This window comes from Endozoicomonas atrinae (genome assembly GCF_001647025.1).
Classification (GTDB): Bacteria; Pseudomonadota; Gammaproteobacteria; order Pseudomonadales; family Endozoicomonadaceae; genus Endozoicomonas; species Endozoicomonas atrinae.
On the sequence record NZ_LUKQ02000005.1, the window covers coordinates 1 to 57,671 of the forward strand.

The following is a 57,671-nucleotide window of genomic DNA, read 5'->3' on the forward strand; positions in this document are numbered from 1 at the left end:
AAGCTACAGACCCGTAAGTGGCAGGACAACAGCGGTCAGGATCGCTACACCACCGAAGTGGTGGTCAATGGCATCAATACCCAGTTCCAGATGCTGGACGGTCAGAACCCGCAGCCTGCCCAGTACCCGCAGGCACCACAGCAACCTCAGCAGCGTCCGGCCAACCACCCGGCACAACACGCACCGCAGAACAACCAGTACCAGCAAGCCCGTAACGGTCAGCAGTCTCCTCCCCAGCAGGGTTATGACGAATATGACCCGAACATCCCATTTTGAAGAACGTAGCTTTTCTAAAAGGAGACAAAGATGCCAAAGCTATCCATCAATGATCTGCATATCGCACGGTCTGTTGATAACACCGCCCGAAACGAGCCTGAAGACAAGGACAAACTACTCCGCCTTAAACTGGATCGCGTCAAGGCACAAAACCAGACCAACGATCTGCTCCACTCATTACCTGGCAAGAAAATTTGTAAAGGGTGCCTGACTGGTGCGGCACTGGATGCCCTGCTGACCCTGACGATTCCCGACGATGCATCCCAGAGAGAAAGCCAGCGGCAGGAACGGCTGATTATGGCCTATGTAATTCAGACCGCTCTGGAGAACCACGACGAGGGCAAGGAAGGGGATTTCGCCGTCTTTCCCGGCTCACAGCACACCACCCACTGATCAGGGACGAAGCATGATTACTGAAAACACTCCACTGGATCGCCATCCACGGAAGAAGCGTCTGAAGCTGACCCAGCGCCGGGCAAAGTTCAAGACCCAGAAAGTCGCCCGTCGCCTGAACCGGAGGTAAAGCGGCCAGTCTCCAGTAACAAAACCAACATTAAAAAAGGCAAATGTTATGGAACAACAAAATACTGCTCTTGGTTTTCTTAATATCAATTCAGACGTTGAAACAATGTCCAGCCGTGATATTGCCAGGATCACTGGTAAACGCCATGACCATGTTGTTCGAGACATAAAAGTCATGTGCGAACAGATGGAATGGGGCCTCCCCAAATTTGAGGACACCTATATTAACCAGCAAAATGGCCAGGAATACTGCCAATACAACCTGCCTTTCTATGAGTGCATGACCTTGATCACTGGCTATGACGTTAAACGTCGAGCTGCGATCATCCAGCGGTGGCACGATCTGGAGTCCGGCAAATCACAGCCCATGATCAAGCAGGAGGATCACCCCTCCCCGCACCAACTGCTGGAGCTCCACATGGACGCCAGCCTCAAAGCCATCACCTTTGCCAGAGAGTTCGGCCTTGACGGTAACCAGGCCATGCTGGCGGCAGATCGCATGGTCAAGAAACGCCTCGACTTTTCCCCACTGGAAGAAATGGGTCACCCCGCCCTGATCGCCCCGGTCAAAGCCCCGCTTTACACGGTTACCGAGCTGGGCAAACTGTCCGATCCGGTCTTCTCCGCCGTCAATATGAACCTGCACCTTCACGACCACGGATTGCAGGTCAGGGTGGGTGATCAGTGGACGCCTACCGACAAGGGCAAGCCGTTCTGTGAAATGCTCGACGTGGGCAAGCATCACGGTGACGGCCCCCCCGTCAAGCAACTGAAGTGGTATGCCTCCGTACTGCCGACGCTCACCAAACCATGGCGGCGTTACGTCACGCCAAAACCGGCAGAAAAGACACCAGCGCCAGAACCAAAGCCCACACCGCCAGCCGTAGCAGAGGATCAACCTGACACCGTGAAACCCGCCATCACCCGACAAAAAGGGAGCAAGCGCAGCTATGACCGGATGCGGGGCCGCTACGGCCTGCCGGATCACTTTTCAATCTATGAACTGGCCGACGAGCTGGAGCTGCAAAAAGGCTACATAGAGGATGTGTTGCAGAAGAACCGCATCATCAAATGGAAGCCCATGAAGCGCAGCGGCAAATTTATTCTGACAGACACCGGCTGGCACTATGGCCAGATGTGGGACCCATCCGCAAAGCAGTTCCGAGACAAGGGCAAGCAGCTAATGAGCACACCATGCCAGCCGGTCTTTGGTTACGACATTTTGAAGTTTTTTATGAAGGGGTAGATATATGGAAAGGAATGCGCCACGCTTCATTACTGTGAAAGAGATAGAAGCTGAGTACGGAATTTGCAGAAAGACTATCTGGAAACTCCGTCAGCACCCAGAGTTTCCAAAACCGGTTGATCTACCAATGCGCCGTGTGCTGTTTCGCCGTTCTGATGTAGAGCAATACATGGACTCAATCTAAAATGTATACCCCTATCAGATCGAGTAGCTTCCGTTGTGCTACTCGCCGCTGATCCAGTAACTCCCGCTTATAATGCTGCTGCACCTTCCCCAGTGAATGCCCTTGCATCTTCTCAACGACATCGTGATCAATATCCAGTACATCCCGCATAACGCTCACAGTTGTACGCCGTAAATCATGCGGATGAAAGCGGTCTATGGGGATGTCTGACATTTCGAACATCCTGTCCAAGGTATTGTTTATCGTTGCGGTTGAAATTGGAGTAGTGAACGGCATTCTGGTAGCTGACACCAAATAGTCAGACCGTTTACTTAACGCCATCATTTCTTTCACCATGGCAACAACTTCCGGTTCCATAGGAACCTCCGCAGGCTGGCCTTTGATTTCCCTTTCATTGATCCGTTTTTTGTGTTTTTTCTGCTTTGTTGTCCATATCCCTTTTTCAAGGTCAAAGGCTGATTTCTTTGCTCTGATCAATTCATTCTTCCGGCAACCGAAAACCAAAAGCAAAGCACAGCAGAGGTAAACCTTTCTACTGGCATACCTTCCAAGGTAATCAAAAGCGATCTCTATTTCTTCTACCGACAAGGAACGCGTCTTAATATTCTCTGCACCGCCTGCATCCTTTTTTGGTGACAGTCGATAGGTTGGATCAAACTCTATCAGCCTTAGACTGTATGCCAGCGAGAAAACTTGTTGGATGAGGGAAAGCACTTTATTACAAAGTGATGGCTTATTCTTGCATTCATTCAGGCACTGCTTGATGTCCATCGTAGTAACCTGATCAATCCCCATTTTCAAAAGTGTGGTGATCCGTTTCTTATTTCTAACATAAGTGTCGTATGTTTTCTGGCTGATCACTTCTTTTTCCAGTTCGTCCTTTTTCTCCTGCAATAACAGCTTGTATATATCCTCAAAGGTTTTCCTACGGATTATGTTTTCCGGTTTCGCCTCTTTTAATTCCAGAGCTTTAAGCTTGGCTTTAGTCAGGGTAATTTCCCCATGACCACCCAATGTCTTTTCTCTCCTTTTCTGATTCTGGTCTGTATACCTTGCTGAATAGGTGATTCGCCCTGAACTGGATGTCCTTAAATGAAGGTTTTCTCCGACTTGAATTTTTGAACCCGGAATAGCAGCGTCAACAAATCGCTGTATATCCTCTTTGGTTACGTTCATAATTGATCCGTCTTTTTTGTACTTATTCTTGATTGGTGGCAAGAATTATAGGGTTTGCCACCAATGCTTGCCACCAAAGCTCTTACACCACATAGAAATTTGATAGCCTGCATACACATCAGGAAACATCAAAAAAACAAATAATTCAGACGGTTATAGACGCAGTACACAGGTACGGACATTCTGAAACAAAAGCAGTATTTTTTTGTTACAGAAAAGCTAAGCACAACCTGATAAAGTGCGGCGCCAGCCGCACTTTTTTTATGTGTTTCAGGAGCACTATGACCAAGCTTGTTATTCTGGATCGAGATGGCGTTATCAATGAAGATTCAGACCAGTACATACGGTCTGAAGAAGAGTGGCTTCCCATTCCGGGAAGTATTGAAGCCATTGCCCGACTGTCCTCTAAGGGCTATAGCGTCGTCGTAGCGACAAACCAGTCCGGATTAGCTCGTGGCTACTTCACGCTCAAAGAGCTCGATGCCATGCATGACAAGCTAACCAGACTGGTCAAAGCCCAGGGTGGTCATGTTGATGGAATCTACTACTGCCCACACGGGCCGGATGATCACTGTCAGTGCAGAAAGCCAAAAACAGGCCTTATAGACCAGATTTTTACTGATTACGGCGCTAACCCAGCAGAAACCTGGGTAATCGGTGATTCTCTTCGTGATTTACAGGCGGGTGTAACCAGTGGTTGTAAGGTTGCACTGGTGTTGACTGGCAAAGGCCTTAAAACCCAAGCTAAACTCATCGAGCATCCAGAAGAACTTTCTGGTACCAGGGAAGTACCTGTTCATAACAATCTCAACAGCTTTGTAGAAGAATTACTTTCAGAGGGATTTTAATGTCATCAGCTGTCGGTTCTGCAACCACCCAGGCAGTAGCCAATACCTTTTCTTTTATAAGAACCATTGTCTTTTACTTTTCGCTGGCGGTCTGGACTGTGTTCTGGGCAATGCTGATGATCCTGTTTATCTACCCTTTCCGGTTTAAACTCCGTCACCGAATATTTGTCAAAACATGGGCCATTGTATCGGTATATCTTTGTCGTTTAATTTGTGGCGTTCGATGGGAGGTAAAAGGAAGAGAGAATATACCTGATACTCCTTGTGTGGTTATCAGTAACCATCAAAGCACCTGGGAAACCTTTTTCCTGCAAACATTACTGACGCCTCAAACTCAGGTGATCAAACAGGAGCTACTGAAAATCCCCTTCTTTGGCTGGGCTTTTAAAAAAATAAAACCGATTGCCATTAATCGTAAGGATGCTCGACAAGCTCTGCAGCAAGTAAGAGATCAGGGTAAAGCGGCACTTGAGCATAACGTCTGGGTTCTTATTTTTCCTGAAGGAACTCGAACCCATCCCGGTGAGCCAGGAAAGTTTTCACGTGGAGGGGCAGGTCTGGCGAAAGCAGCAGAAGTGGATATTCTTCCGATTGCCCACAACGCCGGTGTTTTCTGGCCGAATGATTCATGGTTAAAACGACCAGGTACCATACAGGTTGAAATTGGTCCTGTGGTTAAAACTGAGCCGCTGTCAGTGGCAGAAGTTAATGATGCTACACGGAACTGGATTGCAGGTTCATTGAATAAAATGAACTGAAAGCTTCATGGAATAAAAAAGGCCGGTGCAACCGGCCTTTTTTATTCCATATACTTTTCAATAAGCTGAATCATAATATGAATTGCCTTGATATGAATTTCCTGAATCCGGTCAGCATAACCAAAGTGAGGAACACGAATTTCAACATCCGCCATACCTGCCATCTTGCCACCATCTTTGCCTGAAAGCAGAATAACCTTCATCCCTTTTGCTCTGGCAGCTTCTACAGCCTTGATGATGTTTCCGGAATTACCACTGGTGCTGATCCCAAGCAGTACATCCCCTTCTCTACCTACCGCTTCAACGTAACGAGAGAAGACATACTCATAGCCAAAATCGTTGGATACACAGGAGATATGACTGGGGTCTGAAATGGCAATAGCGGCATAGCCAGGACGGTTTTCTCGGAAACGTCCAGTCAACTCTTCAGCAAAGTGCATAGCGTCACAATGAGAACCGCCATTACCACAGGAAAGCACCTTGCCACCGGCTTTAAAGCTCTCAGACAATAGTTGAGCAGCAAGGTCTATAGATTCAAGATTGGCTTCATCATCCAGGAACCGGCTCAAAACAACAGCCGCTTCTTCCAGCTCCTGTCGAATAATTGCTTTAAATTCTGAAGACATTAGCAGAGCACCTGAGAATCAAAAAAGTGCCGGTTAAAACCGGCACTGGAATATATTAAATATCGAGGTTGGCGACATTCAGCGCATTGCTCTCGATAAACTCTCTGCGAGGCTCAACATGATCGCCCATCAGAGTATTGAAGATCTGATCAGCTGCAATGGCATCTTCAATGGTTACCTTAAGCATTCTGCGTACATCCGGATCCATGGTTGTCTCCCACAGCTGTTCCGGATTCATCTCACCCAAACCCTTATAACGCTGGATGTAGTGACGCTTGGTTGATTCACTCATCAGCCATTCAAGGGCTTCTTCAAAGGAAGATACCTCCTTCTTACGCTCACCTTTCTGAACAAAAGCCCCGTCTTCGATAAGACCCTGCAGTTTATTACCGAGAGAAACAATCTTTCCATAGTTAGCAGAAGAGAAGAAGTCAGCATTCCAGCGGTAGTGACTATCAACACCGTGGGCAATAATCGTTACTTTTGGCAGCCAGACATTAAGCTCCCTGTCTTCCTCTACAGAGAAGGTCATGGTGCTGCCTGCAGCTTTCAGGTTATCAATTCTTTCACTCAGCTGGGCAACCCAGGACTCCATCACGCTCTTATCAGCCAGACTCTCCGCAGTGACTTCAGGCATGTAAATCATTTCACGAAGTACTGAGACTGGATAAATACGAGACAGTTTATCAGCCACTTTATGGACGTCCCTGAACTCTTTTACCAACTCCTCAAGAGGATGATCACTGATCCCAGGTGCATTTTCGTTAACATGCAGACTGGCATTTTCAAGTGCTGACTGAGTCAGATAACCATCCAATGCACCATCATCTTTCAGATACTGCTCCTGCTTACCACGCTTAACCTTATACAGTGGTGGCTGAGCGATATAGATATAGCCATTTTCAATCAGCTCCGGCATCTGGCGGAAGAAGAAGGTCAGCAGAAGCGTACGAATGTGAGATCCATCCACGTCCGCATCAGTCATGATGATGATGTTATGGTAACGGAGCTTTTCAATATTGAACTCTGTACGACCGATACCACAACCCAGGGCAGTAATCAGGGTTCCTACTTCCTGGGATGAAAGCATCTTGTCAAAGCGGGCTTTCTCAACGTTCAGGATCTTACCCTTCAATGGCAGAATTGCCTGAGTCTTTCGGTTACGGCCCTGCTTGGCTGATCCACCCGCAGAGTCACCCTCCACTATGTACAGTTCAGAAAGCGCAGGGTCTTTCTCCTGACAGTCAGCCAGTTTTCCCGGCAATCCTGCAATATCAAGAGCACCTTTACGGCGGGTCATTTCACGTGCCTTACGAGCCGCTTCACGCGCTCTGGCAGCATCGAGCATCTTACCGACTACCGCCTTGGCTTCCTGAGGGTTTTCAATCAGGTAGTCCGAAAGGTATTTACCCATCTCCTGCTCTACTGCGGTTTTCACCTCGGAGGAAACCAGCTTGTCTTTAGTCTGGGAGGAAAATTTAGGATCCGGGACTTTAACGGAAATGATCGCCGTCAGACCTTCTCGAGCATCATCCCCGGAAGTAGCAACCTTAGCCGTTTTCTGGAAACCTTCCCGCTCTATATAGCCGTTCAGGCTTCGTGTCAGTGCTGCACGGAAGCCCGCCAGGTGTGTCCCACCATCGCGCTGAGGAATGTTGTTGGTAAAACAGAATACCCCTTCCTGGAAGCTGTCATTCCACTGCATGGCCACTTCTACACCAATACCGTCATCACGGGTGATTTCGAAGTGAAAGACTTTATTGATGGTGGTCTTATTCTGGTTCAGGTGCTCAACAAATGCCTTCAGACCACCATCGTATTTGAAGTCATCAACCTTACCGGTGCGCTCATCCGTCAGCTGGATATAGACACCTGAATTCAGGAAAGAAAGCTCACGCAGGCGCTTGGCCAGGATGTCATAGCTGAACTGAATATTTGAGAAGGTCTCTGGTGAAGGGATAAAGTGCAGTTCCGTACCGGTGACATCCGTTTCGCCAATAACCTTCAATGGTTCTTCCGGAACCCCCTGATGGTAAACCTGCTGATGAACCTTTCCATGCCGGCGAATGGTCAGTTTAAGCTGGCTGGAAAGTGCATTAACCACTGATACACCAACGCCGTGCAAACCACCGGATACTTTATAGGTGTTGTCATCAAACTTACCACCGGCATGAAGCACCGTCATGATAACTTCAGCGGCAGAAACGCCCTCTTCCTCATGGATATCTACAGGAATACCACGGCCATTATCTTTAACCGTAATGGACTCATCCGGGTGAATAATGACAGAAATTTTGTCGCAGTGACCCGCCAGCGCTTCGTCGATGGAGTTATCAACCACCTCAAACACCATGTGGTGCAGACCGGTACCATCATCGGTATCACCAATGTACATCCCCGGGCGCTTGCGGACAGCATCCAGGCCCTTAAGGACCTTAATATTGGATGCGTCGTAGTTTTGTTCACTCATGCTCTATCTCCAAAGACTCAGCCCGGCGAATACTTTGCTGACCAGGGTTATCATCCAGTGTAATTTGCCCATGTTTCACGTGAAACATTTTTACTTCCGTTTCAGGCAACCAGCAATCTTCAAGTGCCTCCTTCTCAACGCAGGTGATGAAGGTCTGGCAGTTCATTTTTTGAAACAGCTGGCATAACGCCAGCCTGTGTGGAATATCAAGTTCTGATGGCAGGTCATCCACAAGGAAAACACACTGCTTACCACTCAGCTCTTTATAAAGGAATCCCTGAGCCAGTTTCAGCGCACATACCACCAGTTTCATCTGACCTCGTGAGAGAATATCAACAGCACTCACCTTATCAACACGAATTCTTAGGTCTGCTCGCTGAGGGCCAGAATGGGTATAACCAGACTGCGCATCCCGAGCCAGTCCACTGCCGAGCACTTCGTTTAGAGACCGCTCTTTATCCCAACCACGATAATACTGAAGCGTCAGGTTCTCCAAGTCTGTCAATTCAGACAACACTTCATTAAAGACCGGAGTCAATCTCTGAATATAATCGCTGCGCAATACATCGATAGCATTTGCTGCTTTTTCAAACTCTACGTTCCACGAAATCAGTTCAGAACCGTTTATTCTACCATGACGGAGCAGACTGTTCCGCTGTTTCAGCGCTTTCTGCATGCGTTTCCATAACGGGAAAAAGTCATGATGTTTCACGTGAAACACCCCCCAGTCGATAAAGTTCCTCCTTAGCTTTGGAGAGCCTTCAAGCAAACGGAAGGTATCAGGATTAATCACCTGTAACGGTAACAACCGAGCAAGCTCTGATGTGGACTTGAGGTTTTCACCGGAAACCCGAATCTGTAGCGTCTCATCCCGAAGGTTTCTGGAAACACCCACCGGTATAGATCCGGATGTCACGCCTAAGCGACCAAAGACCGTGCAAACCTCTGCATCGCGATTGATCACCGGTTTGATTCTGGATGTCCGAAACGAACGGGCAACGCCGAGAATATGTATAGCTTCGAGCACACTGGTTTTACCACTGCCATTGAGCCCATAGAGCACGTTTACAGAGAGGGAAGGTTTAATCGAAACAGAGGAGAGGTTTCTAATATCGGTTATGGAGAGCTGCTGGATCATATTCTGTTTATTTCCGAGCCTGAGTAGCCCGGGGCCGGATCAGGACAGGCAAGTGGCTGATGCTGTTTTCAACATCAGCCACTGACTACTTCTGCCGACAGGCTGTTAAAGCCTCATGGGCATAACAACATACGTGGAATCGCCAGACTCAGACTCCTCAAGAAGCGCACTGCTATTAGGGTCTGAGAGCGTCATCTTGATGGACTCACCAGAAAGAACGGAAAGCACGTCCAGAAGGTAGCTGACGTTAAAGCCAATCTCCATTGAGTCACCGTGATAAGCCAGGCTAAGCTCTTCTTCTGCCTCTTCCTGCTCCGGGTTATTGGCAATAACCTTGAGCTGACCGTCAGAAAGAATCAGGCGGATACCACGATACTTTTCATTGGATAGAATAGAAGCACGCTGGAATGCCTGACGCAGCTCCTGACGTTCGCCAATAATGATCTTGTTACCACCTTTAGGGATCACGCGCTCATAGTCAGGGAACTTACCGTCTACCAGTTTTGAGGTAAACATGAAATCACCGGTTTTGGCTCTGATATGATTCGCGCCAAGAGTGATGTGAACACTCTCCTCCCCTTCAATCAGCAGACGGGCCATCTCTAGAATACCTTTACGGGGCACGATAACCTGATGTTTTTCCTGCTGATTGATATCTGCATCCACACTGCACATTGCTAGGCGGTGGCCGTCGGTAGCCACAGCGCGGAGGCAGTTCTGGCTGACCTCCAGCAACATACCATTCAGGTAGTAGCGAACATCCTGCTGGGCCATGGCAAAGCCGGTACGATCAATCAGGCGACGAAGACGTGACTGACCAATGGTAAAGGATACCGACCCGGCCTCTTCTTCAATACTGGGAAACTCATTAGCCGGCAGAGTAGAAAGGGTAAAACGGGATCTGCCAGCCTTTACCTTGACCCTCTGATCGTCCTGATGCACTTCGATCATGGTGTTTTCAGGCAGAGACTTACAGATATCCATCAGCTTTCTGGCCGGAACCGTAATCTCCCCTGCTTCGGCAACATCCTCAAGGGCAACACGGCCAACCAGTTCAACTTCCAGGTCAGTACCGGTTAAAGAGAGCTGGTCTCCATCGACTACCATCAACACATTCGACAATACCGGCAGCGTCTGTCTACGCTCAACCACACCGGCAACCAGCTGAAGTGGCTTAAGCAATGCTTCCCGATTAATGGTAAATTTCATCGCTTTCCTTTCTCTTGGCTAACTGGAAAGGCACGAAGGCCTTTCTGAAAAATAAGAATAAATAAGAGTTAACTGGTCAGTGATCGCAGCAGATTTTTGTAATCGCTTTTGATCTCATTATCCACTTCAACCAGCTCTTTCACCTTACGGCAGGCATGAAGCACCGTGGTATGATCACGTCCACCATAGGCATCACCAATCTCTGGCAAACTATGGCTGGTCAGCTCTTTAGACAGAGCCATAGCAATCTGGCGAGGCCTTGCCACAGAACGACTGCGACGCTTGGAAAGAATATCCGCCACCTTGATCTTGTAGTACTCTGCAACCGTCCTCTGGATATTATCTATACTGACTTGTTTATCCTGTAAAGCCAACAGATCTTTCAGGGACTCACGGATCAGATCAATATCAATATGACGCCCCATAAAGTGAGCACTGGCGATAACCCGCTTCAGAGCACCTTCAAGCTCACGAACATTTGAACGTATTCTCTGGGCAATAAAGAAGGCTGCTTCATGGGGAAGCTCCACTTTCTGCTGTTCTGCTTTTTTCATCAGAATGGCAACACGGGTTTCCAGTTCAGGAGGTTCAACGGCTACCGTTAACCCCCAGCCAAATCGAGACTTCAGACGCTCTTCAACGCCGCTGATCTCTTTTGGGTAACGGTCACAAGTCAGGATCATCTGCTGACCACCTTCAAGCAGTGCATTGAACGTATGGAAAAACTCTTCCTGTGAACGCTCTTTACCGGCAAAGAACTGGATATCATCAATCAATAGAGCATCAACAGAGCGATAATACTTTTTAAAATCATTAATGGCATTCAACTGCAGTGCTTTCACCATATCGGCAACAAAACGTTCAGAGTGCAGATAAACGACTCTAGCATTGCGGTTCTGCTTAACCAGGAAATTACCCACAGCATGCATCAAGTGAGTTTTACCCAGACCTACACCACCGTATAAGAACAGTGGGTTATAGGAAGCACCGGGGTTTTCTGCCACTTGTCGAGCTGCCGCCAGTGCCAGCTGGTTTGACTTACCCTCAACAAACGTTTCAAAAGTGAAACCAGTGTTCAAAGAACTGTGGTGCTTGATAGAACCTTCAACCTCTACCTGTCGAACAGGTGTTACAGGCTCTTCAGGCATATCACTTACAGACTCTTTCAGAGGGTTTACCTTTATCTGAGAGAGTTCTTCTGCCTGTCTTGAGTAATCTTCCTGAGAAGGGATACCTGAGCTCACTGGCTCTGATACCAGGTCAGGTTCAGGTGTATTATCCTGAGCTACCGGTAAAGAAGACACCAGCTCATGAGTAACCACTGAACGCTCAATAGCAGCCTGTTTAAGCGGATTCTCAATGGGCTTCTCTGAAACAGCTATCTCTCTTGGTTGAACTTCCCTCAGCTGAGGCTCTCTTGGGCGTGCCGATCGCTTGCTCAGTGAGGGTGGTCGGCGATTAGAAACCGCCAGAGCTACGGCTGGAGAGTCCCCATCAGACAGTTCATCCAGAATCTCTTCGATTCTTGGCAAAAACTTTTCTTTAACCCAGTCGGCAACAAAACGGTTGGGAGCCAATAAACACAGATCGTGTTCATCCCCCATCACTTTCAAAGGGCGAATCCAGGTGTTGAACTGCTGAGAAGACAGCTCATCCTGCAAGATATCGATACATTTTTGCCATAGCTCAAGGGGCACAGGCACTCTCCTACTCTCCAGGTACAGATCAAGATCTGATACGGATATCACTGAAGCCGGTCAGACAGCCTGCTGAAGACCTTCAGGTATGAAATAAAGGTTGGATAGACAAAAGGAAATTGTATCCTTTCTGGCAAAAGTTATCCACACCTGCAACAAAAGACAGCAGATAAACCAAAAGCAATAAAATCTTTATATTTCAAAAGGTTAGAAAAATAAAACCCCATAATGCGAAGGAAAATATTACTCACTATTCCCTGTGGGTAGGTTCGTTTATGAATGGCAATAAACCTTATGATCTTCCTGTGGGTAAATTGAATAACACTTGATCTGTGGATAACCGGGACACTTACCCACAGGAGATCAAGACCAAAGCAACAGCATAAATTCGGGATTTCGACAAGGAAGTACACACGCCTGAGATCAGGCTGCTACTGACATAAAAGGAGTTATCCACAGAAAAAACCTTTCTATATAATCATAATAAAATCAAAAAACATCACATAAGAGATAACTCTTCTATTTATATATTTATGAAGCAATGGAATTCTTATGAACTTTGAAATGAACCTTTCTTCTTATATATAAAGAACGAAGGATGTGTAGGGGAAACAACGGGTGGTAATACGGTGCTTCTTGACAAATGCAAATTGACGCTAACCCTGCAATTACTTAGAATGCCCGTCTTTTGTAAGTCCATTAAAACGAGTAACCACGATGAAAAGAACTTTCCAGCCAAGCAATCTGAAGCGCAAGCGTAACCACGGCTTCCGTGCACGCATGGCTACCAAGAACGGCCGTGCGGTAATCAACCGTCGTCGAGCTAAGGGACGCAAGCGTCTGTCAGCCTGATTAGAGCTATCAGTGTGAGCTTATCTTTTAGCCGTGAATCACGGCTACGCTCCTCGGCTGATTTCAAACAGGTATTTGATACAACGGATATCAAGGTATCCAGCAGACAGCTTCTTATACTGGCAAAAGCCAATGAGCTTGGCCGTGCAAGACTGGGGTTGGTGGTTGCCAAAAAAAATATTCGTACTGCCGTTGGCCGAAACCGGGCCAAACGTCATATCCGGGAAACCTTTCGTCTGCAACAGGATGAAGTAGGTAACCTGGATATTGTCGTTTTAGTCCGGAAAGGTTTCAGTGATCTAAATGACAGTGATCTGAACCAGCTTCTCAACAAGCAGTGGCAAAGGTTGAAACGAAGGCTGCACGAATGGGAAGCGTCGGCATAACTTTTGGCCAGGCTTGATATCCATCCAACCTGAAAGAACATGCCAGAGTAATGTAACAGGAAGCCCTACGGTATTTCCTGTTCGGCTCGACCAGGCTCAGAAAGCTTTCTTATATAAACAGCCACTTTTGAGCATTGACTGCTGAGGCTGTTGCCCGCGGAGGGCATTTTAATAAGCATACGGCTTTTATAAGGCTGAAGGCTTTCTATAGAGCTAAAGGCTCCGACAGAATGAAGGCATATACATGGGCAGATTAGCAAATATCCCCCGAGCATTATTCATCGGGATGATCAAGATATATCGCTATGCGCTGAGTCCTCTGATGCCCAGCCGCTGCCGCTTTTACCCCTCTTGCTCTGCCTACGGCCTGGAAGCCTTAAATCGTCATGGTTTTCTGACTGGTAGCAAGCTTATCTTGCTCCGACTACTGAGGTGCCACCCCTGGCATCCAGGAGGATTTGACCCGGTACCGGAAAAAGATTCTGGTTATCATCGGACACAATCAGACAATCATATTCATTCACCTGAATGTGTGGCCCGGAACTCATGGATTTCCAAAGAACACTCCTGATCGGCGCTATTGCTGTAGTCGGTGTTTTGACACTGCAGCAATGGAATGAAGACTATCCCGGTACGCCGAAATCGGCATCCGTCGCTCACTCCGTATCCAGCAGTCAAGCTGGCTCCGATATGCCTTCGTTTACTGATGGCAACTCTATCCCTTCTACCGACGATGGTGCTTCAAAACCTTCTGCCCAGCTAATCAGCGTCAAGACCAATACGGTTGACGCACTGATTGACCCAGCAGGTGGCGATATCATCAGTCTGACCCTGCCTCAATACCCGGCATGGTTGCCAGAAGAAGGTGAGCAAACCGTTCCTTTCCAGCTTCTGGTGAACAGCCCGGACTGTCAGGGAGAAACAACGTGTGTATTTACTGCACAGAGTGCACTGGCAAAAACCGATGGTCCTGACGCGGATAACCTTCGCGGGGTTTATCATGTAAAACAAGCCAATTACACGCTTGAGGATGGTGAGAACAAGTTGACTGTTGACCTCCATAAAAATACGGATGGGGTCGACATTACCAAAACCTTCACCTTTTATCGTGACAGCTACGATGTTTCGGTTAATTACAAGATTGTAAATAACAGCGACAAGGTGTGGCGCGATCAGTTTTATGCACAGCTGAAGCGGGATAACTCAGAAGATCCAAGTCAGCTCAACTCAAAAGCGCCAATGAATACTTATCTGGGGGCGGCTGTTCGCTCTAATGATGAGCCTTACACCAAGCTGCCTTTTGATGAGTTTTCCGATAAGCCATTCGCTGAGCGGGTTCAGGGTGGTTATGCAGCCATGCTCCAGCACTACTTTGTCAGCGCGTGGATTCCTGACCAGCAAAAAGTGCATCAGTATTACACCAAGCAGAATAAAGATGGCTACAACTTCGTCGGTTTCTATGACGATGCCATTGTAGCCAAGCCAGGTGAAACCATTGAGACCGGTGCGACCTTGTATGTTGGCCCAAAGAATCAGGAAAATCTGAAGTCTCTGTCTGATGGTCTGGAGCTGACGGTTGACTACGGTATGCTCTGGTTCCTGGCTCAGCCACTGTTTACCCTCTTGAAGTGGATTCACTCTCTGGTGGGCAACTGGGGATGGTCCATTATTCTTCTGACAGTACTGGTTAAGGCTGTATTCTATCCATTGAATGCCACCAGCTTCCGGTCCATGGCCAAAATGCGCAAGCTGGGTCCAAAGCTGCAGGAAATGAAAGAACAATTTGGCGATGATCGCCAGAAAATGTCTCAGGCCATGATGGAACTGTACAAGAAGGAGAAGGTTAACCCGATGGGGGGCTGCCTGCCTATTCTTGTCCAGATGCCTGTATTCATTGCCCTGTACTGGACGCTGCTTGAGTCTGTGGAGCTGCGACAAGCGCCATGGCTGGGCTGGATTCACGATCTTTCTCAGATGGATCCGTACTTTATCCTGCCGCTGATCATGGGTGCTTCGATGTTTATTCAGCAGATGCTGAACCCGACACCACCAGATCCTGTGCAGGCTAAGGTCATGAAGATGATGCCGGTGATCTTCACCTTCTTCTTCCTGTTCTTCCCAGCAGGTCTGGTTCTGTACTGGGTGACAAACAACGTTCTGTCGATTATCCAGCAGTACATCATTACCAAAAAAATTGAAAAAGAAGGCTAAGCCTTCCACGAAGCAGCTTTCCTGTTGTAAAGCTGCTTCGTTACCCTCTTCTCCTGAACCTCTCTTCAAAAAATTCCTATTCCGGTAAGTACCTGCACATACTTATTCTTATGCTGTAAAAAATAGAGCCTGAATTTTCTACAGTTGCTCATGGCTGAACCGATAAACAGTTAGTAACAGAGGCTTCCCACTTTGAGCTAACTGGATAAGATCAGCAACATGATAAAAAAACTGATAAGCACGGCCATTGTCAGCAGTGTTATCGGGAGCGCATCGGCCAATCCTGAACTGGGATATATGACGCTTGGTACTGACCAGTACCAATTATTTAATGCAACCATTGCCATTGATGCTCTGCCGTCTGAACTTGCCGATAAGAAGCTTAAAGTAAAGCTTGGGTCCATTACGGACTTTTACCGGCATAATATTGAGTATGACAAGCAGGTTTCCAGTCTGCGGTTTAAAGTGGCCAAGGATAGCAATGGAAAGCCGCTGATCAGGGTTCGCTCAGTTCGGGAAATTACCACCAACAAGCTGAAGGCTGTTATCAAGTTGACGGTGGGAAATCAGAAGATATATGGGATCTATGATTTCAAGTTAACGCCCAATAAAGAGCGGCATGTTACTTTAAATTTACTTAACACTGATCATAAACCTTCAGAAAAGCCACTTATAACCCCAAAAGCTCAAGAGCCATCAACTTCTATTGCCAAGATACCACCTTCTAGTGTCAAGGCATTACCACCTGAAGCCAGCAGCCCTGCTTCAGATGAAAAAGATATTAAAACACAAGCCAGAACAACCCCCTCTGCTGTTCAGTCATTACCATCTGAGGCCAGCATTACAGCTTCAGACGAAGAAGATCTTAATACGTCTTCATCAGGGCATTACCAGGTAAAGGCTGGTCAAAGTATCAGTCGTGTTGCCATGGAGTTGTTACCCCTGTATCCAGAGGTTTCAAGCTGGCGAACCCTGATGAACAGGCTGGCATCCCTGAACCCAGACGCATTCATCAATGGTGATATCAATAAACTGCGAGCTGATGCGCAGTTGAAATTACCTGAATCTACTCAGCAAGTTGCTCAAGTGGTAGCTGAAAAGCCATCAGCTCCTACCGTAAAGGCATCTGAAGCTGCACGGTTAGAGCCTTCGGATAAAACCGTCGTTGCACATAGCCAAAACAAGACAACGCCATCGAACGTTTCACTAAATAACGCCTTAAACTCAACAATTATCGTCAAAGACCTTCCAGAAGGGCTTGCAGGCAAAGACAACCTCAAGGTGCAGTTGGGCTCAATTACCGACTATTACCGGAAAGGCATTGATTATAATCAGCAGGTTGCTGGTCTTCGGTTTGACATAACGGCTAATAGCAACAAAGAAACTGTGATCAGGGCTCATTCAATCCGAGACATCGGAGCGAAGCAATTGACAGCTGTTGTTAAGTTTTCTGCTGGAAGAAGTAAGGCTTATGGTATTTACGAAATCCGTTCCGATAAAAACGGACGGCAGATTGCTTTTAGCCTGTTAGATATCAAGAGTGGGAAAAAGCCTCAAGTTGTAAAGAATAGCCACTCTCCAATGACATCCGGTGACATTGCCAAAAAGCAGGCTCTGGAAGCATTGCGCAGTAAGCTGAAGGAGTATGAACAGGCAAAGAGCCATGACAATAAGGCTTCTGCCGACAAACCGGTTAATAAGGATATTTCGTCTTCACAGGCTTCTGGAGATGTTGCTAAAAAGCAGGCATTGGAAGCATTGCGTAAGAAATTAAAGGGATATGAACAGGCAAAGAAAAAACAGCAGGTAGAGACAGCAAATAAGGCGGTAACTGAAAGGGGCGCAAGTAAAGGTTCTAAACCCTCTTCGATAGCCGGGCAGAAAACGTATCGGGTTTCCAAAGGAGACACTATAAGTACGATAGCCATGAAGCTGAGCAAGGCTTATCCAGGCTCGAAGAGCTGGAGGGGGGTTATGAAACTTCTGGTGAAAAATAACCCAGGCGCATTTATCGATGGTGATATTAACAAGATACGCGCAGGAACGGTGTTAAATCTCCCTGAAGCCGCTCACTATGATCATCTTTATAAGGTAGTGGCAGGTGACAATATCAGTACGATTGCCTGGAGAATGCAGTATAAATATCCCCAGCCCACTGGGTGGAAAGGGATGATGAAACAGATCGTTCATATGAACCCAAAGGCGTTCACTGATGGTAATCCAAACAAGCTTCGGGCTAATGAAATACTGATCATCCCTGATTCTGGTGCATCTGAGATTGAGGCTGAAATTCAGGAGTTACCTCAGGAGCAATCAGAAAAAACGACATCATATCCTTATAATAACAGTAAGCCGAAAAATACACGGCAGCAGTTAGCAAAGCAGGCCAAGAAGAAGCCAGCTGCTCCTCAGGAGATATCAGAAGCAAAGAAATCAAATGCTTATAGTCACAGTAAGCCGCAAAAAACGCGTCAGAAGTTAGCAACGCTAGATGCAAAAAAATCAAACAGTTACAATCACAGTAAGCCACAAAAACCACGCCAGCAGTTAGCAAAGTTAACTCGGAAGAGCTCATCTGCCCCTAAAGAGCAACCTGTTCAGCAGAAAATAGACACCATTTATAAGGTCACAGAAAGTGAAAGCCTTGCTGCTATTGCGCATAAGCTGATACCAGATTATCCACAGTTTGACAGCTGGTATGATTTACTTCAGGAGTTAGCAAAGCTAAACCCAGCACTGTTTGTGAATAATGATATTGGTGCGCTCAGAAAAGGGACTGTGTTGCAGCTGCCGGAGAAAAAGTCCCATAAGCAGAAAATTGATAGCACATCGAGACAACCCAAGCCTGCAGAGCGTAATAGAGATACACAAATCAGTGAAAGAAGCCGAGAGGATACGACGGGGAAAGTGACAGCCCCTTCATATAACAAAATCAGTAACTCTCTGCTATCCAGGATCGGTAAGACACCTGTATATAGAGTACCTGATGGCTATACCATCAGTATGGTAGCCATTAAGCTCTTACCCAAGTTTCCGGAATATGACAACTGGACATCACTGATGAAAGCCATCTATAAACTCAACCCTGATGCTTTTATCAACAAAGATATCAATAAGCTTCGTGACAATAGTCGATTGAAGCTGCCCTACAATATAAATTCATGACCCTGTACTAAAACAGGCTCCGCGCATAGACTATGCCATCGTTTTAGCAGTTACTGATGGCTTGTTATGTCTGATCTCAGCAACCTTCACCAGGATACCATTGCGGCTCAGGCCACAGCCCCCGGTCGGGGAGGAGTAGGTATTATTCGGGTGTCTGGTCCTGATGCAATTCGTGTAGCACGAGAAGTGCTAAAGTTGGAGCCTAAGCCACGGTTTGCTCACTATACCCCATTTCATGATACTGATGGTCAGGTTCTGGATGAAGGCATAGCTCTTTATTTTCCAAACCCCAACTCCTTTACCGGAGAGGATGTTCTTGAGCTCCAGGGGCATGGTGGCCCCATCATCCTGGATATGCTGCTGAAACGCATTCTTGCTCTTGGTATTCGTCAAGCAAATCCCGGTGAGTTCTCTGAGCGAGCTTTTCTCAATGATAAACTGGATCTTGCTCAGGCTGAGGCCATTGCAGATCTGATTGACAGTACTTCCGAACAGGCTGCTCGTTCTGCTCTGCGCTCTCTTCAGGGAGCTTTCTCACAGCGGGTCAATGCTCTGGTTGAGTCTTTGATTGAGCTGAGAATCTATGTTGAGGCGGCCATCGACTTTCCGGAAGAAGAAATCGACTTCCTGAATGACGGTAAAGTAACTGGTGAGCTGGAAAGCATCTCGCAACAGCTCAGTGACGTTATTCGTGAAGCTGGTCAGGGAGCCATCCTGAGAGATGGTATGACCGTAGTGATTGCTGGTCGTCCCAATGCCGGAAAATCCAGCCTGATGAATGTTCTGGCTGGCAGGGATACAGCAATTGTTACCGATATTGCCGGAACGACCCGCGATGTATTGAAAGAACATATTAATATCGATGGCATGCCGCTTCATGTGATTGATACGGCAGGTCTTCGTGAAACCGATGACCGGGTAGAGCAGATTGGTGTTGAGCGGGCCTTTAAAGCTATTGAAGAGGCTGACCGGGTATTGTTGATGGTGGACGGGTCATCTACCGGTGCTGCTCATGCTCATGATATCTGGCCGGAGTTTGCTGACCGTCTGCCTACACAGGAGAAGCTGACGATCATTCGAAATAAAATCGACCTTACCGGTGAACAGCCCGGATTTTCAGAGGTTGATGGTGTTCCGGTTATCCGTATCTGTGCCTGTAACGATCAAAAGAGCGAGCACGGGATTGATGCTCTCCGGGAGCACCTGAAAGCCTGTATGGGATTTGAAGGGGCTATGGAGAGTAGCTTTTCTGCTCGACGTCGCCATCTGGAAGCTTTACGGCAGGCTGGAGAGTATATTGAGAATGGTCGGCAGCAGCTGGAGCACCTTGGAGCTGGAGAGTTACTTGCAGAAGATCTTCGTCTTGCTCAGAAAGCCCTGGGTGAGATTACTGGAACCTTTACCAGTGATGATCTGCTTGGTCGTATCTTTTCGTCTTTCTGTATTGGCAAATAACTAAAACAGGCTTTTTGGTGCATTAGACTGCACTGAGAATAGAATGATTTAGCGCCATAGCGTTTGAGGGCCAATGCTGATATTGCAAGCCCTCAAATTGAGGTGATCGGACTCCCTAGAGGTATATTTGGCATTGAAGAAAACACTCATATCTGCTTTGAGTTCTTCACTGGGAGTCCGGGAGCTTTTGAACTTCGGAAGTTTATAGTTTTCAACTTCGGCATATAAAAAGCATGCTATGTAGGTCTCTCTGAGAACGTAAAAAGAGATAGTTCCTGACTTTGTACTATCTTCATAAGAAAGAATGACACCAGTTAACCTTTTTTTTTCCTCTATCATTTCCTTAAGTTTTGTTTTTGATTCTTCAGAATGCATAACAGAGCTATTGCCATGAATTTCTGCATGAGTACCTTCATTACATGAAGGGATATAGTTTGTCTGTAACGCTTGTCCTGTAACATTTCTAGCTAAAATACCCTGTTGACAGGGGACAGTTGGTTCCAGAGTAGAGGTTTCATTAGGATTTGTTTCCGTTGAACTCTCTTCGCAAGGGAAGAGCTGATACTCCCCAGAAGAAGATGGATGGAAATTGATATTCACAGCAACTATCCTGATAAATTCTTATTTGGATGAAAAATATTCTGTCATTCAAAACTAGAATCAAACTATGATCCTGTAAAATAGGTAACATAAAAATTTCATGAGGTTGTTTTATTTCTGATTTTCTTTTTCCTGGGCTATATCTACTGAGGAATTGTTTATATTGGTTCTTTCAGGGGGGACTTTTTAATTGGTAACAGGCATAAATCCAGAAAGGATGGGGTAAGGCATAGTATTCTGAGATATATGCCTTAACTAAAGGGAAGGTGTCAGCTATTCAGAGTCTGTCCATCTGCATCGAACAGTACCAGGTCATGAGGAAGAATAGTTAGCTGTACTGTGGAATTTTCTGCCACAGGGTTTGAATGCTCTGAAACCAGCTGATAGCTTCCCTGGCAGCAGTCCAGATGAATTTCACTGCGTATATTTTTCCCCATGAACTGCTGCCGGGTAATGGTTGCCTGTGGAAAAGTGCTGGTAGACTCCTGAGCCAGTGAATTTTCAAGTTTATCCACAGCAGAGACTTCAACCATCTGTGGCCGGATGAATAACTCCAGACTTTCCTTGTTCCCTGCTTTTTCCATGGAGAGAGGTCGTGTGGCTTCCACAATACCTAATGGGGTGCTCACGTGGAACTCATCTTCAATGGTTGCAGGCAAAACATTTCCGGCTCCCATAAAATCGGCAATAAAACGGTTGTCTGGGTGATGGTAAACATTGAAAGCCGTCCCCTGCTGCATGATTCTGCCCTGCCCCATTACCGCAATGGTATCCGCAAAAGCAAAACCTTCTTCACGACTGTGAGTAACAAACAGTCCTGCAACTTTTTGCTGCTTGAGAATATCCCGGATTTCTCTGACCAGATGCTGACGAACCTGGCTGTCGATATTTGAAAAAGGCTCATCCAGCAACAGAATTGAAGGTTCATTGGCCAGAGCCCTGGCTATTGCTACCCGCTGCTGTTGTCCTCCAGAGAGTTCATGCGGATACCGCTTATCAAGACCATAGAGGTTGACCAGCTGAAGCATATCCTGAACCCGTTGTTTGACCTGTTCAGTGGTCTTTTTCTTAAGGCCGAACGCGATGTTGTCAAAAACCGTCAGATGGGGAAACAGGGCATAGTCCTGAAAGATCATACCGATTCCCCGCTGTTCTGGAGGTGTTACTCTGGTAGCAGAGCTGACTTCCTTTCCATGTAGCTCAATGGTGCCGGATACCGGCTGAATCAAACCTGCTATCGCTTTCAATAAGGTAGACTTACCACATCCACTTCGACCCAGAAGACAGACAATTTCTCCATCCTCTATGGACAGGTTTAATCCTGATAGAACAAGGTTGCTGGCAATAGCGATGTTTGTTCCCGGTGGGCTACTTTTTTTGGCAGAGCTGTCATAAGCACAGGCAAGTTCAGTGATTTTCAGGGCACTCATTTCTGTTCCTGCCTTTCCAGAGAACGGTTTAGCATAATTAGAGGAATCAATCCTACCAGAACCAGTACCAATGCGGCAGGTGCCGCATATTCCAGCTGTTCATCAGATACGTATTGAAAGACCCAGGTTGCCAGTGTTTCAAAATTGAAAGGTCTGAGTAACAGCGTTGCAGGCAACTCTTTCATGCTCTCAATAAATACCAGCAACAGTCCCGCCAGCATACCCTTACGGATTAAGGGAAGATGAACACGTTTCACCATTTCCTGAGGGTTACATCCCAGTGTTCGACTGGCCATATCCAGCGAAGGTGAAACTCGTCCAAGACTGGACTCAACACTACCAACAGCAACAGCAGAGAAACGCACAACATAGGCAAAAACCAGGGTAATGATAGAGCCGCTGAAAATGAGCCCTACGGTTGACTGGTTCCAGTGAATCAGCAGTTCGTTGATTAAATGGTCAGAGAGTGTCAGGGGGATCAGTACACCTATGGCCAGAACATTGCCTGGCAGAGCATAGCCAGTTGAGGCAAGGCGAGCAGGGATTCGAGAAAAACTCGTACTCTTTAAACGCTGGTAAACACCAAGGAACAGCGCAATAAAACAGGCTGCAGCGGCTGCGGATCCGGAAACCATCAGGCTGTTTAATCCATATTCAAAAAGCTCACTGCTCCAAGAATCATCGAAATAGGCAATCATATATTCCACCAGCACCAGTGATGGAAGCAGAAAACCGAGGATTACAAGCATCCAGCACCAACCGATAGCCAGCCACTTTGACCAGCCTGAAAGTTCGACCAACTCCCGCTGCTCCTGGCCCGTATTTTTCTGATAGAGCTGTTGTTTACGGCGGCTGTATTTTTCAGTGCTGATCAACAGCATGACCACCAGCAGCATCATGGCCGAGATTTTTGCCGCTGCATTCAAGCTGCCATAACCAAGCCAGGTGTCGTATACCGCAGTTGTTAACGTCGGAACGGAAAAATAACTTACCGTAGCAAAATCACCGAGGGCTTCCATGCCCATCAGAGCCAGGCCGGTAATAATGGCTGGACGGGCCATGGGTAATGTTACACGGAAAAAACTTTGTAGTGGTGAGCATCCCAAAAGCCGGCTTGCCAGAGTCTGGCTTTTTGACTGCTCAAGGAAAGCGGTTCTTGCCAGCAGATAAAGATAAGGGTAAAGCACCAGAGCCAGAACAATAATAGCGCCGCCAAGGCTGCGTATTTCCGGGAAGGAGTAGTCTGCTGCGGATTCCCAACCTGTGAAGCGTTGCACAGGCCCGGCAAACTCCAGAAGGTCTGTATAGATATAGGCAATAACGTAGGATGGCATAGCCAGTGGTAATACCAGCAACCACTGTAGCTGGTCTCTTCCTGGAATTCGGGTATTGGCCATTACCCAGGCTGCGGGAATAGCCAGAATAGCCCCAAGACCTCCTACTCCGAGAATAAGAAGAACACTATTCGCTATGTATGTGGTGAGAACAGTATTCCACAGATGATCAAATAACTCTCCGGCAGGGGCAAGAGCCTCTACGATCAGAGCAATGACGGGAGAAAACAGCAAAAGGGCCAGCAACCAGCTGCCAGCCCTCCAGTAGATCGGTAAGTTGTGATTCATGCACTAAGATCTAGAGATCAAATTTGACTTCGTCCAGAAGACGTTGGGCCTTGGTACGGTTCGCTGCAATTTCTGAAATAGGCAGTGGGTCAGCTTTGAACTCACCCCATGCAGCAACGGTGTCAGACACTGGGACTTTCGGATTGACCGGGTACTCCATGTTGTCTCGGGCATAAATGGATTGAGCCTCTTCACTGGCCAGGTACTCCATCAGCTTGAGGGCATTATCCTTATTAGGCGCGTACTTTGCCATCACCATACCGCTGATATTGACATGGGAACCAAAGTTTTTCTGGTTAGGGAAGTTAATATAAACCGCATCAGCCCAGGCTTTTTGATCATCATTCTGCATCATCTTGCCAAAGTAGTAGCTGTTACCCAGAGAGACATCACAAACGCCCTCTTTGATCGCTTTTACCTGAGCACGATCATTACCCTGAGGACGGCGGGCAAGGTTTGCTTTGACTCCTTCCAGCCACTGTTTGGTTTCAGCCTCGCCTTTATGGGCAATCATGGAGGCTACCAGGCCAATGTTGTATGGATGCTTGCCACTGCGGGTACAGATCTTTCCTTTAAACTCACTGCTGGCCAGATCTTCATAGTTGATATCAGCCGGCTTTTCACCACGCTTGGAACTGTAGATATTTCGAACCCGCATGGTCAGTGAGTACCACTGGTTATTGGGATCTCTTAAGTGCGCAGGGATGTTTTCATTAATGGTTTTACTGTTGACTGGCTGTACAAGTTTGCGATCAACCAGATCAAAAAGACTGATCATGTCAGAAGTCAGTACAACATCTGCCGGGCTGAACTTTCCTTCTCTCTCGATACGCTCTTCCAGGCCTTTCTTGGCAAATACAACGTTCACTTTAACGCCAGTCTGCTCTTCAAAGTCTTTCAGCATGGGCTCAATCAGAAAAGGTTGGCGGTAAGAATAGACATTCACCTCTTCAGCAGCCTGAGCCAGCAGAGAAGAACAAGAAATCGCAATAGCAGAAGCAATAGAGAGAAGTTTTTTCATAGCGGTCTGTAAACAAGAATTATTATCGTTTGCGAATTCTACTTATTTTCACTGAATTCGCAACCGCTTTATTCCTCTGTGGATAAATTCAATTGCGATAAAACAGACGATTACTTTGAACATCCGATAACAAAAGGCTTTCAGGCAAGACACCTGAGAATCATGGAAATGTGGACATATACACAGACAAGCTATTAACAAGCCAGGGAATAACCTTTTAATAATATCTTTCTGTGGATAAAGTCTGTTTTTTCCACAGCTTAATGACATGTTAACTAAACCTTCCTACCAAAAATACAACAGGGTTGTTCAATTGGTAATTGAATGAAAATAAAGGGGTTTATTTGGTTATCCACAGATTTTATCAACACCTATATCTATTAAAAAAATAAAAGAACACTAAGAAACAGCTATTCGCTGTTATTACTGTTGTTTACATGGAAAAACCGACCATTTTTTATGAGAAACGTATAGGGTTTCTGGGTGGATCTGCTGGCTGTGAGTAAAATTACGTGGCTTGTTTCCTTTCACAGACGTTATGAAAGCGTTGTCATTGGGCTAGCCGCTTGAAACCTTCAGATCACTCTTATCCAATGCTGGGTCACAGCGCTATTTAACCTGTGTATAATTGCCGGCCTTATCTTCTCTTGATGACAGGTGACAGACTTTGGCAGTGGATTTCCCAAAACAATTTGATGTGATTGTTATCGGTGGCGGTCATGCCGGTACTGAGGCCGCCCTGGCTTCAGCACGTATGGGCGTTAAAACGCTGTTGTTGACCCATAACATCGAAACTCTGGGGATGATGTCCTGTAATCCAGCCATTGGCGGGATTGGTAAAAGTCATCTGGTAAAAGAGGTTGATGCGCTTGGCGGTGCCATGGCAAAAGCGACAGATCTTGCCGGCATTCAGTTTCGGATTCTGAATGGCAGGAAAGGGCCTGCTGTAAGAGCGACAAGGGCACAGGCGGATCGTGCTCTGTATAAAGCAGCCATTCGTTCGATTCTGGAAAACCAGGAGAACCTGTGGATATTTCAGCAGGCTGCGGACGATCTGGTGGTTGATGACAGCACCAGTCAGGTTCGTGGTGTCGTGACCAACATGGGGGTTCGTTTTCTTGCCCCGAACGTTGTTTTGACCGCGGGTACTTTCCTTGGCGGACGGATTCACATTGGTCTGGAAAATCACAGCGGAGGCCGAGCCGGTGATCCTCCATCCATTGCCCTTGCAAACAGACTGAGAGAGCTGCCTCTGGGGGGGCAACGCCTAAAAACAGGTACTCCTGCACGTATTGATGCCCGAAGTGTGGACTTTTCAGTGATGGAAGCTCAGCCAGGGGATACGCCACTGCCGGTGATGTCTTACCTTGGAACAGTAGATCAACACCCTGAGCAGGTATCCTGCTATATCACTCATACCAATGAGCGAACTCACGACATTATTCGTGGCGGACTGGATCGTTCGCCCATGTTTACCGGGGTAATTGAAGGTATTGGCCCTCGTTACTGCCCATCAATAGAAGACAAAATTACCCGTTTTGCGGATAAAAACTCGCATCAGGTATTTCTGGAGCCGGAAGGGCTATCCACACATGAACTGTACCCCAACGGTATTTCCACCAGTTTGCCGTTTGATGTACAGATTAACCTGATTCACTCTATTCGTGGCCTGGAAAACGCTCATATTACCCGTCCCGGTTACGCCATAGAGTATGATTACTTTGATCCAAGAGGACTGAAGTACTCTCTGGAAACCAAAGCCATTGGCGGTTTGTTCTTTGCCGGTCAAATCAACGGTACGACCGGGTATGAGGAGGCTGCTGCACAGGGGCTGCTGGCTGGTATGAATGCAGCTCTCAGGGCTCAGGATAAAGAGTCCTGGTGTCCACGTCGTGATGAAGCCTATATCGGTGTGCTGGTGGATGATCTGATTACCAATGGCACCAGTGAGCCTTACCGCATGTTTACCAGCCGGGCAGAGTACCGCTTGATTCTTCGAGAAGATAATGCAGATCTGCGATTAACTGAGAAAGGAAGAGAGTTTGGTCTGGTGGATGATGAGCGCTGGGCAGCATTCAGCGACAAGAAAGAGCGTATTGAGAAGGAATCTGAGCGCCTTAGAGCGGCGTTTATCCATCCGGGCAGCGATGCAGCCAGTACACTGGAAAATAAGCTCAGCAGGCCTATAAGCCGTGAATACAGCCTTTTGGAATTGCTTCGCCGTCCGGAGCTGACCTATAACGATGTAGCTGGACTGGTGGGTGAGGCTGAAACCCATGATCAGGTAGCGGAACAGGTTGAGATACAGACCAAGTATCAGGGCTATATTGACCGTCAGACAGAAGAGATAGATCGTATGCGGCGCTATGAGAATACTCGTATACCGGAAGCTCTTGATTATACATTGATTGAAGGATTATCGAACGAGCTTAAGCAGAAGCTGAGTGATGCCCGTCCCGAGACGCTTGGCCGTGCATCCCGTATCCAGGGCATGACGCCTGCTGCAGTGTCTCTGCTGCTGGTGTATATGAAAAAGCGGTCCATGGCTGCTTGATCAGCATGTTACATGTTCCTGGGATATCAGGAACATGTAACGTTAACCTCTCTGATTCAGTTTACTCATCCACACAACACTCCTCACTGAGAAACCCCATCACTTCATTGAACGTGTCAAACTGAGCAATGCAGTACAGTGTCCTTCCATCCCGCTTCTGTTGAACCAGCCCCACAGAAACGAGCGCTGAAATATGGTGAGAAAGGGTTGAACCGGGAATATCCAGCTCCTTTTGCAGGGTTCCGACAGGCAAACCATTATGGCCAGAGCGAACAAGACGTTTATAAATTCCAAGCCGTGAGGAATGACCCAACTCTTTTAGAGTCTTGGCACAAGTGTCCAGATCCATAATAGAAAACTTTTGTGATAAATAATTCGATAATAATGGAAATAATGTAGGTTTGTACAGAAACTGCTTCCGGTTTATGGATTATTCTTTGGAAGCAGTTGGTAAGTGTTTACTAGGCTAAGTAGTGGGCAATACCGTCCATAAACATCTGTACAGAGAGCATGACCAATATCATCCCCATGAGCCGTTCAATAGCGAATATACCTCGGCCACCCAGCAGTTTCATGATTTTACCCGACATCATCAGAATGGCAGCGCTCAACGCCCAGGAGATAAAGACGGCCATGGCGAGTTTCGGTTGATTTCCTGGATGCTGACTGGATACCAGCATCAGGGTTGCCAGAATTGATGGGCCTGCGATAAGAGGGATTGCTAATGGGACAATAAAGGGTTCACCATCTGGGGTACTGCCCATGATGCCGCCACCCCGGTTGGATGGGAAAATCATACGAATAGCGATAATAAACAGGATGATAGCACCGGCAATACTTACCGATTCCTGCTTCAAATGAAGTGATAGCAGCAGGTATTTACCGGCAAAAAGGAAGATCAGGAGAATAAACAGAGCTATCAAAAGCTCTCTGATGAGAACTTTGCTGCGCCTCTCTTCAGGGACCCCTTTCAGTATTGAGATAAAGACAGGCATGTTGCCCAGAGGATCCATGATCAGGAATAGCAGGATAACGGTAGAGTATATTTCCATATTTGAAAGAGCCAGCTGAATGAGTATCAGGGCGCGCTTATAACATATTCACCAGAGGCATAGATAGGCCTCTGGTACGATGTAAGGATCAATAATTTAGCCTTTGACAGATTGACTGGCATAGATATTGAGCAACTGGGCGTCGCGGCTTCTGCCATCACCATTTCCCTCAAGATCAATGGTCTCCTGAAGCTGGAGCTTGGTTTGATGCTTTAAAGCGGCTTTTTCTGCTTCTCTGATTTCCGCTTTATCTCTAGCCTCATCAGCTAATTCGGCTTGGATATATATCGGGTTATTTTCCTGGCCTATCTGATTGAGTTCGCTCATGAGAAATTCCTTATGTAAATGAATGAAAACAGTCATAAATTTGTTTGATAGCTTCAGATTAGTTATGACCAGTCAAGGCGTCATTACTACTTAGGTCATAAGGAAGAGTTAAAAATGTGATGGTTTTTATTAAATGTTTGATTTTTAATGGTCTTTAAGTAGCGGAGTAAAGGGCTTGATTTAGCCCTTGGTCTAATTTTCAAGATAATTATTTTTGAGTTTCACATAGTTCCCAGCGGTGTATTTGAAGAAACTACGTTCTTTTTCAGATATTTCCCGTGTTTTTTGGGCCGGATTACCCTTGTAAACAAAGCCACTTTCAAGACGCTTTCCCGGTGGGACCAGACAGCCGGCTGCGACAATGACTTCTTCTTCCACTACAGCTCCATCAAGAATAATGGCACCAATACCAATCAGGCAGCGACTGTTAATGGTACAACCATGCAGGATCGCTTTATGCCCTACGGTTACATCATCGCCAATTGTCAATGGATAGCCATTAGGGTTGTAATCGCTGGCATGGGTAATATGCAGAACTGAACCGTCCTGTATGCTCGTTCTGGTACCAATGATGATTGAATGCATATCGCCACGAATAACAGCCGTTGGCCACACAGAGCTGTCATCCCCAATAGTGACATCACCAAGCACAACTGCACTCTCGTCGATGTAGACCCTTTCTCCCAGAACTGGCATTTTATTATTGAAGCGTCTGATGGCTTGACTCATTGAGCAGGGCTCCTCTGGTGTTTCTGCCATAGTGGATAGTGCGCTGACTGGATTCTGCTTGAATTCATACGGCGGTGCACCCATCTATTACAAATAATAACCTTGGTATAGAGAGCTGTCCTATGAATAACCCGCTACTGGAATCCAGTGAACTCCCTCCGTTTTCCAAAATTCTTCCTGAACATATAAAGCCAGCGATTGAATCCATTATTGATGATAACGAACAAGCAGTAGCGGCGTTACTGGCTTCCGGGGCCGGTACGGGATGGAGTGCTTTGCAGGAGCCTCTGGACCAACTGGACGACCGGCTGGGTCAGGCCTGGTCACCTGTAGGTCATATGAATGCAGTGGTCAACAATGAAGCGCTGCGGGATGCTTACAATGGTTGTTTGCCGCTGTTGTCTGAATACTCAACACGCCTTGGGCAGAATCGTCAGTTGTTTGAGGCTTACCAGTCTCTGGCAGACTCAGAAGAGTTTAATAAGCTGGACAGTGCTCAACAGAAAGTGATTAACGATAATCTCAGGGACTTCCATCTTGCCGGTGTTGCCCTGGAAGATGATAAGAAAGCCCGCTATGGCGAGATTAAAAAACAGCTATCAGAACTGACCAGTAAGTTCTCTGATAATGTTCTGGACGCCACCATGGCCTGGAGCAAGCTGATTACCGATGAATCTGAGCTGGCTGGATTACCCGAGTCCGCACTGGCAGGCGCAAAGCAGCTGGCTGAGTCTAAAGAGAAAGAAGGCTGGTTGCTGAATCTGGACTTCCCAAGCTACTTTCCGGTGATGACCTATTGCGATAACAGAGAGCTCAGGAAAGAGGTTTACACCGCATTCTCTACTCGAGCCTCTGACCAGGGACCGAATGCCAGTGAGTTTGATAATACGGAAAACATCCAAGAAATACTCAAATTGCGACATGAACTGGCTCAGCTGCTGGGTTTTGATAACTACGCCGAGTATTCCCTGGCCACCAAGATGGCGGAGTCTCCTGATAAAGTCATCGAGTTTCTCGAAGACCTGGCTGCGAAAAGCAAGCCTCAGGCAGAAAAAGAGCTGGCAGAACTGAAAGCGTTTGCCAAAGAAGAGTTTGGTGTTAAAGAACTTGAAGCCTGGGATGTTGGTTATTATGGTGAAAAACTTCGCCAGCAGCGTTACGCCATTTCGCAGGAAGAGCTACGCCCATGGTTCCCGGCAGAAAAAGCCATTTCAGGCATGTTTGAAGTCGTGAACAGACTCTATGGCATTGAGTTTGAAACAGTGGATAACGTGGATACCTGGCATAAGGACGTTCGCTTTTTCAACATCACCAGAAAGGGAGAAGTGATCGGCCGTTTCTACCTGGACCTTTATGCCAGAGAGCATAAGCGTGGTGGAGCCTGGATGGATGTTTGCCGTTCGCGCTGGAAGCAGGATGACAAGTTGCAACTGCCGGTAGCGTATCTGACCTGTAACTTCACACCTCCAGTTGGTGATAAACCGGCTCTACTGACACACGATGAAGTGGTTACCCTGTTCCATGAGTTTGGTCATGGGCTGCACCATATGCTTACCAAGGTTGATTATGCGGCGATTTCTGGCATCAGTGGTGTTGCCTGGGATGCTGTAGAGCTGCCCAGTCAATTTATGGAGAACTGGTGCTGGGAGAAGGAAGGTCTGGCCATTATCTCCGGTCATTTTGAAACAGGAGAGCCTCTACCGGAAGAGATGTTGAATAAACTGCTGGCCGCAAAAAACTTCCAGTCCGCCATGATGATGGTCAGGCAGTTGGAGTTCTCGCTCTTCGACTTCAAACTGCACAAGGAGTACAGGGAAAACATCGATGTGCAGTCAGTGCTTAATGAGGTACGAAAGCAGGTAGCTGTAGTCATACCTCCGTCTTTCAATCGTTTTCAGAACAGCTTCAGCCATATTTTTGCGGGTGGTTATGCGGCGGGATATTACAGCTACAAATGGGCCGAAGTTCTATCAGCTGACGCATTTTCACGCTTTGAAGAAGAAGGGATTTTTAACCGGAACACCGGTGAGTCCTTCCTGCATGAGGTTCTGGAGAAAGGCGGTTCAGCAGAACCTATGGAGCTGTTTGTAAACTTCCGTGGCAGAGAGCCAGAGATTGATGCGCTACTGCGTCACAGTGGTATTCAGATGGCTTAATGGCTTAGACTTCGCACTAATAATGATAAGTCTTGCTGTTAAATGACGGTTATTTGAAGTAAATACGCAGCAGACAGTGTGAGGAGCTTTCTGTTGCGTATAAATGTCAGGTCACTAGTCAGGGATATGAGCCATGAAAACCAAACGATTTATTGCAGGAGCGGTATGTCCTTCCTGCGGCACGATGGATTCTGTCCGTATGTTTCGTAGTGAGACTGAACGGGATTACCGTGAATGTGTTGAATGTGGCTTCAGCGATGTGATGGAAGTGAACCCCAAGCTGGAAGGGGATCTACCAGAGGCCCGTATTGCCCGGGAAGAGAGTATTCTGGAGGATCATACCGATGTAATACGCTTTATAGACGCCTCTTCTTCCGATAAACATTGAGCTGTTATGGATATACATTTACCTCTGCTGCTTAGGTTCTGTCGTTGTTGCAATGACTTGAAGGACGTGGTTATTCCTTCGTCCTTGCGCCTTGTCAGAAGCATTCTGGCTTGAGCTGAGAAATGAAACTTATGTCAACAGAACCTAGGCTGCAGAAGTAAACTTCAGTTCTATACCCAGGTTATTGGAAAGGCAGTTCCAGCGTGACCAGATTCTGATCCACTCCTCTGCACTGCGGTTGTGGATAAACTCCTTGAACTTTTCTTCATGATAGATGGCCTGAGAACGCATCATCTGATCCACCGTTTTATCCACAATGATATCCAGCTCATTGGCAAAGCTTTCCCCCAAAATTGAGTGAACAATCAGATTTGCCCAGGTCATATTCATCGGGATCAGCGTTGATCCAGTTTTTACAAGATACTGGTCGTTTACTTCTTCAATGAGTCGATGAGCAAAATAAGCCTTATCCAGCAATAGATCGAGCCCGGATAATGGCTGATCCTGGGTCACGGGAGCCAGGAAGTTTTCTTCGGCAATATCAAGGAACGGTGAGATAAAACTGTGTATACCAACCTGCTGAGAGGCTTCATTAAGTGCCTCCAGAAAGTCAGGTACATGGTCAATGTAATCCATTGTGAAAATCAGCAATGTCTCACAGGCATTCTCATCAGGCAGTTCAATCGTGCGATGTAATTGTTCAATCTGATCACTGATAAGCGTTTGGAGGTGTTTGCCTTGTGCTTCCAGCTCTTTGACCCGAATGATTAAATTTCGGATTGCCTGCACATCCATATTTATCCCCTGTGTTCATCCATTGCTGTCAGCATGAATTATTGACAATGGCTGTCCGGTAGATGCTTACAAAACCATAGTGCTGTTTATAAAACAAGAGATAGTAAATATTCCTTTTTCATATATTTCAATATTTTTATAAATAAAAAATAATATAGAAAAAACCTGTAAAATAAGGGTTTTTCCAAATTTTGGAATCTGTTGTGCAGTCAAAAAAATGGCACACTATATATGCCATGCCAGCTTTTATCAGAAGGATTTTATGGATGGCTGGATGCAATTAGAGGTTGCTTTTTTTGATGAAACTTTCAAAAAAAAAGTGGTAATGGTGAAGCCTATTCACATAAAGCAATAGGGCTTGTTTAAACTTACCACTTCTATGATTGCTGGAGCGGTGGTCGCTTTTAATAAAAATTGGATGTCTAGGTTAAAAAGTTTTTCATTATAGATCCTGAATAAAAATGTCGTTTAATTACAGTTCGTTATAGACCTTAATAATGAATAGCTTAAATATGTATTAAACGACATTTATAGTATTTTAAAATTGGAGATTTCATTTTTTTTCAGCATGTTGTTTAATGGTTTTCTAGAACTATACTCTATGGACGATTATTGTCAGACTTAGAGTGTTCTGCTTGGGATGTTTTGTCATAGTATTTCTATGGCGTGAGGTGTTGGATTTGCAGTTATGTGTATGTTAAGCAGTTTGACTTTGTCTCAATACTGATTGCATATCTGCTCTTGATTAGATGTAGTGGGGTTTTTCAGGTCAGATAAATCAAAGCAATATCGCTTCCTCTCATTGAATCCATGTGTGGTTTACCTGCGTAAATGACACAAATGGGCTTCATCATGGGATGGGGATGATGAATGTTTGTAACAATACAAGACCATTGGACAGGTCAGTATCGTGACACATGCGACCGGGCAAAATGCTGCTCAGTTGCCAGTCACACCTCTGAGAAGTAAAGCAGCACAACAAGTCTGCACAATAATAATAAGAAGTTTCCGCTGCGATCAGCGGATAGTCAGGGGATGTAAGGGAATGATGCAGCAGGCGAAATCTCTTTTTCTTCTTCTTGTGGGACTGGCTGTAACGGGTAGTAGCCGTGCTGCATGGGAAGTCAACATGACCGAAGGTGTGACGGCTGTCAGCCGGAATATCTACGGACTTCATATGACCATATTGATAATCTGTGTCGTGATTGGCCTGATTGTCTTTGGGGTCATGTTTTATTCTATTTTCAAGCACCGTAAATCCAAAGGTGCCGTACCTCATCAGTTTCATGAAAGCACACTGGTTGAGATCGTATGGACATCCATTCCTTTTCTGATACTCGTGCTGATGGCGATCCCGGCGACAAAAACGCTTGTGGATATCTACAACACTGATGAGGCCGATATTGATATCAAAATTACCGGCTATCAGTGGAAGTGGCAGTATGAGTATGTTGGAGAAGATGTCTCTTTTTTCAGTAACCTCAGTACTCCCCGGGAACAGATCCTTAACGTCCGGGACAAGAACCCCAACTATCTTCTGGAAGTGGATGAGCCGCTGGTGATTCCAGTTGGCAAAAAGGTTCGCTTCCTGGTTACCGCTGCTGACGTTATTCACTCCTGGTGGGTGCCTGCCCTGGCAGTAAAGCGCGATGCCATTCCTGGGTTTATTAACGAAGCCTGGACGAATATTGAAGTGCCTGGCACTTACCGTGGGCAGTGTGCAGAGCTGTGTGGTAAGGATCATGGCTATATGCCCATTGTCGTTGAGGCTAAGTCACAGGAAGACTACGACGCCTGGCTGGAGGCAAAAAAAGCCGAAGCCGAAAAAGAGCGTGAGCTGACGGACAAAACCTGGACCATGGATGAGTTGATGGCCAGAGGTGAGCAGGCCTACAACAAAGCCTGTGCGGTATGTCATCAGCCCAATGGGGCCGGTATGCCACCGATCTTCCCTGCGCTAAAAGGCAGCCCAATGGCCACGGAAGCCGATCAGATCGGAGCACATGTCGATATCGTTATGAATGGTAAGAAAGGTTCTGCCATGCAGGCCTTTGCCGGCCAGTTGAATGAGGTGGACCTCGCGGCAGTGATCACCTATGAACGAAATGCCTGGGGCAATAACACCGGCGAAATGGTGACACCTAAAGAGATCGTGGAGTACAAGAAAACTGGCAAGTATATAGAAGATCCGGCCAAGCAGGCCATGCCCGATAACAAACAGGCGAGCCTGTAAGGAGAGTAGATATGACTTCGGTAACTGATACTGCTTCTTCACATGAGCATGACGAGCATCATCATGGGCCTGCCAAAGGGTTGATGCGCTGGGTTCTTACCACCAACCATAAAGACATTGGGACCATGTACCTGTGGTTCAGTTTCATTATGTTTCTGACCGGTGGGGCCATGGCAATGATTATCCGGGCTGAGCTCTTTCAGCCCGGGCTTCAGATCGTTGATCCGGGTTTTTTCAACCAGATGACCACGATGCACGGCTTGATCATGGTATTTGGTGCTGTTATGCCGGCTTTCGTTGGACTGGCTAACTGGATGATTCCCATGATGATCGGGGCGCCGGATATGGCCATGCCCCGGATGAACAACTGGAGCTTCTGGATTCTGCCCTTTGCGGCCGTGATGCTGGTGAGTACGTTGTTTATGGAAGGAGGTGGGCCAAACTTCGGGTGGACATTCTATGCGCCACTGTCCACAGACTACGCTCCACCTTCAACGACATTCTTCATCTTTGCGATCCATATGCTTGGTGTGTCTTCCATCATGGGGGCGATTAATATCATCGCAACCATCCTGAATCTTCGTGCTCCCGGGATGACCATGATGAAGATGCCGCTCTTTGTCTGGACCTGGTTGATCACTGCCTACCTGCTGATTGCTGTAATGCCGGTGTTGGCGGGTGCAGTAACCATGATGTTGATGGACATTCACTTCGGTACCAGCTTCTTCAATGCTGGCGGTGGTGGTGATCCCGTTCTGTTCCAGCATATTTTCTGGTTCTTTGGGCACCCGGAAGTTTACATCATGATTCTCCCCTCTTTCGGGATTGTCTCAGCCATTATTCCGGCATTTGCCCGCAAGCACCTGTTTGGCTATACCTCTATGGTTTACGCCACAGCCAGTATCGCTTTTCTGTCGTTTATTGTCTGGGCACACCATATGTTCACCGTTGGCATTCCACTGATTGGTGAGCTGTTCTTTATGTATGCCACCATGCTGATTGCCGTACCGACCGGGGTGAAGGTATTCAACTGGGTAACCACCATGTTCCGCGGTTCCATGACCTTTGAAACCCCGATGTTGTTCTCAACGGCATTTGTGGTGCTCTTTACCATTGGTGGTTTCTCAGGGTTAATGCTCTCTATCGCTCCTGCTGATTTCCAGTATCACGACACCTATTTCGTGGTGGCTCATTTCCACTATGTGCTGGTGCCTGGGGCGATCTTTGCCATCTTTGCTGCCTGCTACTATTGGCTGCCCAAGTGGACTGGTCATATGTATGACGAGACGCTGGCTAAAGTGCATTTCTGGATGTCCTTTATCGGGATGAACCTGACGTTCTTCCCAATGCATTTTGTCGGACTGGCTGGGATGCCAAGAAGGATTCCTGACTACGCATTGCAGTTTGCCAACTTCAATGAAATTTCCAGCATAGGTGGTTTCATGTTTGGTACCACGCAATTGCTGTTCCTCTTTATCGTGATCAAATGCATCAGGGGGGGAGAAAAAGCTGAGGCCAAGCCTTGGGAAGGTGCTGAAGGGCTGGAGTGGAGTGTGCCATCACCTGCACCCTACCACACCTTCACAACACCACCGGATGTGAAGTAAACGACAGGAGTCAGTATGAGCGAACAGGATAGAGAAGAGAAACCGGAGGCTATTGAGCACTCAACTCGTCGCACTGTCATTCGCTCCATACTCGTAGCCTGTGGCATGTTCGCCTTTGGTTTTGCCATGGTGCCACTGTACAACGTGTTCTGTCAGGTGACGGGGTTGAATGGTAAGACGGACCCTGATCCCTATATGTACAAGGCTGCAGAAGCCAAAGTGGATACCAGCCGTGATATCAAGGTGCAGTTTGTGGCCACCAAGAATGCGGGCATGAGCTGGGACTTCTCTCCCAGCACCCCACAGGTAACGGTTCACCCTGGTGAGCCGGGGCTACTGAACTTTGTTGCTAAAAACCCCACGGATAAAAGGATGGTGGGCCAGGCAATTCCCAGCGTAACGCCATTTGAAGCGACCAACTTTCTTCATAAGGTCGAGTGTTTTTGTTTTACCACTCAGACACTGGAGCCCGGGGAAGAAAAGGTCATGCCACTGCGGATTATTGTCGACCAGGAACTGCCAAAACACATAAAAAAGCTAACGTTGTCTTATACGCTGTTTGATGTAACGCATATGAACTGAATCAGTTGAGCCGTTTTTTTTGAAGATTGTTCGGGAGAAAAGGCGTACTCCCTGTCAGATCAGGAGAGGTGAAAGAAAGTATTATGGCTACCGAAGGTACCTACTACGTTCCGGCCCAGAGTAAGTGGCCAATCATTGCATCTATTGGGCTATTTCTGACCCTTCTGGGTGCTGGCATGATGATGAATGACATGACTGCTGGTGTTAAGGATTCCAGTGCTCACTATGTATTTTACGCCGGTGGTCTGATTATGGCCTGGATGCTGTTTGGCTGGTTCGGCAATGTTATTCAGGAGTCCCGTGCAGGGCTTTACAGTGCTCAAATGGACCGGACATTCCGCTGGGGTATGTTCTGGTTTATTTTTTCAGAAGTGATGTTCTTTGCTGCACTGTTTGGAACCCTCTTCTATGTCCGGGTACTAGCCGTTCCCTGGCTGGCCGGTGAGGGTGAAGGAGCCATGACCCATGAAATGCTCTGGCCAAACTTTATTGCGGACTGGCCATTGATGGTGAATCCGGACAATGACCTTTTTGTTGGGGCTGCCGATGTTGTTGACCCTTTTCACCTGCCACTGTTGAACACACTGTTGCTGGTTGCCTCCAGTATCACACTGACCCTGGCGCACCATGCACTGAGGGCGAATGATCGCTACAAGATAAAACTGTGGTTGATCATTACGCTGGTGCTTGGTGCCGCATTCTTATTTTTCCAGGTTGAAGAATACATTGAAGCCTATAACGAACTGGGTTTAACCCTTAGTGCTGGTATTTATGGCTCAACCTTCTTCCTGCTAACTGGTTTTCATGGTGCTCATGTAACCCTGGGAGCCATTATGCTGGCGGTAATGCTGGTGCGAGTCTACCAGGGGCATTTTGAAGCGGATAACCACTTTGCCTTTGAAGCCGCCAGCTGGTACTGGCACTTCGTGGATGTGGTGTGGGTTGGACTGTTTATATTTGTTTATCTGGTTTAGCGATATAACCAGGGCGCCTGGCTGTGGATATCTCCATGAAGCCAGGCAACAACAATAATAACCATAATCAAAACGGTCAGACCGATACGAACTTTCAGAGAATTCAGCAGTTTTGGCGAACTCTTTTTCTCTGTCAGCAAAAAATAAAAGCCGGTACCCAGACTGATAACCACGGCAAAGAAAAGAACAATAACGACGACTTTTATCCACATATTCCTGGCTCAAGAAAGTTATCCACAAGACAAGTTCCTGAGATGAACTCAGTTTTTTTCCACACAATAACATAGAAAGACTGTTCACTTGATGTTTGGATTCAGATTGAAGTTGACCCTATTAGTGATTGCCATCCTGCCAGTGCTGGTGACTTTGGGTTTCTGGCAGCTCTCACGTTACGAGCAGAAGTTGATGCTGGAGCAGGCTTATGAGTCCAGACATGCTCTTGAGCCATTTTCACTTTCTCAAGTACAGCATCACGACGATCCTTTGTACCTGCCCTTTACGGTAAGTGGCCGGTTTGATCTGGATCGATACTTTCTGCTGGATAATCAGGTTTTCCAGGGTGAGGCTGGGTATGAACTGTTCATGCCGTTTCTGACGGATGACGGAGAGTGGTTACTGATCGACCGAGGCTGGATTGTCGGTGGTGATCGAGAGCTGCTGCCTGAGGTGATGACTGACCCAGGGCATCTGGTACTGACTGGCTCTGCGTATAAGCCCCTGGGGAAACCCTTTATGCTGGCAGAAGACGTCTGGGAAGAAGGCTGGCCTAAACGTATTCAGGCGTTTGACCAGTTCAAAGTGTCTGAAGCCATAGAAAGTGCAACTCCGGATTTTTTCATGATGCTCAGAGCGGGCCAGCCAGGAGCTGAACAGGTTCGCCCCATGGTGATTAATCTGAAATCAGAGAAGCATCTGGGTTATGCCTTTCAATGGTTCGCCATGGCTCTGGTACTGCTCTTGCTTTATGGGTTCCAGATGATTCGCGCAGGCAAGAACAACAAGAACAAGCATGACGTATGAGGTGATCATGACAACGACAATCAGCATTAATAAGAATCGGTTTCAGCTTGCCCTTGTCATTCTGATCCCATCCATTGCCATGGGGTTGGCCTGGATTATGTACTTTACCGGGGCATGGATACCTGAGGGGCGGACAAATAAGGGTGAGCTTTTATTACCTCCAGCCCAGTTTTCTGCCCTGCACCTTCAGAATGGAGAAAAGAGCGTAGATTCAGCAGAGACAGAAGGCCTCTGGCGGGTTGTAGTGTTTGGCAGCGCCCGTTGTGAAGAGTCGGAATGCATAGAAAGCCTGTATAAAACCCGTCAGGTGCATATTGCGCTCGGAAAGGAGTCTGATCGGGTGACCCGATTTTACATTGCCCCAGAAAAACCAGTGCCCTCCTCTGAACTTGAAACCGAACATCCGGGAATTTACTGGCTGAACGCGGATAAAAACCATGTGCAAACAGCGCTCGGTCTGAAGCATTGGCCAGAAAATCGAATTTTTATCATCGATCCTATGGGGAATTTGATCATGGGGTATCAGGTTGATCAATCGGGTGGTGATTTGCTGAAAGATCTGAAAAAACTGCTGAAAGCATCCAATATCGGTTAATGGGTACTAAATGATTATTTAATCATTGGTTTTTGTTTAATGTGGTATTTTTTGGTTAAAAACAGGGTTGGTAATGGGTAGTCAACTCACTGGAGCGGTTATGAAGAAAAAAGGATTTTATCTGGCTCTGATCGCTACGCTGCTGGCAAGCATCGTGGTTGGTCTGGGTGCCTATACAAGGCTGGTGCACGCCGGGCTGGGGTGTCCTGACTGGCCGGGTTGTTATGGGTTTCTGACCGTGCCGGATACTCAGCAGGAGATTGCTCACGCCGAGTCGCTCTTTCCAGGCGCGCCGGTTGAAGTGGATAAGGGTTGGGCGGAGATGATCCACCGTTATGTGGCCGGCGCTCTGATGCTTCTGGTGTTGATGATTGTAATTCAGGCATTCAAAAACCGACGTGAGCCGGGTCAACCTTTCAAGCTGCCCATTCTGATCTTTGCATTGATTACGCTGCAGGCCGCGTTTGGCATGTGGACAGTAACGCTTAAGCTGTGGCCTCAGGTCGTTACCGCTCATTTGCTGGGTGGCTTTGCTACCTTCAGTCTACTGTTTCTCTTAACGCTAAGGTTGTCTGGGGCGCATCGAGAAAAGGTGCCGGACAAACCGTTCTTTTTCCTGAAATGGCTTGCGGTAATAAGCCTGCTGGTGGTGGTTGGTCAGATCAGCCTCGGTGGGTGGACGAGCTCCAACTATGCAGCGCTTGCCTGTCCTGATCTGCCCATGTGTCAGGGGCAATGGTTGCCACCCATGAATTTTGAGGAAGGGTTTGATGTGGGGCAGGATATAGGTCCAAATTATCTGGGTGGGCAGCTGCACGCCGAAGCCAGAACAGCCATACACTTTGCGCATAGAGTGGGAGCATTACTGACCGTAATATTACTGACGTTGCAGATGCTTATTGCGCTCAAAGTGTCGTTCAGGGTTGGTGGACCTGTTGGGTTAACGGTTCGAAAACTGATGCTGCTGATTATGGTTATGTTGACGGTTCAAGTCGGGCTTGGCCTCAGCAATATAATCTGGAGCCTGCCATTGAGTATTGCCGTAGCGCATAACTTGGGTGGTGCGTTGTTATTGTTATCACTGGTGGCCTATAACTACTTCTTATTCGGCGGCAGCAGGAGGGCTGGAGCATGAGTCAAAGTAATGTATTACAGGCAGGGAGTGCCCACTGGCGGGATTATCTAGAGCTGACCAAGCCTAAGGTTGTTGCGCTGATGATCTTAACGTCGGTCATTGGTATGTACCTGGCGACGCCTGGTTGGGTGCCTCTGGATATTCTGTTCTTCGGTAATCTGGGGATTGCCCTTTGTGCCGGTGCCGCCGCAGTGATTAATCACGTTGTTGATCGCCAGATTGATACCGTGATGGCGAGAACCCATAAGCGGCCGGTGGCCACTGGTAGGGTTGAACCACTTCAGGCAGTCATGTTTGCCTTTATTATCGGTTCGCTGGGCATGGCCATGCTGTTTGTACTGGTTAACCCTCTGACGGCCTGGTTAACGTTTGCCTCCTTGATGGGCTATGCGGTGGTGTATACGCTGATTCTTAAACGAGCAACCCCTCAGAATATTGTTATTGGTGGTCTGGCCGGTGCGGCCCCTCCCCTGCTCGGCTGGACTGCTGTTACCGGACAGTTCGAAGGCCATGGCCTTTTGCTGGTACTGATTATTTTTGCCTGGACGCCACCTCACTTCTGGGCACTGGCGATCCACCGTAAAGAGGAGTATGCCAAAGCGGATGTTCCTATGCTGCCCGTCACTCATGGAGAGGCTTACACCAAGCTTCATATTCTGCTCTATACCATCATCATGTTTGTTGTCACCATGCTGCCATTCCTGACGGGGATGAGTGGGGTGATCTACTTGATAGGGGCAACCATTCTTGGTGCTCGTTTTCTGTACTGGTCGGTTGTTCTGCTTCGTGACAGCAGACCTCATGCCGCCATCAAGACCTTCAAGTTCTCTATTACCTATTTGATGCTGCTGTTTGTGGTGTTGCTGGTGGACCACTATTCATTTTATCTCTGGGTGTAAGGAGTACCTGTGGACAAAGAAAGGAGTAAGGGAGTGAGGAAGACGGTCACTATTTTACTGGCAGCCGTTGCCGTGGTGCTTGGGTTGACGGCGAATAAGTTCATGAACAAGCCGGCTTTGTCTAAAGAACAGTTGCAGCAGATGGGAGCGGTGGTGTTTGAAACACCCAGAGCTTTCACCATGGAAGGGCTGGTTGACCATAACGGCCAGCCATTTGCCGCAGAAAATCTTAAAGGACGCTGGAGTCTGGTCTATTTTGGTTTTACCTTCTGTCCTGATATCTGCCCGGCAACACTGAGCCAGTTAAACAAACTGGATGCACTGCTTAAGGAAAAGTCACCGGATCTGGCGAAAGATATGCAGTACCTTATGGTGTCGGTGGATCCACGAAGAGATACGCCTGAAAAATTGAAAGGCTATGTGCCCTACTTCAATAAGGACTTTGTTGGAGTAACGGGAGAAATCACCAATATTTACAACCTGGCGGTTCAAATGAATGTGCCATTTACACCGGTGGTTGATCCTGAGGATGAGTTTTATTTGGTGGATCATGGGGCAAATCTGGCATTGATTAACCCGAAAGGGGATTATCATGGGTTTATCCGGCCACCTTTGGAGCCTGAGAGGCTATCAGCTGTACTAAATAGTTTGAAAAATTAAGCAGATCACCGGTTATTTGAAAGCATAACCGGTGATCTACTGGCTAGTTATTCTTACCAAATAACTTTGAGAGTTTAGACTTGTGCTTTTTCTGGGCACTATCTAGATCTGCTTCTTTAGCTTCATATTTCCTTCTCTCCCTAGCGAGTATTTCATCGATAAATGGAGTAATTCTTTCTGGTTCTTCATCATAATGAATCAGCGCATCAATAAATTGTTCTGTAATATCGCCAGCATTGAGCCACTCTATCTTGAGCCCAGCCTCCACAAGCTGACCATTCAACTCTTTATTTTCTAAAAAAAAGGTTTGTGGTGTTTGAACAACGGTTGCTAAGCCAAACCGTTCCTGCATAACTGCTTTCATGCCTGTTTTGCTCTTTGAAGATTCTTCTGAGAGCTGACCAAGATATTGGTCAAGAAAAGAGTCAATGCTTTGTTTGAAGTCATTATTTCTATCACTTTTCTGTTCTCGTCCAGCAACATAGCCTTCATACACCGTCTTACTAACGATTCCAGATGCCTTTGCTTTTCCAACAGCATCTATATCGCTTGAAACCGCATTAATGACACCTGTTTTTTTTGCGTATTTTGCATGCTGTTCCATCAATAAATTTAAGTGCTCATTGTCACCAGGCTTGCCTCCAGAAGCGATAACCGCACTGGTTAACTTCTCTTTCCAGGTTCCCCACGATGCATTGAAGAGATAAGCAGCCGCAGGCATGAATGTTGTGGGCGCTTTTGGTTTACTTGTCGAAGTTTCTGCTGCAACCTTTCTTAAGCCATGGGAAGGCCCTTTGATAATCGCGTTTAATAGAACAGAGCGGTTATCGGTTTGACCAGTCTTTTGATCGTCACTGGTGGTTTCAACTAATGGCGGTGCTGTTGGTGGTGCTACTGGTGCTTTGGGGACTGGAGGTTGGTTACTATTTTGTGCAGGGGTCGGCTTAACTGGAGTTGCGTTAGCAACATTGGTTTTTGCAACAGTGTGACTTCGATGCTTTCCTGATTCCTCTGCTTTTTCTTTTAATGCCTTGTAATCATCTTTTAGCTTCTGTGGTTCTGCTTGTTTTGGTGTTGAATAGTTGACTCTACTTCTGCCGGGCATAATGAAACTCCATTTTCTTAAATGCAATTGATCTGATAGATTAATTGCTGATTGGTAGTTGTTAGGCTAGAGGGGTTTTTAAATTATTATTTAAATTGTAGGCTGAAATTTTTATATTTCTTTTTTTGAACTTTTTTAAATAAAATATTTATTTTTAATTTCTTTTTTGTTTAAAAGCCAGCAAATGCTGGCTTTTATTATGGTTTTCTTTTTGCCAACAAGGTTATTAAAAAGAGTAAGAAACTGGATACAACAACGGAAGGACCGGCTGGTGTATCCAGATGCCATGACGCTGTTAAACCTCCGGAAACACCCAGCATTCCAAGCAGTGCTGAAAAAACAACCATTTGTTCTGGCGTTCTTGCAAGACGTTGAGCGGTAGCTGCAGGAATAATCATCAGGGAGGTAATCAGCAGGACACCGACAATCTTCATGGCCACTGCAATTACCAGAGCCATTAACAGGGTTAGCGTCATCCGGAGTTTTCTGACCGGTATACCCTCAACCTGTGCCAGTTCAGCATGAACGGACATGGACAGCAGTGGCTTCCAGAGCCACACCAGCGTAGCCAGAACCAGAGCGCCACCACCATATATCCAGTAGAGGTCGGAAGCACCGGTAGCCAGCAGGTCTCCGAACAGATAGGACATCATATCTACCCGAACATTATCCGCAAAGCTGACAGTTACCAGACCAATGGATAGAGAGCTGTGGGCAAGTATTCCCAGCAGGGTGTCTGAAGCCATTCCCTGTTTTTCCTGGAAGCTGACCAGAATAGTGGCAACCATCAGTGAACTGACGATAACGGCCAGGTTGATATTAATATCCAGCATCAGACCCAGTGAAACACCAAGTAGAGCGGAGTGAGAGAGGGTATCTCCGAAATAGGCCATTCTTCTCCAGACTACGAAGCAGCCCAGTGGTGCTGCCAGAAGAGCCACGCCATAGCCTGCCAGTAAGGCATACAAGAGAATATCTGGCATCATTGTTTTCCTTCAGATACAGGGCTTTGTGGCTCAAGAATATGGCCATCGACACCATGTTGATGATCGTGATGGTGGGTATATACAGCGAGTTCGTCCGATTCACCACCAAAAAGGCGGAGATATGCTGGATGCTGCTTAACCTGATGCGGGTGGCCAGAGCAGCAGACGTGCTGATTGATACAAATGACCTTGTCAGTAGATGCCATAACCAGGTGAAGGTCGTGGGATACCATTAGAACGGCACAGTGCTCCCGGTTTCTGGACTCATCACGAATATCGGTGATCAGCTGATAAAGTTCCTTTTGTCCTGTTACATCAACCCCCTGCACTGGTTCATCAAGTACCAGAAGGTGTGGTTTATGCAGTAATGCGCGGGCCAGCAGAACCCTTTGTTGCTCTCCTCCGGAAAGCGACTGCAGGGGGGACTGGAGAACATGGGCTACTCCGGTTCGCCCAAGGGCATCTTGAACCGCTGTCAACCGGCAGCCAGTCAGTCTCAGGAACCGGTTGACGGTCAGAGGCATGGTGTCATCAATATGAAGCTTTTGAGGCATATAGCCAATGCGAAGCCCCTTTCGCACTGACCGTTGGCCTGAAGAGGGTTCCTGCAGTCCAAGAGCCACACGTACAAGCGTCGTTTTGCCCGCACCGTTTGGGCCTATCAGGGTAACGATTTTACCGGGATTAACCTGCAGGTTGATCCCGGTAAGTACGTCTCTGTTCTGGAATTTCATCCAGATATTGCTCAACTCTATCAATGGTTGATTCATAACTTGTTGATTCTTCACTTAGTTCTGCAATTTGTGCATAAACCGGCCAACTCTATTGAGGTATCAGCAATGGTAAAGCCGTGGTCATTAGCACAGTCTTTCAGGGAGTTTTCAATGGCTGGGTGTTCAATTTCAATAGTTGTCCGGCATAGGGTACAGATGAGAAAACAGCTGTTATGAGCAGTATTTGGGTGACTGCAGCCAATGTAAGCATTGATGGATGATAGGCGATGTACCAGCCCTTGCTCCTGGAGAAAGTCCAGGGCTCTGTAAACGGTAGGGGGCTGAGCCGGTTTTGATTCGCCCTGTGTTAGCACGGCAAGTATTTCATAGGCTCCGACAGGGCAGTGATTCTGCCAAACCAGTTCTAATACTCTTTCTCTGATTGGGGTCAGACGGACACCCCGCTTATGGCAAATGACACGAGCTTCAGATAAGGCCTGCTGAATACAGGCCGTATGGTTGTGTGGGGTATAGGGTGTATTCGTTTTGCTCATAAAAGATGCCAACTATAATTGTTATAACATAACAGTTATACATGAATATTGATACTTGGCTAATATAATCAAATTCTATACTGCTAGAGTAATTAAATTAATGTTTTTCAAACAGTTATAAGTGATGCTTACAAAAATAAATAGTTGTCTGTTATTTATCATAACTATTCGTCTAATAGATGGGTGGATTCTATTTAATTACAGTGGGTTGAGTAAATACAAGCATTTGTTTGTTAATAGCTTCTGAAGATTAAATTCACTGGTTGTCAAAATAATCAAATGTATTTCCTGAAAAAATTTTGATGGCTTGAATCGGCTGAACCTTATTTTAAATACAATAATTGAAGATGGAAAATTATGAGACCTATCTATCAAGCTGTTGAAGCTCAGAATAAAGTCATATCTAAGGAAGCACAATCAAACAACGGCAATACTGGTCGTGATAATGGTGTTTTTAAACATCGCGATCTTTGTCAGATTAAATCTAACTCTCAAAGAATGATGGAGTGTGCGACGCCAAGTTATCGAGATGAAAATGCACTGGAAACCATGAAAGTAGGGCCATCCGACACTAAGGAAAGCTATGTTTCCCAGATGAAGTTAAAGTTCATGAAAATGGAATATAATGCTGCATCTCCATCCATGAAGCTGATTCTGGCTTGTGCAGCTCAAGGGCAATCTATCTAATACATGAAAAATCTATTCTAGGTATAGTGTCGCCCAGTTTTCTGGGCGGCACCATTTCAATTCAGCCCAAAATATTTAATATTCTATCTGCGTGTTTATTTCTTAATACAAGCATCTCCTTGAACTCGTTTGGATCCAGAAAGTGCCGAACAAGGCTGTTTTGATGCTCTTGGTCCATCGGAGCTTCCGGGTAGATAAACGTAATCAACCGGGATATCCAAAACCTGAAGGCTGCCAGTTGTAATATTAATGGCCAGGCTTTTTTCTCTTCCTCAGTAAAAGGCCGAACTCGTGCATAAGCATCGGTTAATACCTTTGTACGCTGACTGTCCAGTTCAAGATTATCTGTAATGCACCAGTCGTTTACTGTAACGGCCAGATCGTAGATCAGCCAGTCATTACAGGCCTGGTAGAAGTCGATGACTGCCGAGATTCTGCCCTGATCAAAAAGCACATTATTGTGAAACAGATCTCCGTGGATGAGCCCTGTTGGCAGATTGCCAAACGTTTTTAAAGAGCTGGAGATACTTTTCCATTGCTCAGCCATAAAGCGGGCATCATCCTGATCGAGTAATGGAGTGAGTCTTTTTTGCTGGGCATCAAGCCAGGACAGCCCACGCTGGTTTTCCTGGTATAGAGAAGAACCCTGTCCAGCTCTATGGATTTTGGCCAGCATCGTACCCATTTGCTGACATTGATCCAGAGAGAGATTTCTTGCATCAGGGTGCTGACCGGCAAAGCACTGCACGATCAGAGTCGGTTTTCCTTTTACTGACTGGAGAGCAATGCCATTCTTATCTCGAACAGGGTTGGGCACAGGCAGGCCGAAAGCTTTAAGCTCATCCGTATAATTGATAAAAAATGGCAGCGTGTCTGCTGGCAGGTATTCAAAGAGCGTCAATACAAATCGCTGGAGATGGCCTTTTTTATCAACATCCAGAAAGTAGTTGGTATTCTCAACTCCGCTTTCGATGCCCTTGAATGACGTCAAGTTACCAAGGTCATAACGAGTTAGAAGTTGCTCGATATCCTGTTGTGTCAAATGGGTATAAACAGACATGAAGTCCCTGTTCTTGGATGGTTAGATCTATGGTTCTGTATGTACTCAGTGCCACTCAAAAATGGTCCATGAAGGCACTAACAGGGTACGTTTAGTTGGATCAATGGGGTTGCCTTCATTATCAGAGGCAATCAGGTAGTAAGGTTTACCTACCTTGGGAATAACCTGAATGGCATAAAGCTGACCACCAACCCGGTACTCTTTGTACGTTCTGGAATCACCGGCACGAATGACTACCGATGTATCATCCCTGTTCTCCAGCTCTTCAGGGCGCAGGTGCTTTGGAATTTTCTTAATGGCTTCATCGGTAAATACAACGGCTTTCTGGCTGCTGGACAAGTCCGCACTGGTCGTCGCTTGATCAGAACCTTCCGGACTTTGAGTAGCACAGCCAAAAAGAAACAAGGGTAAGAAAACCACACCCAACTGCGCTCTTTTTATGGAGGGTTTCATCAGGAGCCTCATGATAATTGCGGTGGAAACCATTAAACTGCTTGGAAGCATTCTATACCCAGTTACCCAGAATCGTAAGTGAGTCCGTAATCCATGTCAGAACCAGTCAGTACGCCTCCACTCATACTCGTCGATGGCTCATCTTACCTCTATCGCGCTTTTCATGCTTCTGAGCGCGCCAATCTGCGAACTGTTGATGGTCGCCCAACGGGTGCTATCCGGGTCATGACGAATATGCTGCGCAGTCTGATGCGTCAGTATCAGGATAGTCATGTTGCGGTCATTTTTGACGCCAAGGGAAAAAACTTCCGCCATGAAATGTACAGCGAGTACAAAGCGACCCGGAAGCCCATGCCGGATGACCTGCGCTCGCAAATAGAACCAATACATCAAATTGTCCGTGCTCTTGGCCTGCCTTTGTTAATGATTGAAGGCGTTGAGGCGGATGATGTGATTGGTACGCTGGCCAGGCAGGCAACCGAGAAAAAGATCGATACCATCATTTCGACAGGTGATAAAGATATTGCTCAGCTGGTTACTGAGCATGTGTCTCTGATTGATACCATGAATGATGCGTATACCGATCAAAGTGGTGTTGAGAGTAAGTTTGGTATTCCTGCCAGCTTGATTATCGACTACCTGGCATTGATGGGAGACAGCAGCGATAACATTCCGGGTATGCCTGGTGTTGGTCAGAAAACAGCATTGGCTTTGCTGAATGGCATCGGCAGTATCGATGAGATTGCGGAGCGTCTGGATGAGGTTGCCGCACTTGGGTTTCGTGGGAGCAAGAACTTTGCTGAGAAGTTTACTGAGCATAAGGATATCGTTCTGTTATCCCGAGAGCTGGCAACCATCAAGACTGATGTAGAGCTGCCAGTTTCCATTGATAATCTGGAAATGCAGCCCCTTGATAAAGAACAACTGTTAGCGCTGTTTAAAGAGTACGAATTCAGAACATTGATAGCGGACCTGGAGAAAGAAGGTTCTGGTTCAGCGCTGGAGAATAATGAATCTGACGAAAAAGCATCAGGCGTTACCGGTGAGTATTCGGTAGTCACAGAGGAGGCAGAGTTTCTTGACTGGATAGCACAGCTCGAATCTGCAGAGCTGTTTGCCTTTGATACAGAAACGACCAGCCTGGATTACATGGTGGCTGAACTTGTGGGCGTTTCATTTGCCACTGAGCCCGGAAAGGCGGCTTATGTGCCCGTTGCGCATGATTACCTGGGGGCTCCAGCCCAACTGGATAGAAGATGGGTACTGGAAAAATTGAAGCCTTTGCTGGAAGACTCGACGAAACAGAAAGTAGGTCAGAACTTTAAATACGACGAAAGCGTGCTGGCTCGATATGACATCCAAATAAAGGGTATTGCTTTTGATACAATGCTTGAGTCCTATTGTTTGAACTCAATCGCCACCCGTCACAATATGGATGCCCTGGCAGAGCATTGCCTGGGCTATAAAACCATCAAGTATGAAGACATTGCTGGTAAAGGCGCTAAACAACTGACGTTTAATCAGATAGAGCTTGAGAAAGCGGGTCCCTATGCGGCAGAAGATGCGGATATTACTTTGCGCCTTCATCATGCCATCTGGGAGCAACTGAAGTCAGAAGCCACCCTATCAAGCGTTTTCCAGGATATAGAAATGCCGCTGGTGGATATTCTTTCACGTATTGAGCGTCATGGTGCCCTGGTTGATGGTGTGTTACTTAAGCAGCAGAGTCTGGAGATTGGTCAACGCCTCAAGGAACTGGAGAAAGCAGCCCATGATGAGGCGGGACAGGAATTTAATCTGTCGTCACCAAAGCAGTTGCAGGAACTGCTCTTTGATAAACTGCAGCTTCCCGTAATTAAGAAGACGCCCAAGGGGCAGCCATCAACCGCAGAAGAGGTGCTGCAGGAGCTTGCGCTGGACTATGAACTTCCCAAGCTGATTCTTGAGCATCGAGGCTTAAGCAAGCTCAAGTCCACCTATACCGAGAAACTCCCGCAGATGATTAATGCGGCAACAGGCCGTATCCATACCTCTTACCACCAGGCAGTAACGGCTACTGGGCGACTGTCTTCCTCGGACCCTAACCTTCAGAATATTCCTATTCGAACGCCGGAAGGTCGTCGAGTGCGACAGGCGTTTATTGCTCCGGAAGGTTACAAGTTGGTGGCTGCAGATTACTCCCAGATTGAGCTGAGAATAATGGCTCACCTCTCTGGAGATAAAGGTTTGCTGGATGCTTTTGCTCATGGACTGGATATCCATAAAGCAACGGCCGCCGAAGTATTTGGAGTGGCGCTTGATGATGTAACGGGCGATCAGCGACGTAGTGCTAAAGCCATTAACTTTGGCTTGATCTACGGTATGTCTTCGTTTGGGCTGGCTAAACAGCTGGGTGTATCCAGAAAGTCGGCACAGGAATATATCGATCTGTACTTTGAACGGTATCCGGGGGTTTTAAGGTACATGGAAGAGACCAAAAACTTTGCGCGGGAAAAGGGATATGTAGAGACCATCTTTGGTCGTCGTCTATATCTGCCAGAAATCAATGCCCGAAATGGTATGCGGCGACAGGGGGCTGAACGAACAGCGATCAATGCGCCGATGCAGGGCACTGCAGCAGATATTATCAAGAAGGCGATGATCAGAGTTGATGAGTGGCTGAAAGTATCGGGGCTTAATGCTCGTGTCATTATGCAGGTTCACGATGAGCTGGTGCTTGAAGTTGCTGGCGAGAGCGTTGACGCCATTGTTGAGGGTCTAAAAGCGCAGATGGCCGGTGCTGCAGAACTCAGTGTTCCACTGCTGGTCGAAGCGGGTATTGGAGATAACTGGGATGAGGCCCACTGAGTTTTTTATGACTTAAGAAGTACTTGGCTATTTGATTTGTAAGTTTTTTGTAAGTAGTGGAACTTTATTGCCATATTGCTTGTCTCATATAGTGAGACTCAATTGAGTTGTTCCTTGTGTGTTAAGTGTTGGCAATTTTTAAAGCGGTATATGTTTCCCCGCATTTATCGTTGAAAGCCAGTATCCTCTATCAGGATTCTGGCTTTTTCTTTATCTAGATACTTAGAAAGTAGCCAGCCATATGACATCCTATACATTCTGAATGTTTGTTCAGGGGGGCAACTCTCCTGCATTACAATTCCAGCTACACAGCTAAAGCTGTACTCCTTTCGTTTTGCCTGCATAGAACTTGCTCAGGTAACCAGACGTCTCCGGTGCATTTGGTTAACTATTTTTATTCAAATTTTTTTATTTTTTTTGGGAACTTTTTGGAATTTTGCTTGTCTGAATATATGAGGATAGGAAAAAGACAGCAGTTTGGTACTGATTCTTATTGCTCACTGTGTGTTTTGTGTTGACAGAAAGTTAAGTTGTAGGCTGCTCCCCTGTAGCCGAAGCTACATAGCCAGTATTCTTCCCCCGGATACTGGTTTTTTTTTGCAGAATTTCTATGCAACTGAATCTAACGAATAGGCTTTAATGGCCGTTAAAGAATATATGTCGGTTGGGTTGGTTGATTACTTGGAAGCCAAGCTTCATAGCCACCAGAATCGTCATAGCACCTTTAGGTATGTACTTTGTAGATGTTGATGTAATAATAGAGACAGTATGAAACGGTCATCCTCCTCTGGTGACCGTTTTTTTTTGAGACTGTATTTTTCTGTTTGATTTCTCCATTCCTGCGCTAGGACTTTTTCGGTCAGCCATGAGTCCAGTTGACCACACAAGCGTTCAGGCATTCCACATAAATAAATAGAAAGCAACGCAGAATGACGCAAATCATCGGCAGCTAGAAACATATTTAACTGATAACCCCCCCCCCATTGAATCTATCAGGCTTAGCCTGCTTTCTCGCACGACTGCAAAGATGCAGGAGCTAGGGAAGGTGCGAATAAGTCCGCTCTCACCTTCGGTAACCCCTAGTATTACTGACACTGCCTTTGGAAAAAGGGACTTATTCGCAGTTTCCCTAGAGCATCGCAGGAGCTGTTGCCGGTAGGTCAGTGCCAAGCAAGTTTCTAGTTTGAAGCAATGAGAGACAGTTCCTGTATAGCTACTGACAGCATGGCAAGGTTCTGCTCTCTGGCGGATTGTATTTCCCGGACAGTCGCTTTCCAGCGATCAATTAGTTCAGCATTTTTTTCGAGCCATCGTTTAAGGCGTTCTTCTGGCTTTCCCTGTGAATGAGTCAGAACATGAATACAATTATCATTGAGGGTTCTATCCAACTGATCTTTCAGGGATGACTGTACTTTGCGTTGCCAGAGGTCGTTAACTGGTAATTGACGAATACGTTCTCTTAACCAGGGTAGGCAAAGATAGTCTTCAAGGGCAAAAAAGATAGAGGCCACATCAATAACAGTAAATTGATATTCATTAGCCACACTGACCATAAACAGTACGTAATAAAGATATCGAAGGCCTGCACAGGTTTCCGCCAGCATTTGCGGCAGCTGTGCTTCCTGTAGCCAGGTAACTCTACCACCCAGCCATGCACAGTCTTCCTCTCCCAGCAGCTCTGCCAGTTGTCCACTGACCGCGCTGACGCCTGGTTTATAGTTACTGATAAGAGACTCAATATCCATCTGACTGCCGTGGTTCTTCAGTAACCAGATACATGCTTTTTCAATATGCTGCTGTACCCGGAACAGCTCTACTCTCTGGATATCATCTTTTACATCAAACCCCAGATTTTCAAACTGGTCCCAGATAGATGGAATGGAAAAGATCTCTTTTATAGCCATAAATGCCCGGACACAATTAAGCTCCGAATTTCTGGTTTCCTGATGAATATACTCAATAAAAGTTGCTCCCATTCTATTACCAACTTCGTTGCTGAGATGGGTAGCCAGTATCTCGGTTTTTAATGGATGGTTTCTGATTTGATCAGGGAACTGATTGCGGAGTTGTGATGGAAAATAGTCCAGCAGTTTTGCATCCAGTATTGGATCGTCACCAACATTGGCTGAGACAAGGGATTCAAAAAGCTCCAGCTTTGTGTGGGACAAAAGAATGGCTATTTCTGGTCGGGTAAGACCCTCACCAGCTTTCACTCTGGCTTTGAGCTCTGTATCTGATGGCAGACAGTCCTGAGCTCGGTTAAGACGTCCTTTTTGTTCGAGCTTCCTGATCAGGAAACGATGGTCATTAAATAACAGAACATTTTGTTGAAGACTCAGACTCAGCCTCTGGCTCTGTAAAAAATTATGCCTGAGAACCAGTCTGGCAATCTCATCAGTCATGCTGGCCAGTAAAATATTACGCTGCTTTATGGTTATATCACCATCATCAACCATCTGATTAAGCAGAATCTTTATGTTGACTTCATGATCTGAGCTGTCAACCCCCCCCGAGTTATCGATAGCGTCGGTATTGATGAGGCCTCCCCTCCTGGAGAACTCAATTCTTGCCAGTTGAGTCAACCCCAGATTTCCACCCTCCCCTACAGCGCTCGTATTCAATTCGCTGGCACTGATCCTCACATTATCATTAGACCTGTCTCCTGCATCAGCATTACTTTCACTGCTGGCTCTTATGTATGTACCAATTCCTCCATTCCACAATAGATCAGCTGGTGCTTTAAGAATTGTTTGAATAAGCTCAGCAGGCGACATTATGGTTTTATCCGTTGCCAGTATGGTTCTGGCCTGCTTGCTCAAATGAACGCTTTTCAGCTGACGACTGAATACGCCTCCACCTTCCGATATTTTACTGCGGTCATAATCTTCCCAGGATGACCTGGGTAAATTAAACAGACGCTGACGCTCACTGAAGCTGACTGAAATGTCAGGGCTTGGGTCGATAAAAATGTGCTGGTGGTTAAATGCGGCAATCAGGCGAATATGGTTGGAAAGAAGCATGCCATTTCCAAATACATCACCAGACATATCTCCAATACCGATGACCGTGAAATCCTGGGTCTGGGTATCTATTTCACGCTCTTTAAAGATCCTTTTTACGGACTCCCAGGCTCCTCGGGCAGTAATCCCCATTTTTTTATGGTCATAGCCCAAGCTTCCACCAGAAGCAAAAGCATCTCGCAGCCAGAATCCATATGATTCTGATACCTCGTTTGCAATATCTGAAAAACTAGCGGTGCCTTTATCGGCTGCAACCACAAGGTAAGGGTCATCATCATCGTAGCGTATGACTTCTTTAGGAGGGATTATGTTTCCGCCATGAAGGTTATCGGTTAGATCCAGAAGCCCAGAAATAAATGCTCGATAGCATGAAACACCTTCTGCCAGTATTTCTTCCCTTGAGCCATTGGCCGGGAGATTTTTTGTTACAAAGCCTCCCTTTGCCCCGTGAGGTACAATGATGGCATTTTTTATCATCTGAGCTTTGACTAGCCCCAGAATCTCAGTACGAAAATCTTCCATTCTGTCTGACCACCTTAACCCTCCTCTGGCAATCCTCCCACACCGCATATGAATGCCTTCAAAGCATGGAGAGTAGACAAATATTTCAAACATTGGTCTGGGGTGAGGTGATGTTGGAATCTTCTCGGGTTGTAGCTTGAAAGACAAATAGCTTTTCGGCTCGCCTTGGTCCTGCTTCTGATAGGCATTGGTTCTCAACATAGCCTCAATAACGCTCAGAAAGTGTCGCAGGATCCGATCTTCATCAAGGTTGGCAACACTATCCAGCAGTTGGTAAACCCTTTCAGAACAGGCATTGGCAATTTCCTGGCGATCACCACGGAAATCCGGATAAAAACGAATGCTGAACAGGTCTACGATTTCACGAACCACCGATGGGTTGCTGTTAAGTACTTTCTGCATATAGCTCTGGCTGAATGGCACTTGGAGTTGCATCAAGTATTTGGATAGAGCCCTGATGAGCACAACCTGCTCCCAGTTCAAACCAGCAGAAACCACCAGTCCATTGAACCCGTCATTCTCCATTTCTCCTTTCCATGTACGAATGAACACCTCCTGGAACTGTTCCCGCAGATGGGTATCTTCAAGGTTGGAGTGATTTGGCGTTGAGCTTTCAGCTTCAGGTGAATTTAGATTGGCCGTCAGCGCATTATCATGGCCATTAGGCTCAATGCTGAAATCAAGCACCCAGGCACTTTCCTGACTGTAGGGGCTGATAGCGTAAGGCCTTGCACTGCGAACTCTGACGCCCATTTTCTCAAGAATGGGAAGTACATCTGAGAGTGCCAGGAGAGGCCCTTTACCAAGAACACGAAAGTGCCATCGATAATGGTCGGTAACCGGACGATAAAGACTTGTCCTTATCTGATGGCTGTCTTTTAAAGATTCCAGGCGTTGAATGTCTGCTACTGCCTGGCGAGGGGTAACATCTTCCCGGTAAGCGGCGGGGAATGCCTGCAGATAACACTGTGCCATCTTGTTACCTGAAGCCTCTCCAAAAGCCTCTTTTAATGCTTGTTGCAAGTGGTCTGTCCAGTTCAACATCGCCTCATGTATCATGGCTTCCAGCCGCTCAACATCGATATTCTGCTGGTTGGCATGACGACAATGCACAGTAAATTGTAATTGCGCCATTGGGTTTTCAGATAGCTGGACATTGAAGTCGATACTGTTTCCACTCAATTCACTGAGCAGGATCTGTTGCATCTGCAGGCGAAGCTCAGTATTAAAATTATCTCGGGATACATAAACAAGCACAGTGATAAAGCGGTCATAGGTGTCAGGACGAAGGAATACTTTCAATTGTCGTAGTTCATGGCAGTCAAGTATCCCGTTAATGACAGCCTTAAGTTGTTCAAAGCTTGCCTGCAAGAGCTCGTCCCTTGGATAGTCATGAATAATGTGGCGCAGCGCGTTACCCCGGTGGCTATTTGCAGGGCAGTTGTCGTTTTTTAGGAGTCTTGCCACTTTTTTTCGTATTAAAGGAATCTCATCCAGCGGAACGTTGTAGGCTGTTGACGAAAATAGTCCGAAAAAACGCCATTCCCCGGTCACTGCACCTGAATCGTTAAATTGTTTTATCCCAATGTAGTCCAGGTGAGCAGGTCGATGAACCGTTGAACGGCTGATGGATTTGGTGATGACCAGTAACTCAGGTGCTTGAATTTGTGATGCAATATAGGGTGATAGCTCTTGCTCTACTGGATTATGATGGGGGCCTTCTCGGAAAGTCCCCAAACCGGCTTTGTTGTTGGTGCGTAGTCTTAATTTATTTGGCCCCTGGATGATTTCATAATAGCGAAAGCCGATAAAAAGAAAATTATCTCTTTTCAGCCAGTTTAGAAAAGCAAGCGCTTCTTTCAGTTCAACATCCTGTAATGGTGCTGGGTGACTTTGGCACCATTGAATAGCGTCATCCAGCTTGGCTTGCATTGCCTCCCAGTCAGAAACTACTTTATGAACATCCTCAATGATATTCCGGATACTTGACGAGACCTTCTCTAAATCAAGATGCTCTGGTTGCTGGTCTATTTCAACTCGAATGACTGCTTCGGTAATGTTTGCCTGCCGAGTGCTGATTGAGTGTAGCTGACCAGTGCTGTCCCTTTCCGACCGAAGGGTTGGGTGATTCAGGCTATAAACTTTTATTTTCTGACGATCAAGTTCCATCAATACAGACGACACCAGAAATGGCATGTCATCAGTAATGATCTCAATAATGCTATGTGTGGAGTGCCAGTGGTGGGTTTCTGGTTCTGGGTTGTAGACGCGGATCTTGATTTGTTCGGGTTGCCTTGTCTTTAGAAACTGCCATAGGCAGAGTAATGCTCCATAGCAGTCATCCGTATTTATCCGGCTAAGGTCTTTGCTGGAAACTCCACGATAATAGGCATCAGCAAGCGACTGAATTTGTTCATGTTCTTTGTTTGACATGCGCTTTGCCAGAAGCGATTGAACCTGATTAACGATGACGGCTCGAAAATCTTTAAAGCGGTTCATGATATTCCTCTGTAATTCGAATTGAGGAAGGCAAACTGTCCGCAGGTTGGTTCTCCCACTTGATTTGCCTTGTTATGCAGCGACTGTCAATTCTCATGCTCCATCAGCAGACGAGTTGCCGTGACTTCCTGTGGGCGGTTATTTCGCAGAGACAACTTTTTGGGTGACACCGATCAAAACCTCTGTATAAAATCGCTTTTGCTCTTTTTGCAAAGAGCACTTTACAAAGAGCCTGTTAAAAAGTGTCTGGTTGCATTAAAAATGTCAGTCTGGCTTTGCTGACAACATAGACGAGAAATGGTTCAAATGCCTTGGGATTGCTGATTTTGCGGGGGGCTAAGCATAATCCGTAGCCTTCAGGGAATTTGCAAGAGGCGTCCAACTCTGGTATAAAGCCCGATCTTTGTATGAGGGTAGCTGCTGATGAGTCTTGAAGGTCTCTTGACTCTGTAACCATGGGCAGATCTGCCCGAAGCAGACACTGGAATTCAGTTAAGTTTTCCGGCCTCATGGCTGGATTTTTGGTTTGAGAGGCCATCCACATGTCCAAGGTTTGTCAGGTTACCGGCAAGCGCCCGGTTACCGGGAATAACGTTTCCCACGCTCAGAACAAAACTCGTCGTCGCT

Annotated in this window: 50 protein-coding genes (1 of these 50 running past the window's edge); 27 read left to right on the forward strand and 23 right to left on the reverse strand. The window is 46.7% G+C overall.

Going from position 1 to position 57,671, the window contains the following annotated elements:
- From AK963_RS01500 to AK963_RS01515, 4 genes are all read left to right on the forward strand, one after another.
- Window positions 1-276, forward strand: a 276-nt coding sequence (locus AK963_RS01500) for a single stranded DNA-binding domain-containing protein (RefSeq protein ID WP_139117193.1), incomplete at its 5' end; no start/stop codon positions are given.
- A 30-nt stretch (window positions 277-306) separates the two neighbouring features.
- Window positions 307-669 (forward strand): hypothetical protein, encoded by a 363-nt coding sequence (locus AK963_RS01505; RefSeq protein WP_066013497.1) that lies wholly within the window; start codon window positions 307-309, stop codon window positions 667-669.
- A gap of 178 nt (window positions 670-847) precedes the next feature.
- The gene (locus AK963_RS01510; protein ID WP_066013498.1) at window positions 848-2,044 is read left to right on the forward strand and encodes a Rha family transcriptional regulator; all 1,197 of its coding nucleotides are present in this window, start codon (window positions 848-850) and stop codon (window positions 2,042-2,044) included.
- 4 nt (window positions 2,045-2,048) lie between these two features.
- A complete protein-coding gene (locus tag AK963_RS01515; RefSeq protein ID WP_066013499.1) occupies window positions 2,049-2,228 on the forward strand; it encodes a helix-turn-helix transcriptional regulator in 180 nt (59 codons plus the stop codon).
- Here AK963_RS01515 and AK963_RS01520 read toward each other — a convergent pair.
- A complete protein-coding gene (locus AK963_RS01520) occupies window positions 2,220-3,404 on the reverse strand; it encodes a tyrosine-type recombinase/integrase (RefSeq protein WP_066013501.1) in 1,185 nt (394 codons plus the stop codon). The genes AK963_RS01515 and AK963_RS01520 overlap by 9 nt on opposite strands.
- 281 nt (window positions 3,405-3,685) lie before the next feature.
- On the opposite strand from AK963_RS01520, the gene gmhB reads away from it, so the two are divergent.
- Together gmhB and AK963_RS01530 are read left to right on the forward strand one after the other, a co-directional pair.
- The gene (gene gmhB, locus AK963_RS01525; RefSeq protein ID WP_066013503.1) at window positions 3,686-4,252 is read left to right on the forward strand and encodes a D-glycero-beta-D-manno-heptose 1,7-bisphosphate 7-phosphatase; all 567 of its coding nucleotides are present in this window, start codon (window positions 3,686-3,688) and stop codon (window positions 4,250-4,252) included.
- Window positions 4,252-5,010 (forward strand): lysophospholipid acyltransferase family protein, encoded by a 759-nt coding sequence (locus AK963_RS01530; protein WP_066013505.1) that lies wholly within the window; start codon window positions 4,252-4,254, stop codon window positions 5,008-5,010. Before gmhB ends, AK963_RS01530 begins: the two co-directional genes overlap by 1 nt.
- A gap of 41 nt (window positions 5,011-5,051) precedes the next feature.
- Here AK963_RS01530 and lpcA read toward each other — a convergent pair whose 3' ends face one another.
- The 5 genes from lpcA to dnaA form a co-directional block, all read right to left on the reverse strand.
- The gene (lpcA, locus tag AK963_RS01535) at window positions 5,052-5,636 is read right to left on the reverse strand and encodes a D-sedoheptulose 7-phosphate isomerase (protein ID WP_066013507.1); all 585 of its coding nucleotides are present in this window, start codon (window positions 5,634-5,636) and stop codon (window positions 5,052-5,054) included.
- Window positions 5,637-5,691: 55 nt separating this feature from the next.
- Window positions 5,692-8,106, reverse strand: coding sequence for a DNA topoisomerase (ATP-hydrolyzing) subunit B (gyrB, locus tag AK963_RS01540; protein ID WP_066013509.1), 2,415 nt, complete (start codon window positions 8,104-8,106; stop codon window positions 5,692-5,694).
- Window positions 8,099-9,244 carry a DNA replication/repair protein RecF gene (recF, locus tag AK963_RS01545; protein WP_066013511.1) on the reverse strand — a complete coding sequence of 382 codons (1,146 nt, stop codon included), beginning with the start codon at window positions 9,242-9,244 and terminating at the stop codon, window positions 8,099-8,101. Before recF ends, gyrB begins: the two co-directional genes overlap by 8 nt.
- Window positions 9,245-9,349: 105 nt before the next feature.
- Window positions 9,350-10,453 carry a DNA polymerase III subunit beta gene (gene dnaN / locus AK963_RS01550; protein ID WP_066013512.1) on the reverse strand — a complete coding sequence of 368 codons (1,104 nt, stop codon included), beginning with the start codon at window positions 10,451-10,453 and terminating at the stop codon, window positions 9,350-9,352.
- A gap of 68 nt (window positions 10,454-10,521) precedes the next feature.
- On the reverse strand, window positions 10,522-12,156 hold the full coding sequence (dnaA, locus tag AK963_RS01555; protein WP_202969700.1) for a chromosomal replication initiator protein DnaA: 1,635 nt from the start codon (window positions 12,154-12,156) through the stop codon (window positions 10,522-10,524).
- A 711-nt stretch (window positions 12,157-12,867) separates the two neighbouring features.
- Between dnaA and rpmH the strand changes: the two genes are divergently transcribed.
- The 6 genes from rpmH to mnmE all read left to right on the forward strand — a co-directional run bounded on the left by rpmH (window position 12,868) and on the right by mnmE (window position 20,219).
- The gene (gene rpmH / locus AK963_RS31145; protein WP_081622094.1) at window positions 12,868-13,002 is read left to right on the forward strand and encodes a 50S ribosomal protein L34; all 135 of its coding nucleotides are present in this window, start codon (window positions 12,868-12,870) and stop codon (window positions 13,000-13,002) included.
- Window positions 13,003-13,016: 14 nt separating this feature from the next.
- Window positions 13,017-13,388: a ribonuclease P protein component gene (gene rnpA / locus AK963_RS01560; RefSeq protein ID WP_066013514.1), complete on the forward strand. Its 372-nt coding sequence runs from the start codon at window positions 13,017-13,019 to the stop codon at window positions 13,386-13,388.
- Between the two features lie 244 nt (window positions 13,389-13,632).
- Window positions 13,633-13,959 (forward strand): membrane protein insertion efficiency factor YidD, encoded by a 327-nt coding sequence (yidD, locus tag AK963_RS31150; RefSeq protein ID WP_083232383.1) that lies wholly within the window; start codon window positions 13,633-13,635, stop codon window positions 13,957-13,959.
- Window positions 13,935-15,599: a membrane protein insertase YidC gene (gene yidC, locus AK963_RS01565; RefSeq protein WP_066013516.1), complete on the forward strand. Its 1,665-nt coding sequence runs from the start codon at window positions 13,935-13,937 to the stop codon at window positions 15,597-15,599. Before yidD ends, yidC begins: the two co-directional genes overlap by 25 nt.
- A 219-nt stretch (window positions 15,600-15,818) precedes the next feature.
- Window positions 15,819-18,764, forward strand: a complete 2,946-nt coding sequence (locus AK963_RS01570; protein WP_066013517.1) for a FimV/HubP-related protein — start codon at window positions 15,819-15,821, stop codon at window positions 18,762-18,764.
- A gap of 66 nt (window positions 18,765-18,830) precedes the next feature.
- Window positions 18,831-20,219, forward strand: coding sequence for a tRNA uridine-5-carboxymethylaminomethyl(34) synthesis GTPase MnmE (mnmE, locus tag AK963_RS01575; RefSeq protein ID WP_066013519.1), 1,389 nt, complete (start codon window positions 18,831-18,833; stop codon window positions 20,217-20,219).
- A gap of 48 nt (window positions 20,220-20,267) precedes the next feature.
- On the opposite strand, the gene AK963_RS01580 is transcribed toward mnmE, so the two are convergent.
- The 4 genes from AK963_RS01580 to AK963_RS01595 form a co-directional block, all read right to left on the reverse strand.
- Window positions 20,268-20,819 carry a hypothetical protein gene (locus AK963_RS01580; protein WP_066013520.1) on the reverse strand — a complete coding sequence of 184 codons (552 nt, stop codon included), beginning with the start codon at window positions 20,817-20,819 and terminating at the stop codon, window positions 20,268-20,270.
- Between the two features lie 269 nt (window positions 20,820-21,088).
- Window positions 21,089-22,249: an ABC transporter ATP-binding protein gene (locus tag AK963_RS01585; protein WP_083232384.1), complete on the reverse strand. Its 1,161-nt coding sequence runs from the start codon at window positions 22,247-22,249 to the stop codon at window positions 21,089-21,091.
- Complete coding sequence (locus AK963_RS01590; RefSeq protein ID WP_066013522.1) at window positions 22,246-23,871, reverse strand: ABC transporter permease; 1,626 nt, start codon at window positions 23,869-23,871, stop codon at window positions 22,246-22,248. Before AK963_RS01590 ends, AK963_RS01585 begins: the two co-directional genes overlap by 4 nt.
- Window positions 23,872-23,881: 10 nt before the next feature.
- Window positions 23,882-24,892, reverse strand: a complete 1,011-nt coding sequence (locus AK963_RS01595; protein ID WP_066013524.1) for a Fe(3+) ABC transporter substrate-binding protein — start codon at window positions 24,890-24,892, stop codon at window positions 23,882-23,884.
- Window positions 24,893-25,565: 673 nt separating this feature from the next.
- On the opposite strand from AK963_RS01595, the gene mnmG reads away from it, so the two are divergent.
- Complete coding sequence (gene mnmG / locus AK963_RS01600; protein ID WP_066013577.1) at window positions 25,566-27,446, forward strand: tRNA uridine-5-carboxymethylaminomethyl(34) synthesis enzyme MnmG; 1,881 nt, start codon at window positions 25,566-25,568, stop codon at window positions 27,444-27,446.
- Window positions 27,447-27,507: 61 nt separating this feature from the next.
- Here the strand turns inward: mnmG and AK963_RS01605 are convergent, their stop codons facing one another.
- The 4 genes from AK963_RS01605 to AK963_RS01620 form a co-directional block, all read right to left on the reverse strand.
- Window positions 27,508-27,795 (reverse strand): ArsR/SmtB family transcription factor, encoded by a 288-nt coding sequence (locus AK963_RS01605; RefSeq protein WP_066013525.1) that lies wholly within the window; start codon window positions 27,793-27,795, stop codon window positions 27,508-27,510.
- Window positions 27,796-27,907: 112 nt separating this feature from the next.
- Complete coding sequence (locus tag AK963_RS01610) at window positions 27,908-28,498, reverse strand: YhgN family NAAT transporter (protein WP_066013527.1); 591 nt, start codon at window positions 28,496-28,498, stop codon at window positions 27,908-27,910.
- A gap of 96 nt (window positions 28,499-28,594) precedes the next feature.
- Window positions 28,595-28,825, reverse strand: a complete 231-nt coding sequence (locus AK963_RS01615) for a hypothetical protein (protein ID WP_066013529.1) — start codon at window positions 28,823-28,825, stop codon at window positions 28,595-28,597.
- A gap of 192 nt (window positions 28,826-29,017) precedes the next feature.
- A complete protein-coding gene (locus tag AK963_RS01620; RefSeq protein ID WP_066013578.1) occupies window positions 29,018-29,554 on the reverse strand; it encodes a gamma carbonic anhydrase family protein in 537 nt (178 codons plus the stop codon).
- 122 nt (window positions 29,555-29,676) lie between these two features.
- Between AK963_RS01620 and prlC the strand changes: the two genes are divergently transcribed.
- Together prlC and AK963_RS01630 are read left to right on the forward strand one after the other, a co-directional pair.
- On the forward strand, window positions 29,677-31,710 hold the full coding sequence (prlC, locus tag AK963_RS01625; RefSeq protein ID WP_066013530.1) for an oligopeptidase A: 2,034 nt from the start codon (window positions 29,677-29,679) through the stop codon (window positions 31,708-31,710).
- 133 nt (window positions 31,711-31,843) lie between these two features.
- Entirely contained in the window at window positions 31,844-32,098 is a 255-nt protein-coding gene (locus tag AK963_RS01630; protein ID WP_066013532.1) for a YheV family putative zinc ribbon protein, read from the forward strand.
- Window positions 32,099-32,242: 144 nt separating this feature from the next.
- Here AK963_RS01630 and AK963_RS01635 read toward each other — a convergent pair whose 3' ends face one another.
- Entirely contained in the window at window positions 32,243-32,893 is a 651-nt protein-coding gene (locus tag AK963_RS01635; RefSeq protein WP_066013533.1) for a hypothetical protein, read from the reverse strand.
- A 1,045-nt stretch (window positions 32,894-33,938) separates the two neighbouring features.
- On the opposite strand from AK963_RS01635, the gene coxB reads away from it, so the two are divergent.
- From coxB to AK963_RS01655, 4 genes are all read left to right on the forward strand, one after another.
- Window positions 33,939-35,126 carry a cytochrome c oxidase subunit II gene (gene coxB, locus AK963_RS01640; RefSeq protein ID WP_066013534.1) on the forward strand — a complete coding sequence of 396 codons (1,188 nt, stop codon included), beginning with the start codon at window positions 33,939-33,941 and terminating at the stop codon, window positions 35,124-35,126.
- Between the two features lie 11 nt (window positions 35,127-35,137).
- Window positions 35,138-36,733 carry a cytochrome c oxidase subunit I gene (gene ctaD, locus AK963_RS01645; protein ID WP_066013536.1) on the forward strand — a complete coding sequence of 532 codons (1,596 nt, stop codon included), beginning with the start codon at window positions 35,138-35,140 and terminating at the stop codon, window positions 36,731-36,733.
- 15 nt (window positions 36,734-36,748) lie between these two features.
- Window positions 36,749-37,315: a cytochrome c oxidase assembly protein gene (locus AK963_RS01650; RefSeq protein WP_066013537.1), complete on the forward strand. Its 567-nt coding sequence runs from the start codon at window positions 36,749-36,751 to the stop codon at window positions 37,313-37,315.
- 83 nt (window positions 37,316-37,398) lie between these two features.
- Complete coding sequence (locus AK963_RS01655) at window positions 37,399-38,289, forward strand: cytochrome c oxidase subunit 3 (RefSeq protein ID WP_066013580.1); 891 nt, start codon at window positions 37,399-37,401, stop codon at window positions 38,287-38,289.
- Here AK963_RS01655 and AK963_RS01660 read toward each other — a convergent pair.
- Window positions 38,286-38,501 carry a DUF2909 domain-containing protein gene (locus AK963_RS01660; RefSeq protein WP_020582193.1) on the reverse strand — a complete coding sequence of 72 codons (216 nt, stop codon included), beginning with the start codon at window positions 38,499-38,501 and terminating at the stop codon, window positions 38,286-38,288. The genes AK963_RS01655 and AK963_RS01660 overlap by 4 nt on opposite strands.
- Window positions 38,502-38,607: 106 nt before the next feature.
- Between AK963_RS01660 and AK963_RS01665 the strand changes: the two genes are divergently transcribed.
- From AK963_RS01665 to AK963_RS01685, 5 genes are all read left to right on the forward strand, one after another.
- Window positions 38,608-39,309, forward strand: coding sequence for an SURF1 family protein (locus AK963_RS01665; RefSeq protein ID WP_175404410.1), 702 nt, complete (start codon window positions 38,608-38,610; stop codon window positions 39,307-39,309).
- Between the two features lie 7 nt (window positions 39,310-39,316).
- Window positions 39,317-39,904: a hypothetical protein gene (locus tag AK963_RS01670; protein ID WP_139117195.1), complete on the forward strand. Its 588-nt coding sequence runs from the start codon at window positions 39,317-39,319 to the stop codon at window positions 39,902-39,904.
- A gap of 100 nt (window positions 39,905-40,004) precedes the next feature.
- The gene (locus AK963_RS01675) at window positions 40,005-41,039 is read left to right on the forward strand and encodes a COX15/CtaA family protein (RefSeq protein WP_238593614.1); all 1,035 of its coding nucleotides are present in this window, start codon (window positions 40,005-40,007) and stop codon (window positions 41,037-41,039) included.
- Window positions 41,036-41,938, forward strand: a complete 903-nt coding sequence (gene cyoE / locus AK963_RS01680; protein ID WP_066013543.1) for a heme o synthase — start codon at window positions 41,036-41,038, stop codon at window positions 41,936-41,938. Before AK963_RS01675 ends, cyoE begins: the two co-directional genes overlap by 4 nt.
- Before the next feature lie 9 nt (window positions 41,939-41,947).
- Window positions 41,948-42,598 carry an SCO family protein gene (locus tag AK963_RS01685; protein ID WP_139117196.1) on the forward strand — a complete coding sequence of 217 codons (651 nt, stop codon included), beginning with the start codon at window positions 41,948-41,950 and terminating at the stop codon, window positions 42,596-42,598.
- A gap of 43 nt (window positions 42,599-42,641) precedes the next feature.
- Here AK963_RS01685 and AK963_RS01690 read toward each other — a convergent pair whose 3' ends face one another.
- From AK963_RS01690 to AK963_RS01705, 4 genes are all read right to left on the reverse strand, one after another.
- Complete coding sequence (locus AK963_RS01690; RefSeq protein ID WP_066013548.1) at window positions 42,642-43,703, reverse strand: hypothetical protein; 1,062 nt, start codon at window positions 43,701-43,703, stop codon at window positions 42,642-42,644.
- 197 nt (window positions 43,704-43,900) lie between these two features.
- Entirely contained in the window at window positions 43,901-44,686 is a 786-nt protein-coding gene (gene znuB / locus AK963_RS01695) for a zinc ABC transporter permease subunit ZnuB (protein WP_066013550.1), read from the reverse strand.
- Window positions 44,686-45,459 carry a zinc ABC transporter ATP-binding protein ZnuC gene (gene znuC / locus AK963_RS01700; RefSeq protein ID WP_066013551.1) on the reverse strand — a complete coding sequence of 258 codons (774 nt, stop codon included), beginning with the start codon at window positions 45,457-45,459 and terminating at the stop codon, window positions 44,686-44,688. The genes znuB and znuC overlap by 1 nt, the downstream gene beginning before the upstream one ends.
- Window positions 45,460-45,473: 14 nt before the next feature.
- A complete protein-coding gene (locus AK963_RS01705) occupies window positions 45,474-45,956 on the reverse strand; it encodes a Fur family transcriptional regulator (protein ID WP_066013553.1) in 483 nt (160 codons plus the stop codon).
- A gap of 357 nt (window positions 45,957-46,313) precedes the next feature.
- On the opposite strand from AK963_RS01705, the gene AK963_RS01710 reads away from it, so the two are divergent.
- The gene (locus AK963_RS01710) at window positions 46,314-46,643 is read left to right on the forward strand and encodes a hypothetical protein (RefSeq protein ID WP_066013555.1); all 330 of its coding nucleotides are present in this window, start codon (window positions 46,314-46,316) and stop codon (window positions 46,641-46,643) included.
- A 61-nt stretch (window positions 46,644-46,704) separates the two neighbouring features.
- On the opposite strand, the gene AK963_RS01715 is transcribed toward AK963_RS01710, so the two are convergent.
- Entirely contained in the window at window positions 46,705-47,703 is a 999-nt protein-coding gene (locus AK963_RS01715) for a homoserine kinase (RefSeq protein WP_066013556.1), read from the reverse strand.
- 45 nt (window positions 47,704-47,748) lie between these two features.
- Window positions 47,749-48,156, reverse strand: coding sequence for a DUF2782 domain-containing protein (locus AK963_RS01720; RefSeq protein WP_139117197.1), 408 nt, complete (start codon window positions 48,154-48,156; stop codon window positions 47,749-47,751).
- 93 nt (window positions 48,157-48,249) lie between these two features.
- Here AK963_RS01720 and polA point away from each other — a divergent pair, with 93 nt between their 5' ends.
- A complete protein-coding gene (gene polA, locus AK963_RS01725; protein ID WP_066013560.1) occupies window positions 48,250-51,003 on the forward strand; it encodes a DNA polymerase I in 2,754 nt (917 codons plus the stop codon).
- 1,178 nt (window positions 51,004-52,181) lie between these two features.
- On the opposite strand, the gene AK963_RS01735 is transcribed toward polA, so the two are convergent.
- On the reverse strand, window positions 52,182-57,044 hold the full coding sequence (locus AK963_RS01735) for an NAD-glutamate dehydrogenase (RefSeq protein ID WP_066013564.1): 4,863 nt from the start codon (window positions 57,042-57,044) through the stop codon (window positions 52,182-52,184).
- Between the two features lie 542 nt (window positions 57,045-57,586).
- Between AK963_RS01735 and rpmB the strand changes: the two genes are divergently transcribed.
- Window positions 57,587-57,671, forward strand: partial view of a 50S ribosomal protein L28 gene (rpmB, locus tag AK963_RS01745; protein ID WP_066013568.1) — the 5' portion only. Its footprint extends 152 nt past the window's final position; 85 of the gene's 237 nt are visible here — the first part of the coding sequence; the start codon lies at window positions 57,587-57,589; the stop codon falls past the right edge of the window.

Coding starts and splice junctions, on each gene's coding strand:
- AK963_RS01505 (WP_066013497.1), top strand. CDS start 307: ATGCCAAAGCTATCCATCAATGATCTGCATATCGCACGGTCTGTTGAT.
- AK963_RS01510 (WP_066013498.1), top strand. CDS start 848: ATGGAACAACAAAATACTGCTCTTGGTTTTCTTAATATCAATTCAGAC.
- AK963_RS01515 (WP_066013499.1), top strand. CDS start 2,049: ATGGAAAGGAATGCGCCACGCTTCATTACTGTGAAAGAGATAGAAGCT.
- AK963_RS01520 (WP_066013501.1), bottom strand. CDS start 3,404: ATGAACGTAACCAAAGAGGATATACAGCGATTTGTTGACGCTGCTATT.
- gmhB (WP_066013503.1), top strand. CDS start 3,686: ATGACCAAGCTTGTTATTCTGGATCGAGATGGCGTTATCAATGAAGAT.
- AK963_RS01530 (WP_066013505.1), top strand. CDS start 4,252: ATGTCATCAGCTGTCGGTTCTGCAACCACCCAGGCAGTAGCCAATACC.
- lpcA (WP_066013507.1), bottom strand. CDS start 5,636: ATGTCTTCAGAATTTAAAGCAATTATTCGACAGGAGCTGGAAGAAGCG.
- gyrB (WP_066013509.1), bottom strand. CDS start 8,106: ATGAGTGAACAAAACTACGACGCATCCAATATTAAGGTCCTTAAGGGC.
- recF (WP_066013511.1), bottom strand. CDS start 9,244: ATGATCCAGCAGCTCTCCATAACCGATATTAGAAACCTCTCCTCTGTT.
- dnaN (WP_066013512.1), bottom strand. CDS start 10,453: ATGAAATTTACCATTAATCGGGAAGCATTGCTTAAGCCACTTCAGCTG.
- rpmH (WP_081622094.1), top strand. CDS start 12,868: ATGAAAAGAACTTTCCAGCCAAGCAATCTGAAGCGCAAGCGTAACCAC.
- yidD (WP_083232383.1), top strand. CDS start 13,633: ATGGGCAGATTAGCAAATATCCCCCGAGCATTATTCATCGGGATGATC.
- yidC (WP_066013516.1), top strand. CDS start 13,935: ATGGATTTCCAAAGAACACTCCTGATCGGCGCTATTGCTGTAGTCGGT.
- AK963_RS01570 (WP_066013517.1), top strand. CDS start 15,819: ATGATAAAAAAACTGATAAGCACGGCCATTGTCAGCAGTGTTATCGGG.
- mnmE (WP_066013519.1), top strand. CDS start 18,831: ATGTCTGATCTCAGCAACCTTCACCAGGATACCATTGCGGCTCAGGCC.
- AK963_RS01585 (WP_083232384.1), bottom strand. CDS start 22,249: ATGAGTGCCCTGAAAATCACTGAACTTGCCTGTGCTTATGACAGCTCT.
- AK963_RS01590 (WP_066013522.1), bottom strand. CDS start 23,871: ATGAATCACAACTTACCGATCTACTGGAGGGCTGGCAGCTGGTTGCTG.
- AK963_RS01595 (WP_066013524.1), bottom strand. CDS start 24,892: ATGAAAAAACTTCTCTCTATTGCTTCTGCTATTGCGATTTCTTGTTCT.
- AK963_RS01605 (WP_066013525.1), bottom strand. CDS start 27,795: ATGGATCTGGACACTTGTGCCAAGACTCTAAAAGAGTTGGGTCATTCC.
- AK963_RS01610 (WP_066013527.1), bottom strand. CDS start 28,498: ATGGAAATATACTCTACCGTTATCCTGCTATTCCTGATCATGGATCCT.
- AK963_RS01615 (WP_066013529.1), bottom strand. CDS start 28,825: ATGAGCGAACTCAATCAGATAGGCCAGGAAAATAACCCGATATATATC.
- AK963_RS01620 (WP_066013578.1), bottom strand. CDS start 29,554: ATGAGTCAAGCCATCAGACGCTTCAATAATAAAATGCCAGTTCTGGGA.
- prlC (WP_066013530.1), top strand. CDS start 29,677: ATGAATAACCCGCTACTGGAATCCAGTGAACTCCCTCCGTTTTCCAAA.
- AK963_RS01630 (WP_066013532.1), top strand. CDS start 31,844: ATGAAAACCAAACGATTTATTGCAGGAGCGGTATGTCCTTCCTGCGGC.
- AK963_RS01635 (WP_066013533.1), bottom strand. CDS start 32,893: ATGGATGTGCAGGCAATCCGAAATTTAATCATTCGGGTCAAAGAGCTG.
- coxB (WP_066013534.1), top strand. CDS start 33,939: ATGATGCAGCAGGCGAAATCTCTTTTTCTTCTTCTTGTGGGACTGGCT.
- ctaD (WP_066013536.1), top strand. CDS start 35,138: ATGACTTCGGTAACTGATACTGCTTCTTCACATGAGCATGACGAGCAT.
- AK963_RS01650 (WP_066013537.1), top strand. CDS start 36,749: ATGAGCGAACAGGATAGAGAAGAGAAACCGGAGGCTATTGAGCACTCA.
- AK963_RS01655 (WP_066013580.1), top strand. CDS start 37,399: ATGGCTACCGAAGGTACCTACTACGTTCCGGCCCAGAGTAAGTGGCCA.
- AK963_RS01660 (WP_020582193.1), bottom strand. CDS start 38,501: ATGTGGATAAAAGTCGTCGTTATTGTTCTTTTCTTTGCCGTGGTTATC.
- AK963_RS01670 (WP_139117195.1), top strand. CDS start 39,317: ATGACAACGACAATCAGCATTAATAAGAATCGGTTTCAGCTTGCCCTT.
- AK963_RS01675 (WP_238593614.1), top strand. CDS start 40,005: ATGAAGAAAAAAGGATTTTATCTGGCTCTGATCGCTACGCTGCTGGCA.
- cyoE (WP_066013543.1), top strand. CDS start 41,036: ATGAGTCAAAGTAATGTATTACAGGCAGGGAGTGCCCACTGGCGGGAT.
- AK963_RS01690 (WP_066013548.1), bottom strand. CDS start 43,703: ATGCCCGGCAGAAGTAGAGTCAACTATTCAACACCAAAACAAGCAGAA.
- znuB (WP_066013550.1), bottom strand. CDS start 44,686: ATGCCAGATATTCTCTTGTATGCCTTACTGGCAGGCTATGGCGTGGCT.
- znuC (WP_066013551.1), bottom strand. CDS start 45,459: ATGAATCAACCATTGATAGAGTTGAGCAATATCTGGATGAAATTCCAG.
- AK963_RS01705 (WP_066013553.1), bottom strand. CDS start 45,956: ATGAGCAAAACGAATACACCCTATACCCCACACAACCATACGGCCTGT.
- AK963_RS01710 (WP_066013555.1), top strand. CDS start 46,314: ATGAGACCTATCTATCAAGCTGTTGAAGCTCAGAATAAAGTCATATCT.
- AK963_RS01715 (WP_066013556.1), bottom strand. CDS start 47,703: ATGTCTGTTTATACCCATTTGACACAACAGGATATCGAGCAACTTCTA.
- AK963_RS01720 (WP_139117197.1), bottom strand. CDS start 48,156: ATGAAACCCTCCATAAAAAGAGCGCAGTTGGGTGTGGTTTTCTTACCC.
- polA (WP_066013560.1), top strand. CDS start 48,250: ATGTCAGAACCAGTCAGTACGCCTCCACTCATACTCGTCGATGGCTCA.
- AK963_RS01735 (WP_066013564.1), bottom strand. CDS start 57,044: ATGAACCGCTTTAAAGATTTTCGAGCCGTCATCGTTAATCAGGTTCAA.